General features: G+C 72.3%; 52 protein-coding genes and 1 rRNA gene (1 of these 53 running past the window's edge). 40 read left to right on the forward strand and 13 right to left on the reverse strand.

From position 1 onward, the window contains the following. Positions 1-88 (forward strand): 5S ribosomal RNA (gene rrf / locus ACWC94_RS23590); the annotation flags it as partial. 29 nt (positions 89-117) lie between these two features. On the opposite strand, the gene ACWC94_RS23595 is transcribed toward rrf, so the two are convergent. Then, on the reverse strand, positions 118-1,101 hold the full coding sequence (locus tag ACWC94_RS23595; protein WP_450799017.1) for a hypothetical protein: 984 nt from the start codon (positions 1,099-1,101) through the stop codon (positions 118-120). Positions 1,102-1,308: 207 nt separating this feature from the next. Between ACWC94_RS23595 and ACWC94_RS23600 the strand changes: the two genes are divergently transcribed. Continuing rightward, a complete protein-coding gene (locus ACWC94_RS23600; RefSeq protein ID WP_450799010.1) occupies positions 1,309-2,067 on the forward strand; it encodes a hypothetical protein in 759 nt (252 codons plus the stop codon). A 68-nt stretch (positions 2,068-2,135) separates the two neighbouring features. On the opposite strand, the gene ACWC94_RS23605 is transcribed toward ACWC94_RS23600, so the two are convergent. Continuing rightward, positions 2,136-3,419, reverse strand: coding sequence for a DUF1015 domain-containing protein (locus ACWC94_RS23605; protein WP_450798872.1), 1,284 nt, complete (start codon positions 3,417-3,419; stop codon positions 2,136-2,138). Positions 3,420-3,511: 92 nt separating this feature from the next. Here ACWC94_RS23605 and ACWC94_RS23610 point away from each other — a divergent pair, with 92 nt between their 5' ends. From ACWC94_RS23610 to ACWC94_RS23625, 4 genes are all read left to right on the forward strand, one after another. Beyond that, positions 3,512-4,540 carry an HAD hydrolase-like protein gene (locus ACWC94_RS23610; protein ID WP_450798873.1) on the forward strand — a complete coding sequence of 343 codons (1,029 nt, stop codon included), beginning with the start codon at positions 3,512-3,514 and terminating at the stop codon, positions 4,538-4,540. Between the two features lie 131 nt (positions 4,541-4,671). Next, positions 4,672-5,715, forward strand: a complete 1,044-nt coding sequence (locus ACWC94_RS23615) for a FecCD family ABC transporter permease (RefSeq protein WP_450798875.1) — start codon at positions 4,672-4,674, stop codon at positions 5,713-5,715. Between the two features lie 11 nt (positions 5,716-5,726). After that, on the forward strand, positions 5,727-6,758 hold the full coding sequence (locus ACWC94_RS23620; protein WP_450799011.1) for a FecCD family ABC transporter permease: 1,032 nt from the start codon (positions 5,727-5,729) through the stop codon (positions 6,756-6,758). Beyond that, the gene (locus ACWC94_RS23625; protein WP_450798876.1) at positions 6,755-7,606 is read left to right on the forward strand and encodes an ABC transporter ATP-binding protein; all 852 of its coding nucleotides are present in this window, start codon (positions 6,755-6,757) and stop codon (positions 7,604-7,606) included. The genes ACWC94_RS23620 and ACWC94_RS23625 overlap by 4 nt, the downstream gene beginning before the upstream one ends. On the opposite strand, the gene ACWC94_RS23630 is transcribed toward ACWC94_RS23625, so the two are convergent. After that, a complete protein-coding gene (locus tag ACWC94_RS23630; RefSeq protein ID WP_450798877.1) occupies positions 7,590-7,937 on the reverse strand; it encodes a sterol-binding protein in 348 nt (115 codons plus the stop codon). The two genes, ACWC94_RS23625 and ACWC94_RS23630, sit on opposite strands and share 17 nt — an antisense overlap. A 42-nt stretch (positions 7,938-7,979) precedes the next feature. Here ACWC94_RS23630 and ACWC94_RS23635 point away from each other — a divergent pair, with 42 nt between their 5' ends. From ACWC94_RS23635 to ACWC94_RS23660, 6 genes are all read left to right on the forward strand, one after another. Beyond that, the gene (locus ACWC94_RS23635; protein ID WP_450798878.1) at positions 7,980-8,285 is read left to right on the forward strand and encodes a hypothetical protein; all 306 of its coding nucleotides are present in this window, start codon (positions 7,980-7,982) and stop codon (positions 8,283-8,285) included. Positions 8,286-8,292: 7 nt separating this feature from the next. Beyond that, on the forward strand, positions 8,293-9,108 hold the full coding sequence (locus ACWC94_RS23640) for a TlyA family RNA methyltransferase (protein ID WP_450798879.1): 816 nt from the start codon (positions 8,293-8,295) through the stop codon (positions 9,106-9,108). Continuing rightward, a complete protein-coding gene (locus ACWC94_RS23645; RefSeq protein WP_031162432.1) occupies positions 9,105-10,010 on the forward strand; it encodes an NAD kinase in 906 nt (301 codons plus the stop codon). The genes ACWC94_RS23640 and ACWC94_RS23645 overlap by 4 nt, the downstream gene beginning before the upstream one ends. A gap of 48 nt (positions 10,011-10,058) precedes the next feature. Beyond that, complete coding sequence (gene recN / locus ACWC94_RS23650; protein ID WP_450798880.1) at positions 10,059-11,801, forward strand: DNA repair protein RecN; 1,743 nt, start codon at positions 10,059-10,061, stop codon at positions 11,799-11,801. 53 nt (positions 11,802-11,854) lie between these two features. Beyond that, positions 11,855-12,607, forward strand: a complete 753-nt coding sequence (locus ACWC94_RS23655) for a hypothetical protein (protein ID WP_450798881.1) — start codon at positions 11,855-11,857, stop codon at positions 12,605-12,607. 267 nt (positions 12,608-12,874) lie between these two features. Continuing rightward, on the forward strand, positions 12,875-14,011 hold the full coding sequence (locus ACWC94_RS23660) for a glycosyltransferase family 4 protein (protein WP_450798882.1): 1,137 nt from the start codon (positions 12,875-12,877) through the stop codon (positions 14,009-14,011). Here ACWC94_RS23660 and ACWC94_RS23665 read toward each other — a convergent pair. From ACWC94_RS23665 to ACWC94_RS23675, 3 genes are read right to left on the reverse strand one after another with little or no spacing between them, the layout of a single operon-like run. Next, positions 14,008-15,654 carry a PucR family transcriptional regulator gene (locus tag ACWC94_RS23665; protein WP_450798883.1) on the reverse strand — a complete coding sequence of 549 codons (1,647 nt, stop codon included), beginning with the start codon at positions 15,652-15,654 and terminating at the stop codon, positions 14,008-14,010. The genes ACWC94_RS23660 and ACWC94_RS23665 overlap by 4 nt on opposite strands. A 44-nt stretch (positions 15,655-15,698) precedes the next feature. Further along, positions 15,699-17,030, reverse strand: a complete 1,332-nt coding sequence (locus ACWC94_RS23670; RefSeq protein WP_450798884.1) for an FAD-binding protein — start codon at positions 17,028-17,030, stop codon at positions 15,699-15,701. Between the two features lie 46 nt (positions 17,031-17,076). Then, positions 17,077-18,879: a glycoside hydrolase family 15 protein gene (locus ACWC94_RS23675; RefSeq protein ID WP_450799012.1), complete on the reverse strand. Its 1,803-nt coding sequence runs from the start codon at positions 18,877-18,879 to the stop codon at positions 17,077-17,079. A 571-nt stretch (positions 18,880-19,450) separates the two neighbouring features. Between ACWC94_RS23675 and ACWC94_RS23680 the strand changes: the two genes are divergently transcribed. The 11 genes from ACWC94_RS23680 (at position 19,451) to ACWC94_RS23730 (ending at position 32,074) form a co-directional block, all read left to right on the forward strand. Further along, a complete protein-coding gene (locus tag ACWC94_RS23680) occupies positions 19,451-21,118 on the forward strand; it encodes a CTP synthase (RefSeq protein ID WP_450798885.1) in 1,668 nt (555 codons plus the stop codon). 82 nt (positions 21,119-21,200) lie between these two features. Further along, positions 21,201-21,827, forward strand: coding sequence for an NUDIX domain-containing protein (locus ACWC94_RS23685; RefSeq protein WP_450798886.1), 627 nt, complete (start codon positions 21,201-21,203; stop codon positions 21,825-21,827). A 165-nt stretch (positions 21,828-21,992) separates the two neighbouring features. After that, positions 21,993-24,050, forward strand: coding sequence for a tetratricopeptide repeat protein (locus ACWC94_RS23690; protein WP_450798887.1), 2,058 nt, complete (start codon positions 21,993-21,995; stop codon positions 24,048-24,050). A 147-nt stretch (positions 24,051-24,197) separates the two neighbouring features. After that, positions 24,198-25,313, forward strand: a complete 1,116-nt coding sequence (ald, locus tag ACWC94_RS23695; protein WP_450799013.1) for an alanine dehydrogenase — start codon at positions 24,198-24,200, stop codon at positions 25,311-25,313. Between the two features lie 426 nt (positions 25,314-25,739). Beyond that, a complete protein-coding gene (locus ACWC94_RS23700) occupies positions 25,740-26,873 on the forward strand; it encodes a ParA family protein (RefSeq protein WP_351242396.1) in 1,134 nt (377 codons plus the stop codon). Then, complete coding sequence (locus ACWC94_RS23705) at positions 26,858-27,406, forward strand: hypothetical protein (protein ID WP_450798888.1); 549 nt, start codon at positions 26,858-26,860, stop codon at positions 27,404-27,406. The genes ACWC94_RS23700 and ACWC94_RS23705 overlap by 16 nt, the downstream gene beginning before the upstream one ends. A gap of 18 nt (positions 27,407-27,424) precedes the next feature. Beyond that, positions 27,425-28,522 carry a segregation and condensation protein A gene (locus ACWC94_RS23710; protein ID WP_450798889.1) on the forward strand — a complete coding sequence of 366 codons (1,098 nt, stop codon included), beginning with the start codon at positions 27,425-27,427 and terminating at the stop codon, positions 28,520-28,522. Continuing rightward, positions 28,519-29,169 (forward strand): SMC-Scp complex subunit ScpB, encoded by a 651-nt coding sequence (gene scpB / locus ACWC94_RS23715; RefSeq protein WP_450798890.1) that lies wholly within the window; start codon positions 28,519-28,521, stop codon positions 29,167-29,169. The genes ACWC94_RS23710 and scpB overlap by 4 nt, the downstream gene beginning before the upstream one ends. A gap of 12 nt (positions 29,170-29,181) precedes the next feature. Further along, positions 29,182-30,246, forward strand: coding sequence for a pseudouridine synthase (locus ACWC94_RS23720; protein WP_450798891.1), 1,065 nt, complete (start codon positions 29,182-29,184; stop codon positions 30,244-30,246). 66 nt (positions 30,247-30,312) lie between these two features. Continuing rightward, complete coding sequence (locus tag ACWC94_RS23725) at positions 30,313-31,320, forward strand: ADP-ribosylglycohydrolase family protein (RefSeq protein WP_450798892.1); 1,008 nt, start codon at positions 30,313-30,315, stop codon at positions 31,318-31,320. Positions 31,321-31,324: 4 nt separating this feature from the next. Next, positions 31,325-32,074 carry a nucleotidyltransferase domain-containing protein gene (locus ACWC94_RS23730; protein ID WP_450798894.1) on the forward strand — a complete coding sequence of 250 codons (750 nt, stop codon included), beginning with the start codon at positions 31,325-31,327 and terminating at the stop codon, positions 32,072-32,074. Here ACWC94_RS23730 and ACWC94_RS23735 read toward each other — a convergent pair. Both ACWC94_RS23735 and ACWC94_RS23740 read right to left on the reverse strand, forming a co-directional pair. Beyond that, positions 32,000-32,743 carry a nucleotidyltransferase domain-containing protein gene (locus tag ACWC94_RS23735; RefSeq protein WP_450798895.1) on the reverse strand — a complete coding sequence of 248 codons (744 nt, stop codon included), beginning with the start codon at positions 32,741-32,743 and terminating at the stop codon, positions 32,000-32,002. The two genes, ACWC94_RS23730 and ACWC94_RS23735, sit on opposite strands and share 75 nt — an antisense overlap. Positions 32,744-32,765: 22 nt before the next feature. Further along, positions 32,766-33,248, reverse strand: coding sequence for a Rieske (2Fe-2S) protein (locus tag ACWC94_RS23740; RefSeq protein ID WP_450798896.1), 483 nt, complete (start codon positions 33,246-33,248; stop codon positions 32,766-32,768). 158 nt (positions 33,249-33,406) lie between these two features. On the opposite strand from ACWC94_RS23740, the gene aroH reads away from it, so the two are divergent. The 5 genes from aroH to der all read left to right on the forward strand — a co-directional run bounded on the left by aroH (position 33,407) and on the right by der (position 37,872). Further along, complete coding sequence (aroH, locus tag ACWC94_RS23745) at positions 33,407-33,769, forward strand: chorismate mutase (RefSeq protein ID WP_450798897.1); 363 nt, start codon at positions 33,407-33,409, stop codon at positions 33,767-33,769. Then, a complete protein-coding gene (locus tag ACWC94_RS23750) occupies positions 33,766-34,851 on the forward strand; it encodes a prephenate dehydrogenase (RefSeq protein ID WP_450798898.1) in 1,086 nt (361 codons plus the stop codon). Before aroH ends, ACWC94_RS23750 begins: the two co-directional genes overlap by 4 nt. Positions 34,852-34,966: 115 nt before the next feature. After that, positions 34,967-35,662 carry a (d)CMP kinase gene (gene cmk / locus ACWC94_RS23755; RefSeq protein ID WP_450798899.1) on the forward strand — a complete coding sequence of 232 codons (696 nt, stop codon included), beginning with the start codon at positions 34,967-34,969 and terminating at the stop codon, positions 35,660-35,662. A gap of 62 nt (positions 35,663-35,724) precedes the next feature. Beyond that, positions 35,725-36,312 carry a lysophospholipid acyltransferase family protein gene (locus tag ACWC94_RS23760; protein ID WP_450799014.1) on the forward strand — a complete coding sequence of 196 codons (588 nt, stop codon included), beginning with the start codon at positions 35,725-35,727 and terminating at the stop codon, positions 36,310-36,312. 78 nt (positions 36,313-36,390) lie between these two features. Beyond that, positions 36,391-37,872: a ribosome biogenesis GTPase Der gene (der, locus tag ACWC94_RS23765; protein WP_450798900.1), complete on the forward strand. Its 1,482-nt coding sequence runs from the start codon at positions 36,391-36,393 to the stop codon at positions 37,870-37,872. A 75-nt stretch (positions 37,873-37,947) separates the two neighbouring features. Here the strand turns inward: der and ACWC94_RS23770 are convergent, their stop codons facing one another. Next, complete coding sequence (locus ACWC94_RS23770; protein WP_450798901.1) at positions 37,948-38,346, reverse strand: hypothetical protein; 399 nt, start codon at positions 38,344-38,346, stop codon at positions 37,948-37,950. 125 nt (positions 38,347-38,471) lie between these two features. Further along, positions 38,472-39,260 carry a hypothetical protein gene (locus tag ACWC94_RS23775; protein WP_450798902.1) on the reverse strand — a complete coding sequence of 263 codons (789 nt, stop codon included), beginning with the start codon at positions 39,258-39,260 and terminating at the stop codon, positions 38,472-38,474. Between the two features lie 539 nt (positions 39,261-39,799). On the opposite strand from ACWC94_RS23775, the gene ACWC94_RS23780 reads away from it, so the two are divergent. From ACWC94_RS23780 to ACWC94_RS23790, 3 genes are all read left to right on the forward strand, one after another. Continuing rightward, on the forward strand, positions 39,800-40,507 hold the full coding sequence (locus ACWC94_RS23780) for a transglycosylase family protein (protein ID WP_450798903.1): 708 nt from the start codon (positions 39,800-39,802) through the stop codon (positions 40,505-40,507). A 79-nt stretch (positions 40,508-40,586) separates the two neighbouring features. Further along, entirely contained in the window at positions 40,587-41,627 is a 1,041-nt protein-coding gene (locus ACWC94_RS23785) for a helix-turn-helix transcriptional regulator (protein ID WP_450798904.1), read from the forward strand. A 361-nt stretch (positions 41,628-41,988) separates the two neighbouring features. Next, positions 41,989-42,204 carry an I78 family peptidase inhibitor gene (locus ACWC94_RS23790; RefSeq protein ID WP_450798906.1) on the forward strand — a complete coding sequence of 72 codons (216 nt, stop codon included), beginning with the start codon at positions 41,989-41,991 and terminating at the stop codon, positions 42,202-42,204. A gap of 126 nt (positions 42,205-42,330) precedes the next feature. Here ACWC94_RS23790 and ACWC94_RS23795 read toward each other — a convergent pair whose 3' ends face one another. Together ACWC94_RS23795 and ACWC94_RS23800 are read right to left on the reverse strand one after the other, a co-directional pair. Next, positions 42,331-43,359 (reverse strand): phosphatase PAP2 family protein, encoded by a 1,029-nt coding sequence (locus tag ACWC94_RS23795; protein ID WP_450798908.1) that lies wholly within the window; start codon positions 43,357-43,359, stop codon positions 42,331-42,333. A 237-nt stretch (positions 43,360-43,596) separates the two neighbouring features. After that, positions 43,597-44,916, reverse strand: coding sequence for a mannosyltransferase family protein (locus ACWC94_RS23800; RefSeq protein WP_450798909.1), 1,320 nt, complete (start codon positions 44,914-44,916; stop codon positions 43,597-43,599). A gap of 259 nt (positions 44,917-45,175) precedes the next feature. Between ACWC94_RS23800 and ACWC94_RS23805 the strand changes: the two genes are divergently transcribed. Continuing rightward, positions 45,176-46,795, forward strand: a complete 1,620-nt coding sequence (locus tag ACWC94_RS23805) for an MFS transporter (protein ID WP_450798910.1) — start codon at positions 45,176-45,178, stop codon at positions 46,793-46,795. 88 nt (positions 46,796-46,883) lie between these two features. Continuing rightward, positions 46,884-48,074: an acyl-CoA dehydrogenase family protein gene (locus ACWC94_RS23810; protein WP_450798911.1), complete on the forward strand. Its 1,191-nt coding sequence runs from the start codon at positions 46,884-46,886 to the stop codon at positions 48,072-48,074. A 37-nt stretch (positions 48,075-48,111) separates the two neighbouring features. Here the strand turns inward: ACWC94_RS23810 and ACWC94_RS23815 are convergent, their stop codons facing one another. Next, the gene (locus tag ACWC94_RS23815; protein WP_450798912.1) at positions 48,112-48,549 is read right to left on the reverse strand and encodes a cell division protein SepF; all 438 of its coding nucleotides are present in this window, start codon (positions 48,547-48,549) and stop codon (positions 48,112-48,114) included. A gap of 795 nt (positions 48,550-49,344) precedes the next feature. Here ACWC94_RS23815 and ACWC94_RS23820 point away from each other — a divergent pair. The 7 genes from ACWC94_RS23820 to ACWC94_RS23850 all read left to right on the forward strand — a co-directional run. Continuing rightward, on the forward strand, positions 49,345-50,202 hold the full coding sequence (locus tag ACWC94_RS23820; RefSeq protein ID WP_450798913.1) for an amino acid ABC transporter permease: 858 nt from the start codon (positions 49,345-49,347) through the stop codon (positions 50,200-50,202). Beyond that, positions 50,199-51,959, forward strand: coding sequence for an FAD/NAD(P)-binding protein (locus ACWC94_RS23825; protein WP_450798914.1), 1,761 nt, complete (start codon positions 50,199-50,201; stop codon positions 51,957-51,959). Before ACWC94_RS23820 ends, ACWC94_RS23825 begins: the two co-directional genes overlap by 4 nt. 139 nt (positions 51,960-52,098) lie before the next feature. Continuing rightward, the gene (locus tag ACWC94_RS23830) at positions 52,099-53,163 is read left to right on the forward strand and encodes an LLM class flavin-dependent oxidoreductase (RefSeq protein ID WP_450798915.1); all 1,065 of its coding nucleotides are present in this window, start codon (positions 52,099-52,101) and stop codon (positions 53,161-53,163) included. Next, on the forward strand, positions 53,160-54,419 hold the full coding sequence (locus ACWC94_RS23835; RefSeq protein ID WP_450798916.1) for an NtaA/DmoA family FMN-dependent monooxygenase: 1,260 nt from the start codon (positions 53,160-53,162) through the stop codon (positions 54,417-54,419). The genes ACWC94_RS23830 and ACWC94_RS23835 overlap by 4 nt, the downstream gene beginning before the upstream one ends. A 24-nt stretch (positions 54,420-54,443) precedes the next feature. After that, entirely contained in the window at positions 54,444-55,226 is a 783-nt protein-coding gene (locus ACWC94_RS23840; protein ID WP_450798917.1) for a DUF1684 domain-containing protein, read from the forward strand. A gap of 199 nt (positions 55,227-55,425) precedes the next feature. Further along, positions 55,426-56,328 (forward strand): S1 family peptidase, encoded by a 903-nt coding sequence (locus ACWC94_RS23845; protein WP_450798918.1) that lies wholly within the window; start codon positions 55,426-55,428, stop codon positions 56,326-56,328. Positions 56,329-56,673: 345 nt separating this feature from the next. Then, positions 56,674-56,867 carry the start of a S1 family peptidase gene (locus ACWC94_RS23850; RefSeq protein WP_450798919.1) on the forward strand. Its footprint extends 889 nt past the window's final position, so only the first 194 of its 1,083 coding nucleotides appear in the window; its start codon is at positions 56,674-56,676; the stop codon falls past the right edge of the window.

The following is a 56,867-nucleotide window of genomic DNA, read 5'->3' on the forward strand; positions in this document are numbered from 1 at the left end:
CGGTTACATTCCGAACCCGGAAGCTAAGCCTCACAGCGCCGATGGTACTGCAGGGGGGACCCTGTGGGAGAGTAGGACACCGCCGAACAATCTTTGGAGGACCCCTGGTCCCAGCGTTCAGCTGGGACCAGGGGTCCTTTTGTTTTTACAATGCTTGCGGTACCGAAGACAGGAGTCACCATGTCCACCAACTCGCCCGACGACCGACCGGAGCGCGACCAGCGGCGACGGGACAGTGGTGACCGCGCTGATCGTGGTGGCTACCGGGGCGACCGTGGTGGCTACCGCCGCGACAATGACCGTGGTGGCTACGGCCGGCGCGATCGCGACGACAACCGCGACAGCCGTGGTGACCGCGGCGGCTTCCGCCGTGACGACCGCCGTGACGACCGTCGGGATGACCGTCGGGATGACCGGGGTGGCTTCCGCCGTGACGACGACCGTGGCGGTTACGGCCGGCGGGACGACCGGCGTGAGGGCGACCGGGGTTCGCGTCCGGCGTTCCAGCGGGACGACCGTGACCGTGGGCCGCGTCGCGACGACCGCCGTGACGACCGTCGGGATGACCGGCGTGACGACCGGGGTGGCTTCCGTCGCGACGACCGTCCGGCCTACCGCCGTGACGACGACCGTGGTGGCTACGGCCGGCGCGATCGCGACGACAACCGCGGCGACCGTGGCGACCGCGGCGGCTTCCGCCGTGACGACCGCCGGGATGACCGCCGTGACGACCGTCGGGATGACCGTGGTGGTTTCCGTCGCGACGACCGTCCGGCCTACCGCCGTGACGACGACCGTGGCGGTTACGGCCGGCGGGACGACCGGCGTGAGGGCGACCGGGGTTCGCGTCCGGCGTTCCAGCGGGACGACCGTGACCGTGGGCCGCGTCGCGACGACCGCCGTGACGACCGCCGTGACGACCGTCGGGATGACCGTCGGGATGACCGTGGTGGTTTCCGTCGCGACGACCGTCCGGCCTACCGCCGTGACGACGACCGTGGTGGCTACGGCCGGCGCGATCGCGACGACAACCGCGGCGACCGTGGCGACCGTGGCGGCTTCCGCCGTGACGACCGCCGGGATGACCGCCGTGACGATCACCGGGGTGAGCGAGGCGGCGACCGCGGTGGGTTCCGGGGCCGCGACGACCGTGGTGGCCGTGGGCCCCGTCGTGACGATCGCGGCGGTCGGCCCGGTGGCTTCCGTGGGCGTGACGACCGGCGTGACGACCGCCGGGGCGGTGGCCGCTTCCGCGACGAGCGTGACCGCGACCGCGACCGTGACCGCGACCGGGAGCCGATCAAGCGGCTGCCGATCCCGGAGGACGTCACCGGCGACGAGATCGACAAGGACGTCCGGCAGGAGCTGCAGAGCCTGCCCAAGACGCTCGCGGAAGACGTCGCCAAGAACCTGGTGATGGTGGCTCGGCTCATCGACGAGGACCCCGAGGGCGCCTACGGCTACTCCAGGGTGGCCCTGCGCCTGGCGTCCCGCGTGGCCGCCGTACGCGAGGCCGCCGGGTTCGCGGCGTACGCGAACCAGAAGTACTCCGAGGCCCTCGGCGAGTTCCGGGCCGCGCGGCGGATGACCGGCACCGTGGAGCTGTGGCCGGTGATGGCCGACTGCGAGCGTGGGCTCGGGCGGCCGGAAAAGGCCCTGGACATGGCCGGTGCCCCCGAGGTGCACAAGCTGGACAAGGCCGGTCAGGTCGAGATGCGGCTCGTCGCGGCCGGTGCCCGGCGTGACATGGGCCAGCTGGACGCGGCCATCGTGACCCTGCAGAGTCCGGAGCTGGCCTCCAACTCGGTCCAGCCCTGGACCGCGCGTCTGCGGTACGCCTACGCCGACGCCCTGCAGGCCGCCGGCCGGGGGGCCGAAGCGCGGGAATGGTTCGCCAAGGCCGTGGAGGCCGACCGGGACGGCAGCACGGACGCCTCCGACCGGCTCGCCGAGCTGGACGGCGTGGAGTTCGTCGACGCCCTCGACGAGAGCGGGAGCGAGAGCGAGAACGAGGGTGCGTCGGGTGCGTCCGAGAAGCCGTCGCAGGAGGACGGCGACGAGGACTGACCTGGCCGGGTGAGACGAGAAGAGGGCAGGCACCCAAGGGGGCCTGCCCTCTTCCGCGTTCAGGGCACTCAGATGTCCAGGGCCCGCAGCACCAGCCCCGACGCCGGCTTCGGGCCGAACGACGTCGACTTGCGGGGCATCGTCACGCCTTGGCGGGCCAGGTCGCGTACGACCTCCTCGCGGACGGGGTGCATCAGGACGGCCGTACTGCCGTCGTGTTCTGCCTTGGTGACCGTCGCGGCCGTGTCGTGTATGTAGGCGATGTGGGCCGCGGAGTCCTCGGGGATGTGCCAGACGTGGTCCAGCAGCGTGGCGTGCAGGACCGTGGCGTCCAGGGAGCGCCAGGCGGCCGGACGGTCCGCCGGGATCGTCCGGGCCAGCAGGTCCGGGTTCGGACGGTCGAGCAGGTGGAAGGCGCCGTCGCCGGCCAGCAGGAAGGCGTTGCCCGCGCAGGACGCGTCCGCGAGCACCGCGAGGGCCTCGGTGAGCGGTGCGTCCAGGTGCCGTACCCGGAACAGGCCCTCGACGGCCGCGAGCGCGTCCGCCACCGGCAGGCCGTGCAGCAGGCGGTGGATGGCGCGGACGCGCAGCGGGTAGCGGGCGGTGTCGACGAGCAGGACCAGGCCGTGGTCCCAGGGGCTGGGGGAGGGGTGCTCCGCGCGCAGCCGTAGATAGGTGGCCCAGCGGTGGTGGCCGTCGGCGATCAGGGCCTGTTGGTGGGCGAGGTCGGACTGGATGCGGGCCAGGTCGGTGGGATCGGTCACGGACCACAGGCGGTGGTGGTAGCCGTCCTCCGTGGTCGTGTCGAGCAGCGGGGGTTTCTCCGCCGTGCGCTCGACGACCTCGGCGGCCGTGCCGTCGCCGCGGTAGGTCAGCAGCAGTGGCTCCAGGTTCGCGCGTGTGGCCCGCATCAGGGCCGCGCGGTCGGCGACCACGGGCGGCATGACGTCCTCGTGCGGCAGCACCACGCCCTCGGCGGGCTCCGAGACCCGCAGCGCGCCGATGACACCGCGCTGCAGCATGTCGCCCCCGTCCCGCTGTTCGTAGACGTACAGACCGGGTTCCGGGTCAGCGGCGAGGATGCCTTCGTCCAGCCAGCGGCGCAGGGTGTCGGCCGCCTGCTCGGTGCGGGTGCTGGGGGTGTCGGCCTGGGGCAGGATCAGCCGAACGATGTTGTGCGGGTCGGCCGACTGGAGGTGGTGCACCCCGTCGGGACGGACGACGACGTCGTACGGCGGTGAGGTGACGGAGGCCAGGCTGCCGACCCGGTCGGGGTCGTAGCGAAGGCCGCGGAACGGGGTGAGTTCCAGGCCTCGGCGCGCCGTTGCTTCCGAGTGACCTGCAGTGTTCATCCCGGCATCGTACGTGTGTCAGTGGCGTGCGGGATGATCGGGGGAAAGGCGATGGAAGCCTTTGAACGTCGGTGAACGAGGAGCGATGTGGAATGAGCCAGGCGGTCAGGACGAGGCCCGAGGGCAGTGGGCAGCCCCTGAGCGAGGCGTACGACACGGCGCTGCTCGATCTGGACGGGGTGGTGTACGCGGGCGGGAACGCGATCGTGCACGCGGTGGACTCGCTGGCGGTGGCGCGCGCGGGCGGGATGCGTCTGGCGTACGTCACCAACAACGCGCTGCGCACCCCGGACACGGTGGCGGAGCATCTGACGGAGCTGGGGATACCGACGGGTGCCGCCGATGTCATCACGTCGGCGCAGGCGGTCGCGCGGCTGATCAGTGAGCAGGTGCCGGCCGGGGCGCGGGTGCTGGTGATCGGTGGTGAGGGGCTGCGGGTGGCGCTGCGCGAGCGGGGGCTGACGCCGGTGGAGTCGGCGGACGACGATCCGGCGGCGGTCGTGCAGGGGTACGGCGGCCCGGATCTGACCTGGGGGCGGTTCGCGGAGGCGTCGTACGCGGTCGCGCGCGGCGTGCCGTGGTTCGCCTCCAACACCGATCTGACGATTCCGAGCGGGCGGGGCATCGCGCCGGGCAACGGGGCGGCGGTGGAGGTGGTGCGGATCGCGACGGGTGCCGAGCCGCAGGTGGCGGGCAAGCCGCTGCCGCCGATGCACCGCGAGACGATCATCCGGACGGGTGCGAGGCGGCCGCTGGTGGTGGGGGACCGGCTCGACACGGACATCGAGGGTGCGTTCAACGGCGAGGTGGACTCCCTGCTGGTGCTGACCGGTGTCACGGACGGCGCCCAGCTGCTCGCGGCGCCGCCGCGGCACCGGCCGACCTATGTGGACGCCGACCTGCGGGGACTGCTCACCGGGCAGCCGGAGGTCACCGCGGTCGAGGGGGGCTTTCGCTGCGGCGGGTTCACGGCGACGGCCGGGGCGGACCGGCTGGGGCTGGAGGGGGACGGCGAGGCGCTGGACGGGTTGCGGGCCCTGTGTGCGGCGGCCTGGTCGGCGGCCGGGGACGAGTCCTGCGCGTTGGACGGCGGGAAGGCGCTGGCGCGGCTGGGCCTCTGACACGTACGCACCCCGCGCCCTCGGGCTCCGGCACGGGCGCACCCGGGGATCGAGAAGCCGGCGCCCCGGGGATCGAGAAGCCGGCGCCCCGGGGATCGTGAAGGGGAGCGAGGGTAGGCTAACCTAACCTCGTGTTGGTCGACAGTCCTCCGGAACAGCGCGCGGAGACCGCCCCCGCGCCCCCAACCCGCCAGGCGGTCAAGGCCCTTGGGCTCCTGCTGTCCGTCGCGATCCTGGTGCTCGTCGCCGTGGCGAGCATCGCGATCGGGGCGAAAGCGCTGTCGCCGGACCAGGTCTGGCACGGCCTGTTCCACGACACGGGGACCTACGGCGACGTCGTCGTCGACGAGCGGCTCTCGCGCACGGTCCTCGGCCTGCTGGCCGGTGCCGCGCTCGGCCTCGCGGGCGCGGTGCTCCAGGCGCTCACCCGCAACCCGCTGGCCGACCCCGGACTGCTCGGGATCAACGCGGGTGCCTCCGCCGCCGTCGTCACGGCCCTCACCTACTTCGGTGTCACCAGCCTCACCGGCTATGTGTGGTTCGCCTTCCTCGGGGCGGCGGCGGTCGGCGCGCTGGTGTGGTTCCTCGGCGGCAGCCGGGGCGCCACCCCGGTACGGCTCGCCCTCGCCGGTACGGCGGTCAGCGCCGCCCTGTACGGCTATCTCCAGGCCGTGATGATCATGGACGACGCGGCGCTGGGCAAGATGCGCTTCTGGACGGTGGGATCCCTGGCCTCCGCCACCGACGCGACCATCCTGCAGGTGCTGCCGTTCCTCGCGGTCGGCACGGTCCTCGCACTGGCGCTGGCTCGGCCGCTGAACGCCATGGAGATGGGCGAGGACACCGCCCGTGCCCTCGGCGCCCACCTGGGCCGCACCCGTGCCCTGGCCATGCTGGCCGCCACCCTGTTGTGCGGTGCCGCGACCGCCGCCTGCGGTCCGATCGTGTTCGTCGGCCTGATGGTCCCCCATGCGGTGCGCTCCTTCACCGGCCCCGACCTGCGCTGGATCCTGCCGTACGCCACGGTCCTGTCCCCGGTGCTGCTGCTCGGTGCCGACGTCGTCGGCCGGGTCGTGGCCCGCCCTTCAGAACTCCAGGTCGGTATCGTCACCGCGCTCATCGGCGGCCCGGTCTTCATCCTTCTCGTACGACGGCGCAGGACGGCCCAGCTGTGAAGACCCGCTCCATGAACCGGGCCGTACGCACTCCCGGCGGGCTCTCCCTGCGCCTGGACCTGCGGGCCCTGATCGTCGTCGTCCTGCTGCTGGCCGCCGCCGGCGCCGCGGGCGTCGCGCTGATCGGCACCGGGGACGCGAAGATACCCGCGGGCGATGTGCTCAGGACCCTCGCCGGGAACGGCACCGCGTACCAGGACTTCATCGTCAACGAACTGAGGCTGCCGCGCGTCCTGGTGGGTCTGCTGGTCGGTGCCTCGCTGGGCCTCGGTGGCGCGCTGTTCCAGTCCGTCTCGCGCAACCCGCTCGGCAGCCCGGACGTGCTGGGCCTCTCCCAGGGTTCGACGGCCGGTGCGCTGGTCGTCATCGTGCTGATGTCCGGCAGCGCCACCCAGGTCACTTTCGGCGCGCTGGTCGGCGGCCTGGGGACCGGACTCGCCGTCTATCTGCTCGCCTGGAAGCAGGGCGTGCACGGGTACCGGTTCGTTCTGGTCGGCATCGGTGTCTCCGCGGTCATGACCGCCGTCAACGGCTATCTGCTCACCAAGGCCGACCTGGTCGACGCGGCCCGCGCGGTCGTGTGGATGACCGGTTCCCTCAACGGCCGTGACTGGGACCAGGTCTGGCCTCTGCTCACGCTGTGCGCCGTCCTCGTCCCGCTGGTCCTCGTGAACGCGCGCGGGCTGCGGATGATGGAGATGGGCGACGACGTCGCGAACGCCCTCGGGGTGCGGGTGCAGCGTGTCCGGCTGGTGCTGATGGTCTCCGCCGTGCTGCTCACCGCCGCCGCCACCGCCGCCGCCGGACCCGTCAGCTTCGTCGCGCTCACCGCGCCGCAGCTCGCCCGCCGTCTGACCAGGTCGCCGGGCCCGAACCTGGTGCCCTCCCTGTGCATGGGCGCCACCCTGCTGGTCGCCGCGGACTGGGCCTCGCAGCGCGCGTTCGGCGCCGACCAGTTGCCCGTCGGCGTGGTCACCGGTGTCCTCGGCGGCTGCTATCTGCTGTGGCTGCTGGTCACCGAGCGCAGGGCGGGCCGGATATGAGCGGCACGACCACCGACACGACTAGGAGCACTGTGAACCGCCTGTCCGCCGAGAACGTCACCCTCGCCTACGACCAGCGCGTCATCGCCGAACAGCTGTCGGTGGAGATCCCCGACAACTCCTTCACGGTGATCGTCGGCCCGAACGCGTGCGGCAAGTCGACGCTGCTGCGGGCGCTGTCGCGGATGCTCAGGCCGAGCGAGGGCAGGGTGCTGCTGGACGGGCAGGTCATCCAGTCGATGCCCGCCAAGAAGGTGGCGCGGACCCTGGGCCTGCTCCCGCAGTCGTCCATCGCGCCCGACGGCATCACCGTCGCCGACCTCGTCGGCCGGGGCCGCTACCCGCACCAGGGCCTGCTGCGCCAGTGGTCGGCGCAGGACGAGCGGATCGTGCGGGAGTCGATGCGGCAGACCGGCGTCGCCGAGCTGGCCGAGCGGTACGTCGACGAGCTCTCCGGCGGGCAGCGGCAGCGGGTGTGGATCGCCATGGCGCTCGCCCAGCAGACCCCGCTGCTGCTCCTGGACGAACCGACCACCTACCTCGACATCCAGCACCAGATCGACGTCCTGGACCTGTGCGCCGAGCTGCACGAGACCCAGGGCCGCACGCTGGTCGCCGTCCTGCACGACCTCAACCACGCCGCCCGCTACGCCACCCACCTCATCGCGCTGCGCGGCGGCGAGGTGATCGCCGAGGGCGCTCCGAACGACATCGTCACGGCCGAGCTGGTGGAGCAGGTGTTCGGGCTGCGGTGTCAGGTGATCGACGACCCGGAGACCGGGACCCCCCTGGTGGTGCCGGCGGCGCGGAAGGCACGTGCCGGGAAGAGCGTCACAGCAGCTTCCTGAGCCGGAACAGATCCAGCAGGCTCGCCTCCAGCCTGACCCGGCCCGAGCCCCAGGCGGTCGCGAAGTTCAACTCGCCGGCCACCAGGGCCACCAGGTGGTCCCCGGCCAGCGCGAGCCTGATCTGCGCCTTGGTCCGCGGGGGGCCGGGGTGGGTCTCGTCCACCTCGATCCGGCCGCCCGTCATCCGGCCCACGAAGGTGACGTCCAGATCGGTGATGTGGCAGCTCACCGAGCGGTCCAGGGCGGCGGCCGCGCGAACGTCACCCTCGGCGCCCTGCATGTTGTCCGAAAGCTTTCCCAGTGCGGCGCGGCACTCCTCGATCGTGGCCATCGCCCACGACGGTACCCCAGCGGTTCGCGGTAGCGTCTGGGCATGAGCGACTCGGTTCCGGAGACGGAGATCCCGGTGGAGGCAGTGGAGGCACCGGAGGCGTACGACCCCGCGGCGCCCGCCCCTTTGAACGTCCCGCGCACCCCCACCGGCAACGCCGAGGTCGACGCGCAGCTGGAGCGGCTGGGTGACGCCGACCACCTCGCCACCGACGGGCAGGTCGAGGTGTACGAGGATGTACACCGGGGGCTGCGCGACGCGCTCACCGCGCTCGACGCCCGCCCGGGACCTCCGGCGCCCTCACCGTCGTACCCGGCGTCGCAGACGTCGTACCGAAGCAGGAGCTGAACCGAACGTGGCAGGAGTCGCACGTCGCCGTCTGGACGCGGAGCTGGTCCGCCGGAAGCTCGCGCGTTCGCGTGAGCACGCCAGCCAGCTGATCGCCGCCGGGCGGGTCACCGTCGGCAAGACCGTGGCGACCAAGCCGGCCACCCAGGTGGAGACGGCCGCCGCGATCGTCGTGCAGGCCGACGACGGCGACCCGGACTACGTCTCCCGGGGCGGACACAAGCTCGCCGGCGCGCTCGAGGCGTTCGTCCCGCAGGGGCTCGTCGTCGAAGGCCGGCGCGCGCTGGACGCCGGCGCCTCCACCGGCGGCTTCACCGACGTCCTGCTGCGCGCGGGCGCCGCACACGTCGTCGCCGTGGACGTCGGATACGGACAGCTCGCCTGGTCTCTCCAGAGCGATGAACGCGTCACCGTCAAGGACCGTACGAACGTACGCGAGTTGACGCTCGAGGCGATCGATGGGGAACCGGTGGATCTTGTCGTGGGTGATCTGTCCTTCATCCCGCTCGGGCTGGTGCTGCCGGCCCTCAAGCGGTGCGTGAAGCCGGACGCCGACCTGGTGATGATGGTCAAGCCGCAGTTCGAGGTGGGCAAGGAGCGTCTCGGCAGCGGGGGTGTCGTACGGAGTCCGCAGCTGCGCGCGGAGGCCGTGCGGGGAGTGGCCGAGAAGGCCTGGGAGCTGGGACTCGGGGTGCAGGCTGTCACCGCCAGTCCGCTGCCCGGGCCCTCGGGGAACGTCGAGTACTTTCTCTGGCTGCGGGCGGGGGCACCCGAGGTGGACCCGGCCGACGTCGACCGTGCAGTGGCGGAGGGGCCGCGTTGACACAGAACCTGGCGCGTACTGTTTTCCTGCTCGCCCACACCGGGCGGCCCGCGGCGATCCGCAGTGCGGAACTCGTCGTCAAGGGCCTGCTGCGGCATGGCATCGGGGTGCGGGTGCTGGAGGAGGAGGCGCGCGACCTGCCGCTGCCGGACGAGGTGCAGCTGGTCAAGGAGGCCACCCCGCAGTGCCTCGACGGGTGCGAGCTGCTGATCGTGCTCGGCGGCGACGGCACACTGCTGCGCGGGGCGGAGTTCGCCCGGGCGTCCGGGGTGCCGATGCTCGGCGTCAACCTCGGACGGGTGGGATTCCTCGCGGAGGCCGAACGGGACGACCTCGATCGGGTGGTCGACCGGGTGGTGGCGCGGTCGTACGAGGTCGAGGAGCGGATGACCGTCGACGTCGTCGTGCACCGCAACGGGGACATCGTGCACACCGACTGGGCGCTGAACGAGGCGGCCGTGCAGAAGGCCGGCGCTGAGAAGCTGCTGGAAGTCGTGCTGGAGATCGACGGGCGGCCGGTGTCGGAGTTCGGGTGCGACGGGGTGATCCTCTCCACGCCCACCGGGTCCACGGCGTACGCCTTCTCCGCGGGCGGACCGGTGGTGTGGCCCGAGGTGGAGGCGCTGCTGATGGTGCCGATCAGCGCGCACGCGCTGTTCGCCAAGCCGCTGGTGACGTCGCCGGACTCGGTGCTCGCGGTGGAGGTCCTGCCGCACATTCCGCCGGGCGTGCTGTGGTGTGACGGGCGGCGGACCGTCGAGCTGCCGCCGGGGGCGCGGGTGGAGGTGCGGCGGGGGGCCGTACCGGTGCGGTTGGCGCGGCTGCACCATTCGTCCTTCACCGATCGGCTGGTGGCGAAGTTCGCGTTGCCGACCACCGGGTGGCGAGGGGCGCCCCACTAGCATCACCGGAAAGAGCGGCCTGTGTGCACTCCCCGCCCCGGACCTCGTATGGTCTGTTCCGTGTTGGAGGAGATGCGGATACGGTCGCTCGGGGTCATCGACGATGCCGTCGTCGAGCTGTCGCCCGGGTTCACCGCCGTCACCGGTGAGACGGGTGCGGGCAAGACCATGGTGGTCACCAGTCTGGGGCTGCTGCTCGGTGGGCGGGCGGACCCGGCGCTCGTGCGGATCGGGGCCGGCAAGGCGGTCGTGGAGGGACGGGTCACCGTCCCCGCGGACGCCGCCGTCGCCGTACGCGCCGAGGAGGCCGGGGCCGAGCTGGACGACGGGGCCCTGCTGATCAGCCGTACCGTTTCCGCCGAGGGGCGCTCCCGGGCCCACCTGGGCGGGCGCAGCGTCCCCGTGGGGCTGCTCGCGGAGCTGGCCGACGAGCTGGTGGCCGTGCACGGGCAGACCGACCAGCAGGGGCTGCTGAAGCTGTCCCGGCAGCGGCAGGCCCTGGACCGGTACGCGGGCGACGCCGTCGCCGTGCCGCTCGCCAAGTACTCCGAGGCCCACCGGCGGCTGCGAGCCGTCTCCGCCGAACTGGAGGAGATCGTCACGCGCGCGCGTGAGCGGGCGCAGGAAGCCGACATGCTGCGGTACGGCCTGGAGGAGATCGCCGCCGTCGAGCCGCGGGCCGGCGAGGACGTGGAGCTGGCCGAGGAGGCCGAGCGGCTGGGGCACGCGGAGGCGCTGTCGTCCGCCGCTACGGCCGCGCACGCCGCTCTCGCGGGCAATCCCGAGGACCCCGAGGGGATCGACGCCTCGACCCTCGTCGCGGGCGCCCACCGTGCGCTGGAGGCCGTGCGCTCGCACGATCCGGCGCTGGCCGCCCTCGCCGACCGGATCGGGGAGATCGGGATCCTGCTCGGCGATGTCGCAGGGGAGCTGGCGGGGTACGCGGACGACCTCGACGCCGATCCGCTGCGGCTGGCCGCCGTCGAGGAGCGCCGGGCCGCCCTCACCGCCCTCACCCGGAAGTACGGCGACGACGTCGGCGCCGTACTCGACTGGGCCGAGCGGAGTGCCGCGCGGCTGACCGAGCTGGACGGCGACGACGAGCGGATCGAGGAGCTGACCGCCGAGCGGGACGCGCTGCGGACCGAACTGGGCGGTCTGGCACAGGCGTTGACGGATGCCCGGGCGGAGGCCGCCGAGCGGTTCGCCGCCGCCGTGACCGCCGAGCTGGCCTCGCTGGCGATGCCCCACGCGCGCGTGTCCTTCGACATCCGCCAGACCGAGGACCCGGAGGGCGTCGAGGTCGGCGGGCGTACGGTCGCGTACGGGCCGTCGGGCGTGGACGAGGTCGAGCTGCTGCTCGCCCCGCACCCGGGCGCCCCGCCGCGGCCCATCGCCAAGGGGGCGTCCGGCGGTGAGCTGTCCCGGGTGATGCTCGCCGTCGAGGTCGTGTTCGCGGGCACCGACCCGGTGCCGACGTATCTCTTCGACGAGGTCGACGCCGGTGTCGGCGGCAAGGCCGCGGTCGAGATCGGGCGGCGGCTGGCGAAGCTCGCCAGGACCGCGCAGGTCGTCGTGGTCACCCACCTGCCCCAGGTCGCCGCCTTCGCCGACCGGCAGCTGCTGGTCGAGAAGACCAACGACGGGTCGGTCACCCGCTCCGGCGTGAAGGTGCTGGAGGGCGAGGAGCGCGTTCGCGAGCTGTCCCGGATGCTGGCCGGCCAGGAGGACTCCGAGACGGCCCGCGCACACGCGGAGGAACTGCTGGCCACGGCGCGGGCCGACCTGTAGGCGGGCGTACACGGCGCGTGGGCCGGCCGGCGGGCGGGTTCTAGGGTGGCGGGATGATCGCCAAGCGAAGGTCCCGCTCGTTCCTCCTGTCCGCCGCGCTCACCCGGGCCGGCCGGACCCTGCTCCGTACCGCTGCGCCCGGCGGGCCGGAGCGCTGGCGGCGGACGAACCACGCGGGCCGGACCGTCGACCTGTACGCCGGGCCCGCCTGCGCCGTCTCGGTCGCCGTCGGGGCCGTCCGTGCGCACCCCGGTGCCGGGCTCGCCGTGCTCGCGGCCGGGGTGTGCGGAGCGTACGACGACGTCGCCGGGGCCGGGGATCCACGGCGCGGGTTCCGGGCGCACCTGGGGGCCCTGCGGGACGGGGAGGTCACCAGCGGGGCCGTGAAGCTGTTCGGGATATCGGCGGCCGGGCTGGTGGCCGGCGCGCTGATGAAGGAGCGGTTCGCCGACAAGGTGCTCGCCGGTGTCGTCATCGCCGGGGCCGCACACGTCGTCAATCTTCTCGACGTACGGCCCGGCCGGGCGGCCGGTGCCGTGCTCGCGCTCGGGGCGCCGGGGCTGCTGCGCGGCGGCCCGGCGGGGGAGCTGGCCGCCGCCGCGGTCGGCGCCGCCGCGGCCGTCCTGCCCGAGGACCTCGGCGAGCGCACGATGATCGGGGACACCGGGGCGCACGCCCTCGGCGCGGCGCTGGGGGCGGCCGTCGTGGCCGGCAACCAGCGCCCCGGCCTTCTCGCGCACGCCGTCGCCGTCGTGGCCGCCACGGTGCACGGGGACCGGGTGAGTTCCTGGGCGCGGGCGTTGTGAGCGTCTGACCTTGCCGTATGCGGTGGGGGCCGGTCGTCCGTGCGGAGGCGCCGCTCACCCGTGTGGGTGACGTGCTCCGGCGCATTGCCCCGGCCCGCCGCACTGTGCGCCCGCCGGATTTCCCGTAACGGCGGGTCCTCCTGGCATGCTTGAGGGCACACGGTCCGCGCGGGAGGCGCGCGGGGTACGTCCTTCCGCCCCCCTGAGCCCGCTACCTTCTGTACGTTTCCTCGTGACCGCCCACGCAGAACCAGGAGCGCCGGCCCCGTGACCCCTCTGAGCAGCAACGCACCGCACGGCCAGTCGCCGCTGCGCACCGTGCAGGTGCTGGGCGGGGGCAACGCCGGCAGCAGTGCGCATGTGCGCTCGCTGGCCGAGGGGCTCGTGGCGAGGGGCGTGCGGGTTACGGTGTGCGCCCCCGTCGAGGCCGACCGCGCCTACGATTTCATCGGCGCCGGTGCCGAACACGTGCACGTACCCCGCAGCAGCGACCCCGTCTCGGTGGCCGCGCTGCGCACGGCCTGCGCACACGCCGACCTGGTGCACGCGCACGGGCTGCACGCCTCGTTCCGTGCCGTCCTCGCGCTCAGCGGCCGGCCCACCCCCCTGGTGGTCACCTGGCACAACCGGACGCATGCGCAGGGCCCCCGGGCGCATCTGCTGCGGCTGCTGGAACGGCGGGTGATGCGCACGGCGGCCGTGGTCCTCGGCACCAGCCCCGACCTGGTGGACCGGGCCAGGCGGACCGGGGCGCGGGACGCCCGGCTCGCCGCCGTCGCCCTGCCGGGGCAGCGCCGGCCCGTCGTCCTCGACGACCCCGACCGGCTGCGCCCCAAGGTACGGGCCGAACTCGGCGCCACCGGCCGCCCGTTGCTCATCGCCGTCGGTTCCCTCGACCAGCAGCGCGGCTACGACGTCCTGCTCGACGCGGCCCGCGCCTGGCGCGACCTGGACCCCGTGCCGCTGGTCGTCATCGCCGGGGAAGGGCCGCTGCGGGCGGTGCTGCTGCGGCGGATCGAGGAAGAGGAGCTGCCGGTGCGGCTCATCGGGCACCGCGAGGACGTGCCCGAGCTGCTCGCCGCCGCCGATCTGGCGCTGCTGACCAGCAGTTGGGAGTCCCGGTCCGTGCTCGCCCAGGAGGCGCTGTACGCGCGTGTGCCGCTCGTCGCGACCCGGGTCGGCGGGATCCCCGACCTCGTCGGCGACGCGGCCGAACTCGTCCCGTACGGCGACCCGGAGGCGCTCGCGGACACCGTCGTACGGCTCCTGGCGGATCCGGAGCGCCGGGAGGAGCTGCGCGAGCGGGGCCTGCGGCAGGCCGCCGGATGGCCGACCGAGGACGAGACGGTCGCCCAAGTCCTCAGCGTGTACGACGAGTTGACGCAGCCCAGGCCCCTGGCCTAGGGGACGTGTCGGCGCGCCCTGAGCGCCAGGCTCAACGCCAGGACGGTCTGCGGGTCGTCGAGGTCGGTGCCCAGCAACTCGCCGATGCGGGCGAGGCGGTTGTAGAGGGTCTGGCGGTTGAGGTGCAGTTCGCGGGCGGTCTCTGCCTTGCGGCCGGCGTGCGCCAGATAGGTCTCCAGGGTCGGCAGCAGCGGCGGCCTGGAGCGGTGGTCGTGGTCGCGCAGCGGGCCGATCGCGCGGTCCACGAACGCGGCGAGGTCCGGATGGTCGCGCAGCCGCCACATCAGCAGGTCGATGTCGAGGCGGCGGGCGTCGTACCAGGGCCGGTCGGTCAGGCCCTGCGCCGCCGTCGCCGTCTCCGCCGCGTGCCGCAGCCCGGCCGACGCGGCCGCCCAGCCGCCCGCCACACCGACGACCACCACCGGCGGCGGCGAGCCCGGCCGGCGCATCCCGGCCCGCTCCACGCCTGCCCGCAGCGCCGCCGCCACCCGGTCGGCGACCGCCGAGCGCTCCGACTCCGAGCGCAGTCCGAGCAGCACCAGCACCCGGCCCTCCACCGGCCGCACCCCCAGCAGCACCGGCACCCCCACCGCGGCCAGCTCCTCGGACACCGCCCGGGCCAGCACCGCCCAGCCACCCCCGGGGGAGAACGAGTCCCCGATCCGCATCACCACGGGCAGCAGCGGGCCCTCGCCGGGCTTGAAGCCGAGCACCCGGGCCTGCGCCGGGGCGTCCTCGGCGGTGATCCGGCCCTCCGCGAGATCGGTGAGGAAGTCACCACGCCCCCGGGCGGCCAGCTCCTCCTCCTGCCGGGCCTGCATCAGGACGACGGCCAGGATGCCCGCGGCCCGTTCGGCGGCGATCCGGTGGACCGGGGCCAGGGGCGCACGGACCGGCAGCAGGACCAGCCGGGCCCGCACCGAGCCCGCCGTACCGGGGCCGCCGCCGGGCACGTCCACCAGCACCGAACCGGCGGGCGGCGGGGCGTCCTTGTGCGGGCCGCGCAGCCCCTCCCACACCTGGAGCGGGTCGGCGCCCTCAGGCCCTTCCCCGGCGGCGTACAGCAGCCGGCCGTCGGCCGTCTCCAGGAACACCGGGTTGCCGCTGAAGTCCGCCAGGATGCCCAGTACCTGCGGCACCCCGCCGCCGCCCAGCAGCGCCTCGGTGCAGCGCCGGTGCACCTCCTCGGCGCGCTGCAGCAGTGCGTAGTGGCCGTTGACGATCTCGGTGTGGATCTCCTCGGTCACCGTCACGAACGGCACCTCGCGGTGCAGCTGCACCAGCGGCAGACCGGCGCTGCGGGCGGTGTCCACCAGGGCCGCCGGCAACCGGGTGAAGCGCGGACCCAGCTCCACCACCAGAGCGGCGATCCCGCGCTCGGCGAGGGTGCGCACGAACGCCCGCTGCTCGGCCGGGCGGGTGCCGAGGCCGTAGCCGGTGGTGAGCAGCAGCTCGCCGCCCTTGAGGAGCGAGGCGATGTTCGGCACCTCGCCCGCGTGCACCCAGCGCACGGTGCGCCCCAGCCGGTCGGCACCCGCGAGGATCTCCGGCAGCCCGCTGCGCAGCCCGGGCAGTTCCAGTGCCCGCTGCACGGTGATCCCGGCGCCCGGGGTGTCGGGTCGATTGTCCGTACGGCTGTCCATGCAGCGGACGCTACCTGCGGGAACGCCCGGAGAACATCTCCTGGCTACACCGGCTTGATGTTGTGGTTGAAGCGGAAGACGTTGTCGGGGTCGTAGCGGCGCTTCACCTTCTCGAGCCGGAGCAGGTTCCCGGCACCGAAACCCGCCCGCACCCGGTCCGGGCCCTCGTCGCCGATGAGGTCGAGGCAGACGGCACCGGTGCGCCACGGCCGGACGTCGGCGCACGCGTCCCGCACCCGGGCGAGGGCACGCTCGTCATCGGCCGGGTCCGTCCAGCGGGCGAAGGGGTGCACCAGCCAGGGCGCCTCCCGGTACGGCACCGGGTAGTCGGCCGGGCCGGTGACGACCGCACCGCCGAGCGGGAGGAGGATGTGCCGGAAGCCGCCCGGCACCGGCATGGCCTGCGCTCGGGCACAGAAGACGTCCACCAGCTCGTCCGGCAGGTCCGTCAGGCACTCCGCCGACCAGTGCGCCCGCGGGCCCGGGGAGTACAGCGGGCGTTGTGCCCCGGCACCGGTCAGCTCCGCCGTGTGCGGCAGCGCCAGCAGCGGCCCGGCGAGCGCGCGCAACCCCGCCTCCCCGCCCGCGTACGTCAGCAGCGCGCCGCACAGCACCCGGTCCCGGGCCAGATACATCACGGCGCCGCTCACCTCGTCCGGACCGGTACGGACGAGCTCGCGGAAGGCGCGGACCACGTCCGGGCCGCACTCCGGCGGGTACAGCAGCAGCGCCACCGAGAACTCCGGCAGCTCGTGCAGCCCCAGGGTGAGGGCCGTCGCCACGCCGAAGTTGCCGCCCCCGCCGTGCAGCGCCCAGAACAGCTCGGGGTCGTCGTCGGCGTTGGCGTGCACGCGCTCGGCGTCGGCGGTCACCAGCTCGACCCCGATGAGGTCGTCCACGGCGAGACCGAAGGCACGGTCCAGCCGGCCCGTGCCGCCGCCGAGCACGAAGCCGCCGACCCCGGTGGCCGGAGCCGGGGCGCCGGTGGCCGCGAGGCCGTAGGGCCGGGTGGCCCGGTCCAGGTCGCCCGTCGTGGCGCCGCCCTCGACCCGGACCGCCTCGGCCGCCGGGTCGACGGTCACCCCGTGCATCCGGCGCAGGTCCACCACGAGCGCGCCGTCGACCCGGGCCCCCGCCAGGCCGTACCCGCCGCCGCGCACCGCGATGTGCAGGTCCAGCTCGCGCGCGAAGCGGACGGCGCGGACGACGTCGGCCGCGTCCACACACTGCGCGATCACGGCCGGGCGAGCGTCGATCATGGCGTTGGAGACGACCCTGGTGTCGTCGTAACCGGGGTCCCCCGGGGCGAACACGTCGCCGGTCAGGTCCGCACGGAGTGCGGCGAGGGCTGTGTGCGCCTTGGAACGGGTGGCCATGGCCGCGCCCCCTTCCAGGAGGGGTCACCTTCCAGCCTAGGGGCCGCTAACCCCCGTACGCCCCGGACGCCGTGAGCCGCAGTGCCGTGTCGATCAGGGGCACATGGCTGAACGCCTGCGGGAAGTTGCCCACCTGCCGCTGCAGGCGCGGGTCCCACTCCTCCGCCAGCAGGCCGAGGTCGTTGCGCAGCGCGAGGAGCTTCTCGAAGAGCTTCCTCGCCTCGTCCACGCGGCCGATCATCGCCAGGTCGTCGGCCATCCAGAACGAGCAGGCCAGGAAGGCGCCCTCGTCGCCCGGCAGACCGTCGACGCCCGCGTGGTCGCCCTCGGTCGGGTAGCGCAGGATGAAACCGTCCGGTGTGGACAGCTCGCGCTGGATCGCCTCGATCGTGCCGATCACCCGCTTGTCGTCCGGGGGCAGGAAGCCCATCTGCGGGATGAGCAGCAGGGAGGCGTCCAGCTCCCGGGAGCCGTAGGACTGCGTGAAGGTGTTGCGCTCCTTGTCGTAGCCCTTCTCGCACACGTCCCGGTGGATGTCGTCGCGCAGTTCCTTCCAGCGCTCCAGCGGGCCGTCCGCGTCCCCGGACTCGATCAGCTTGATGGTGCGGTCCACCGCGACCCAGGCCATCACCTTGGAGTGCACGAAGTGCCGGCGCGGGCCGCGCACCTCCCAGATGCCCTCGTCCGGCGCCTGCCAGTGGTCCTCCAGGTAGCGGATCAGCTTCAGCTGGAGCAGGGAGGCGTAGTCGTTGCGGGCCAGGCCCGTCATGTGCGCCAGGTGCAGGGCCTCGGTGACCTCGCCGTACACGTCCAGCTGGAGCTGGTGCGCCGCGCCGTTGCCGACCCGGACCGGGGCGGAGTGCTCGTAGCCCGGCAGCCAGTCCAGCTCGGCCTCGCCCAGCTCGCGCTCGCCCGCGATGCCGTACATGATCTGCAGGTTCTCCGGGTCGCCGGCGACCGCCCGCAGCAGCCACTCGCGCCAGGCGCGGGCCTCCTCGCGGTACCCGGTGCGCAGCAGGGAGGACAGGGTGATCGCGGCGTCGCGCAGCCAGGTGTAGCGGTAGTCCCAGTTGCGCACGCCGCCGATGTCCTCCGGCAGGGAGGTCGTCGGCGCGGCGACGATGCCGCCCGTGGGGGCGTACGTCAGGGCCTTCAGGGTGATCAGGGAACGGACCACCGCCTCGCGGTACGGCCCGTGGTACGTACAGTGCTCGACCCACTCCCGCCAGAAGTCCTCCGTCGCCTCCAGCGAGGTCTCCGGCTCCGGCAGCGCCGGCGGCTCCTTGTGCGAGGGCTGCCACGAGATGGTGAACGCGATCCGGTCACCCGGGGCGACGGTGAAGTCGGCGTACGTCGTCAGCGACTTCCCGTAGGTCTCGGCCTCCGTGTCGAACCACACCGAGTCCGGTCCGGCGACCGCCACCGTGCGGCCCTCGTGCTTGTGCACCCAGGGCACGACACGGCCGTAGGAGAAACGCATGCGCAGGGCCGAGCGCATCGGCACCCGGCCGGTGACGCCCTCCACGATCCGGATCAGCTGCGGCGCGCCCTCACGCGGGGGCATGAAATCGGTCACGCGGACCGTGCCGCGCGGGGTGTCCCACTCCGACTCCAGGATCAGCGAGTCGCCCCGGTAGCTCCGCCGGGCGGCCGTGGGCGGCTGCGCGTCGGCCGCGTGAGCCGGGCCGAGCCGCCAGAAGCCGTGCTCCTCGGTGCCCAGCAGGCCGGCGAAGATGGCATGCGAGTCGAAGCGGGGCAGGCACAGCCAGTCCACTGTGCCGTCCCGGCAGACCAGTGCAGCGGTCTGCATGTCTCCGATGAGTGCGTAGTCTTCGATGCGCCCGGCCACGTGCAACTCCAGTCGAACGGCCACGTCACCCCCGCACAGGGGGCTGTCGCTAGTGCGGTCAAGGGGTCGTTGTTATGCGTCGTTGAGCGGTGAAGCAAAGCAGCCCGCCGATCCTTAAGGCAACACGACAGTCTTTGCTCAACGAACTGCCGCGCTCTCGTTGTTCCGGGTGGTGCAGGCGGGGGTGTGCCGTCGTTCCGGCCGGGCTCGGCAGCGAGTGTCCGAGCAGGATACGACGCACGTAGATGATCTGCGTGCCGCTCCGGGCAACCCGTGTGGGCCGAACGGGTGAGCAGCAGGTGATAACCATGTGACCTGTGCGTGCCCGTGCTGACGCATGGGGCGACCCGCTCCGTGCCCGCGCCCCGTACCCCGAGGGTACGCGAGCCGCCCGTGCCCGGGTGAGCGCGGAGCGTGGCCGGAAGCCATCTCGTCCAGGCGCTGATACCCTGGTAGCCCGTGGACCGGTGGGCCTGAAACCCCCGAACCGCAGCGACGGCACCCCCGGAGATCTCCGGGCCGGGAGCCGCACCGCACGACAGACCGCGACCACGGGAGCCCCCTCTTGGCCATGCCGCCCGCTGCTTTCCGAAACAGCACAGCCACGACGACCAAGCACATCTTCGTCACCGGGGGTGTCGCCTCCTCGCTCGGCAAGGGCCTGACCGCCTCCAGCCTGGGCATGCTGCTCAAGGCCCGCGGCCTGCGCGTCGTGATGCAGAAACTGGATCCGTACCTGAACGTCGATCCGGGCACCATGAACCCCTTCCAGCACGGTGAGGTCTTCGTCACCAACGACGGCGCCGAGACCGACCTCGACATCGGACACTACGAGCGCTTCCTCGACCGCGACTTGGACGGCTCCGCCAACGTCACCACGGGCCAGGTGTACTCGACCGTGATCGCCAAGGAGCGGCGCGGCGAGTACCTGGGCGACACCGTGCAGGTCATCCCGCACATCACCAACGAGATCAAGCACCGTATCCGGCGCATGGCCACCGACGAGGTGGACGTCGTCATCACCGAGGTCGGCGGTACCGTCGGCGACATCGAGTCGCTGCCGTTCCTGGAGACCGTCCGCCAGGTCCGCCACGAGGTCGGCCGGGACAACGTCTTCGTCGTGCACATCTCGCTGCTGCCGTACATCGGCCCGTCCGGCGAGCTGAAGACCAAGCCGACCCAGCACTCCGTCGCCGCGCTGCGCAACATCGGTATCCAGCCCGACGCGATCGTGCTGCGCTGCGACCGCGAGGTCCCGACCGCGATCAAGCGCAAGATCTCGCTGATGTGCGACGTCGACGAGGCCGCCGTGGTCGCCTGCCCGGACGCCCGCTCGATCTACGACATCCCGAAGACCGTGCACGGCGAGGGCCTGGACGCCTACGTCGTGCGCAAGCTCGACCTGCCGTTCCGCGACGTCGACTGGACGACCTGGGACGACCTGCTGGACCGCGTCCACAACCCCGACCACGAGATCACCCTCGCACTGGTCGGCAAGTACATCGACCTGCCCGACGCCTATCTGTCGGTCACCGAGGCGCTGCGCGCCGGCGGCTTCGCCAACCGCGCCCGCGTGAAGATCAAGTGGGTCACCTCCGACGACTGCAAGACCCCGGCCGGCGCCAAGGCCCAGCTCGGCGACGTCGACGGCATCTGCATCCCGGGCGGCTTCGGCGACCGCGGGGTGCTCGGCAAGGTCGGCGCGATCCGCTTCGCCCGTGAGAACAAGATCCCGCTGCTCGGCCTCTGCCTCGGCCTGCAGTGCATCGTGATCGAGGCCGCGCGCAACCTCGCCGACATCCCGGACGCCAACTCCACCGAGTTCGACCCGGCCACCGGTCACCCGGTCATCTCCACCATGGCCGAGCAGCTGGACATCGTCGCCGGTGAGGGCGACATGGGCGGCACCATGCGGCTGGGCATGTACCCGGCGAAGCTGGCCGAGGGCTCGATCGTGCGCGAGGTGTACGACGGCAAGGAGTACATCGAGGAGCGGCACCGTCACCGCTACGAGGTGAACAACGCCTACCGCGCGGAGCTGGAGAAGAAGGCCGGGATCCTGTTCTCGGGCACCTCGCCGGACGGCAAGCTGGTCGAGTACGTGGAGTACCCGCGTGACGTCCACCCCTACCTGGTCGCCACGCAGGCGCACCCCGAGCTGCGCTCGCGGCCGACGCGTCCGCACCCGCTGTTCGCCGGCCTGGTGAAGGCCGCCGTGGAGCGGAAGATCTCGCAGTAACACAAGAGTTGTACGGTGGCCGGGGCACGAGGATTCAAAACGATCGTGCCCCGGCCGCTCGTGCACGTGGGGAAGGACAGGTATGACGATCAAGGACACCGCCGAGGCGTGGGAGATCCGGGCGACGGAGACCCCCTTCACGGGCAACAAGACCTCCGTGCGCACCGACGACGTGGTCATGCCCGACGGCTCGGTGGCCCGCCGTGACTACCAGGTCCACCCCGGTTCGGTCGCCGTCCTCGCCCTGGACGAGGAGGACCGGGTGCTGCTGATCAACCAGTACCGCCACCCGGTGCGCCACAGGCTGTGGGAGATCCCGGCCGGCCTGCTCGACGTGCCCGGCGAGAACCCGCTGCACGCCGCCCAGCGCGAGCTGTACGAGGAGGCGCACGTCAAGGCCGAGGACTGGCGGGTGCTGACCGACGTCTACACCACGCCCGGCGGCTGCGACGAGGCCGTACGGATCTTCCTCGCCCGGGACCTGTCCGCCGTGGAGGGCGAGCGGTTCGCGGCGGAGCACGAGGAGACCGACATGGAGCAGGCGCGCGTACCGGTCGAGGAACTGGTGCGCCGTGTCCTGGCCGGCGACGTGCACAACAACTGCCTGGTCGTCGGTGTCCTCTCCCTGGTGGCCGCGCGCGGCGGCGACGGCCTCGACGCACTGCGCCCGGCCGGCGCGCCCTGGCCGGCCCGCCCCTTCACGTCCTGAACAGCACCCGTACGGCGTACTGGTGTGACGATCGCCTGATCCGATCAGGGGACCCGTCCGCCACGCTCCTCCCGGCACGTCGCAGAGCGTGAACTAGGCTTTTGCAACGCCCGCACCGGGAAGATCCGGCGGGCTCGCGCGTGTGGTGGGACGGGAGTGTGGCCCGTGACGGATCAGGCGGTGGACACAGGTTTCGTGCGGCTGTCGGCGCACGCGGACGACCGTTTCCTGGGCCGCACAAGGGAGTTGAAGGAGCTGTGCGCCGACATCGAGCGCGCGGGCCTGGACACCCTCTCCGGCCGCAAGGCACCCCGCGCGCGCGTGCTCCTGATCGCGGGCCGCCCCGGCTCCGGCCGCACCGCCCTCGCCGAGGAACTCGTCAAGCGGGTGGCGGACCGTTACCCCGACGGGGTGCTGCGGGCCCGGCTCAGCGAGCCCGACGGCACCCCCGTCCCCCTCGCGCGCACCGCCCGTGAACTGCTCGCGGCGCTGGAACTGCCCGCCCCGGCCGGCGCCGCCGAGGACGACCTGACCGCGGCGCTGCGCACCGCCCTCGCCGACCGGCGCGCCCTGCTGCTGCTGGACGACGCGGCCGGCGCCGAGCAGGTCGACGCACTGCTCCCGGAAGCCCCGGACTGCCTGGTGGTGGCCGTCTCCTCGGGCCCGCTCACCGGCATCGCGGACGTCCGGCCCTGCACCCTGGGCGGCCTGGACACCAAATCCGCGGTGGAACTGCTCACCCGCTACACCGGCGCGGTCCGCATCACGGTCGACCCGCGCTCCGCCGAGAGCCTGGTCGAGGCCTGCCAGGGCCACCCGGCCGCGCTCGTCCTGGCCGGCGGCTGGCTCGCCGCCCGACCCAAGTCCGCCGTCTCCGACCTGGCCAAGCGGCTGCACACCGCCGACGACGGCACGGACGGCACCCCGCTGGCGCGCGTGTTCCGGCACGTCCGCGGCGAGCTGTCCGGCCCGGCCGCCCGGATGCTGCCGCTGCTCTCCCTCGCCCCGGCCGGCCTGATCGACCCGCACACCGCCTCGGCCCTCGCCGGCTGCTCGCTCGGCGCGGCCCGCGCCGTCCTGGACGACTTCGTCGCCCTCGGCCTGCTGCGCGCCGTGGACTCCCCGCTGCCCCTCTACGACGTCCCCGGCTGTCTGCACCCCTTGCTGCGCGCCCTCGCCGAGAGCCATGAGCGGCCCGCGGAGCTGCAGCTGGCCCGGGCCCGGATGCTGGAGCGGACCGTGCGGCTGCTGCAGTCCTGCCGGGCGATCACCGAGACGGACAGCCCGCAGGCCCGGGAGAAGCTGAACGCGATGCCCCGCGAGGTGCGCTTCCCCCATCCCCGCGCGGCAGCCGACTGGCTGCGTGTCCGGCGGCCCGCGCTGCTGGCGTCCGCGCGTCTCGCGGTGGCCGACGGCGAGCTGGACACCCTGGCCCGGCGGCTGATGTCCCAGCTGGTCAGGGCCATGGTCGCGCATGTCGGCACCCAGGCCGCGGCCGCCGACCTGTACGACGTGCACAGCCTCGTCCTCGATGTCGCCGAGCGGCGCGGACTGGTCCGGGAGAAGGCCGCGGCGCTGCTGAACCTCGGCGATGTGGACGCGCAGACCGGCCGGACCCGGGCCGCGCTGGCACGGTACCGGCTGGCCCTGGACGCCGGACGCAGGGCGAACGACCCCTACGCCACCGGTCGCGCAATGGAATCCGTAGGTGGCGCGTACCAGGAGCTGGGGGACTACGACCGGGCCGCCGACTGGTTCGGCCGGGCCCTGGCCGAGCGGCTGGCCCGCGGCGAGCGCGAGCAGGTCGCCCGGCTGTACGGCCGGATCGCCACCACGCACACCTACGCGGGCCGCTACGGAGAGGCCCTCAGGAACTGGCGGGCCGCCGTCGCCGGCCACCGCAGGAGCGGCGATGTCGCGGCCCACGCGCGGGCGTTGAGCGAACTGGCCCGGGTGCAGGAGTACGCGGGGCGGTTCGAGGAGTCGCTGCGCACCTGCCAGGAGGCGGTGGAGTGGGCGCGCCGCGCCGAGGACGTCCGGCTGCAGGCCGCGGTGCAGCTGCGGCTGGCCGACACCCTGGAGCACCTCGGTGACCCCACCGCCGCCCGTCTGCACCGTGCGGCGGCCGGGCGCATGCTGGACGAGGAGGCCCAGAACACCGAGGAAAGTCCGAATCAGGACGCTAACGCCTGCGAAATCCGCAGTACATCCAGCGAAGATTGATGCAATGAAAGGCTAGACAGGCGGAACGCCTTCATTAAACTGGCTCTGCCGCACGTTCTCCTGCGGTGTCTCCCGGTGTGCTCTGCATGCCTGGGTATGTCATGTAATGCACCCCCCATACCCTCTGAGCCAAGGACCGTGATCGACGTGAAGGTCGGCATCCCCCGCGAGGTCAAGAACAACGAGTTCCGGGTGGCCATCACCCCCGCCGGTGTGCACGAGCTGGTGCGCAACGGCCACCAGGTCGTCATCGAGCGGGGCGCCGGCCTCGGCTCCTCGATCACGGACGAGGAGTACGTCTCCGCCGGTGCCGGGATCCTCGACACCGCCGACGAGGTGTGGGCCACCGCCGACCTGCTGCTGAAGGTCAAGGAGCCCATCGCGGAGGAGTACCACCGCCTCCGCAAGGACCAGATCCTCTTCACCTACCTGCACCTGGCCGCCTCCAAGGAGTGCACGGACGCGCTCATCGAGTCCGGCACCACGGCCATCGCGTACGAGACCGTCGAGCTGCCGAGCCGCGCGCTGCCGCTGCTCGCCCCGATGTCCGAGGTCGCGGGCCGCCTCGCCCCGCAGGTCGGCGCCTACCACCTGATGCGCGCCGCCGGCGGCCGTGGCGTGCTGCCGGGCGGTGTCCCGGGCGTGACCCCGGCCAAGTGCGTGGTCATCGGCGGCGGTGTCTCCGGCTGGAACGCCACCCAGGTCGCCGTCGGCATGGGCTTCGACGTGACCCTGCTCGACCGCGACATCAACAAGCTGCGCGAGGCCGACAAGATCTTCGGTACGAAGGTCAAGGCGATCATGTCCAACTCCTTCGAGCTGGAGAAGGCCGTCCTCGACGCCGACCTCGTCATCGGCGCGGTCCTCATCCCGGGCGCCAAGGCCCCGAAGCTGGTCACCAACGAGCTGGTGGCCCGCATGAAGCCCGGAAGTGTTCTTGTCGACATCGCGATCGACCAGGGCGGCTGCTTCGAGGACTCCCACCCGACGACGCACGCCGAGCCGACCTTCCAGGTGCACAACTCGGTCTTCTACTGCGTCGCCAACATGCCCGGCGCGGTGCCCAACACCTCCACCAACGCCCTCACCAACGCGACGCTTCCGTACATCGTCTCCCTCGCCAACAACGGCTGGGTCGAGGCGCTGCGCCGCGACGCCGCGCTCGCCAAGGGTCTCAACACCCATGACGGCAAGGTCGTTTACCGGGAGGTCGCGGAGGCGCACGGCCTGGAGCATGTGGCGCTGGAGTCCCTGCTCGGCTGACCCCCCGGCCGAGTCCTGTGACCTGATGAATCGCTAAGTCACCATCAGGTAAAAGGCGATTCGTCAACACACCTCGTCAACCCCGCGCACCCGGCCGGACCTTGCCCGACAAGGTCCGGCCGGATGTGTGTATGGTCACTTTGCGACTCTCGGTCAACTCGCCTCGAACGTAACCCTTCGACCGATTCGCACACCGGTGAAACCTGCTGTGCGACGGCCGTACGCCCTTGACAGCGGGATGTTTCATTGCCGACACATCCTGCCGGGTCCGGCGGATTGTGTTGCTGCGGACCGCCGACACGCCATAGAGTCGCCAACCGTCGGCATGGTGCCACGCTGACCTTGTCTAGAAGTTTCCTGGTCACCAAGGAGGTAAGACGACTTGTGAATGAGTCGACATTTTCTCCCGGGGGTGGTCAACCAGGAATGCCGGTACGGGGCCAGGGCCCCACGGGATTCGAGGCTGTCGGCTCCGTAGCTGTGCGCACCTTCGCAGCCCACCAGAGTCCGGGACCGCAGACCGCCCGGACAGCACACCAGAGCATGGATGGCCATCACGTGAACGCCATGGCCGGCGACGGAAGTGGCGCGCCCCACAACCACTTCGCCGACTACGACGAACTGCCCGAGGGGCACTTCTACGACCCCGACGCCGAGTACGAGCCCGATCCGGAGTACGCGGCCACGCTCGCGCCCGACGCGGCCCGCCAGCGCCGTGAGCGCATCGGTCCGACCGGACGCCCGCTGCCGTACTTCCCGATCCCGGGCCCGCTGACCGACCACGGCCCCGCGACGATCATCGCGATGTGCAACCAGAAGGGCGGCGTCGGCAAGACGACGTCGACCATCAACCTGGGTGCCGCGCTCGCGGAGTACGGCCGGCGCGTGCTGCTCGTGGACTTCGACCCGCAGGGCGCGCTGTCGGTGGGACTCGGCGTCAACCCGATGGAACTCGACCTCACCGTTTACAACCTGCTCATGGAGCGGGGCATGTCCGCGGACGAGGTCCTGCTGAAGACAGCGGTCCCCAACATGGACCTGCTGCCCTCCAACATCGACCTGTCCGCCGCGGAGGTCCAGCTGGTCTCGGAGGTCGCGCGCGAGTCGACCCTCCAGCGGGCGCTCAAGCCGCTGATGTCCGACTACGACTACATCGTGATCGACTGTCAGCCCTCGCTCGGCCTGCTCACCGTGAACGCCCTGACGGCCGCTCACAAGGTGATCGTGCCGCTGGAGTGCGAGTTCTTCGCCCTGCGCGGTGTGGCCCTGCTGACCGAGACCATCGAGAAGGTCCAGGAGCGGCTCAACCCCGAGCTCGAACTGGACGGCATCCTCGCCACGATGTACGACTCGCGCACGGTCCACAGCCGCGAGGTCCTGGCCCGTGTGGTCGAGGCGTTCGACGACCACGTCTACCACACGGTCATCGGCCGCACGGTGCGCTTCCCGGAGACGACGGTCGCCGGTGAGCCGATCACCACGTACGCCTCCAACTCCGTCGGTGCCGCCGCCTACCGCCAGCTCGCCAGGGAGGTGCTCGCCCGGTGTCACGCCGAGTGAGTCTGCCCGGGGCCGACGAACTCTTCCGTACGACAGGGGGGACGGCACTTCAGCCGTCGTCTCCCCGGCGCACGGCAGGTGGTGAGGCCCGGGTGCCGGCTCCCGCGGGGGAGAGCGACGACATGGCCGCCGCCGAGGACGCGCCGCAGTCGGTGCCCGTCCAGGGCGGCGACGGAGAAGGAGCGGAACATGCCGCGGCGGAGGCGGAACCCGCCGACGCCGGCGAGTCGCGCACCCGGCCGGCCAGGCGGCAGGCGGCGCAGGAAGGTTCTGGCGCCGCTCAGCCGCGCAAGCGGGGGCGGGCGGCGGCGCGGCGGCCCAGCGGGCGCGAGCGGCACGACGAGAAGATCACGGTGTACGTGTCGGCCGAGGAGCTGATGGACCTGGAGCACGCCCGGCTGGTGCTGCGGGGCGAACACGGTCTCGCGGTGGACCGCGGGCGCATCGTCCGCGAGGCGGTGGCCGTGGTCCTGGCAGACCTGGAGTCCCGCGGGGACGCGAGCATCCTGGTACGGCGGCTGCGGGGGCGGTAGGGGTAGCCTGCGGGGGCCATGACCTCGAACGACGTTCCCCTCCCCGGCGCCGGAGCCGGCCGCCGGCGTGCGCTGGGGCGGGGCCCGGGGGTCGCACCCGCACCGGAACCCGAACCACCCGCGCCCGAGGCGGAGCCCGCGTCCGCACCTGCTCCCGAGTCGGAGCCCGCGTCCGCACCTGCTCCCGAGGCGGAGCCCGCGTCCGCACCTGCTCCCGAGGCGGAGCCCGCGTCCGCACCTGCTCCCGAGGCCGTTCCGGCGTCGCGGCCGGAACGGGAAGCGGCACCCGAACCCGAAGAACCCCGCGACGGTGTCTTCAAGGTCCGGCTCGCCAACTTCGAGGGCCCCTTCGACCTGCTCCTCCAGCTGATCTCCAAGCACAAGCTGGACGTCACCGAGGTCGCCCTCTCCAAGGTCACCGACGAGTTCATGGCGCACATCCGGGCCATGGGGCCGGACTGGGACCTGGACCAGACGACCGAGTTCCTCGTCGTGGCCGCCACGCTGCTCGACCTGAAGGCGGCCCGGCTGCTGCCCACCGCCGAGGTCGAGGACGAGGCCGACCTCGCGCTGCTGGAGGCACGGGACCTGCTGTTCGCGCGGCTGCTGCAGTACCGCGCGTACAAGCAGATCGCCGACATCTTCAACCGGCGCCTCGACGACGAGGCCCGCCGCCGGCCCCGTACCGTCGGCCTGGAACCGCACCACGCCGAACTGCTGCCCGAGGTCGTGATCAGCATCGGCCCCGAGGGGTTCGCCAGGCTCGCGGTCAAGGCGATGCAGCCCAGGCCCAAGCCCCAGGTCTACGTCGACCACATCCACGCCCCGCTGGTCAGCGTGCAGGAGCAGGCCGGGATCGTGGTGGCGCGGCTGAAGGAGCTGGGGGAGGCGAGCTTCCGGGCGCTGGTCGAGGACACCGACGACACCCTGACCGTCGTGGCCCGGTTCCTCGCCCTGCTGGAGCTGTACCGGGAGAAGGCCGTCGCCCTGGAACAGGAGGCCGCGCTCGGGGAGCTGCTCGTGCGCTGGACCGGCGGGGACGCCGACACGGCACCGATGGTCACCGACGAGTTCGACCGGCCGCCCGAGCCGCCCAAGGAGGAGAAGAAGCCGTGAGCGAGCAGACCACGGAGGTTCCGGCGGGGCTGGGGGCCGTGTCCGGTCTCGACCTCAAGCCCGCCCTGGAGGCGATGCTGATGGTCGTGGACGAGCCCGCGACCGAGGAGCACCTGGCGAGGCTGCTGGAGCGGCCCAGGCGGCAGGTCGCGGACGCGCTGCGGGAGCTGGCCGACGAGTACACCGTGCAGGGCCGCGGCTTCGAGTTGCGCTACGTCGCGGGCGGCTGGCGCTTCTACACGCGCGCGCGGTACGCGCCGGCCGTCGAGCGGCTCGTCCTGGACGGCCAGACCGCCCGGCTCACCCAGGCCGCGCTGGAGACCCTGGCGGTCGTCGCCTACCGCCAGCCGGTCAGCCGCAGCCGCGTCTCCGCCGTACGAGGAGTCAACTGCGACGGTGTGATGCGCACCCTGCTGCAGCGCGGTCTGGTCGAGGAGGCGGGCACGGAACCCGAAACAGGTGCGATCCTGTACAGGACGACGAACTACTTCCTGGAGCGGATGGGCCTGCGTGGCCTGGACGAGCTTCCGGAGCTCGCGCCCTTCCTCCCGGAGGCGGAGGCGATCGAGGCCGAGACCCAGGAGGGGGTTCCGTCGTTCGACCCGGACGCGCCGGACGCGCCCGGCGTAGAGGACGCAGACGACTAAGACGGAACTTTGATGCGAAGCAGCGGCAGCGGCAAGAGTGGCGGACGCGGTAACTACCGCGGCGCCGGCAACAACCGGGACGAGCGGCAGGGGCAGGGCCGTCCCCGCAGGCCCCGCCCCGAGGAGCGCCGCTACGACGTGGGCCCCGGCGCCTCCCAGGACGGCCCCAAGTCCGGGCGTGGCGGCAGCGCCCGCGGCGGCGCCAAGGGTGGTCCGAAGAAGCCCCAGCAGGGGGGCGGACGTACGGCCCCCGCGCGCTCGCGGGAGTACGAGACGCGCGCCGAGGAGCGCAACCGGGAGCGGTACGCGGGCAAGAAGGACGTCAAGCTGCCCAAGACCTTCCCGGGCGCCGAGCAGGAGGGCGAGCGGCTGCAGAAGGTCCTCGCGCGTGCCGGCTACGGCTCCCGGCGGGCCTGCGAGGAGCTGATCGAGCAGGCGCGGGTCGAGGTCAACGGCGAGATCGTGCTGGAGCAGGGCCGCCGGGTCGACCCGGAGAAGGACGAGGTCAAGGTCGACGGCCTGACGGTCGCCACGCAGTCGTACCAGTTCTTCTCGCTGAACAAGCCCGCCGGTGTCGTCTCCACCATGGAGGACCCGGAGGGCCGCCAGTGCCTCGGTGACTACGTCACCAACCGCGAGACCCGCCTCTTCCACGTGGGCCGCCTCGACACCGAGACCGAGGGCGTCATCCTGCTCACCAACCACGGCGAGCTGGCGCACCGCCTCACGCACCCCAAGTACGGCGTGAAGAAGACCTACCTCGCGGCCATCGTGGGCCCGATCCCGCGCGACCTCGGCAAGCGCCTGAAGGACGGCATCCAGCTGGAGGACGGCTACGCGCGCGCGGACCACTTCCGGGTCGTGGAGCAGACCGGCAAGAACTACCTGGTCGAGGTGACCCTGCACGAGGGCCGTAAGCACATCGTGCGGCGCATGCTGGCGGAGGCCGGCTTCCCGGTCGAGAAGCTGGTGCGCACCTCCTTCGGCCCGATCACCCTCGGCGACCAGAAGTCGGGCTGGCTGCGCCGCCTGTCGAACACCGAGGTCGGCATGCTGATGAAGGAAGTCGACCTCTAGAACGCCTTGCAGTGATCACCATCCCCCTTTATTGTCAGGGTGACGATAAAGGGGGATGGTGATCCTATGTCCAAACGTGCGGCCACCGGGGCACTCGTGGGCCTCGCCCTCGGGGACGCCCTCGGCTACCCGACCGAGTTCAGCGACGTACCGTCGATCCTCGCCAAGTACGGACCCTGGCGGGAGATGGAGCTGCCACGACGCGCGCTCGTCTCCGACGACACGCAGATGACCCTCGCCCTCGGGCGTGGCCTGCGGACCGCCGTGGAGCGCGGCTTCCTCGCCCCGAAGCGGCTGGAGCGGCCGCTGCGCGAGGAGTTCGTGGACTGGTACGACTCACCCGACAACAACCGGGCGCCGGGCAACACCTGCCTGACCGCGTGCGCCCTGCTGAAGGAGAAGGGGCGGGTCTGGCAGGACGCCAGTCAGGTCGGCTCGAAGGGCTGCGGCGCCAACATGAGGGTCGCCCCGATCGGACTCGCCCCCGGTCTGAGCGACGAACAGCGTTCCGGCGCCGCCCAGTTGCAGTCCGCCCTCACCCACGGCCACCCCACCGCGCTCGCCGCCTCCGACCTCACCGCCCACGCCGTCCACCTGCTCGCACAGGGCGTCGACCCGACCGGACTGGTCGGCCGGCTGCGCTCCTACGCGCTCGACCACCGCACCCGGTACGACCACACGTGGCTGGGCGACCTGTGGACCAGGTCCCAGGACCCCAGCCCCGAGCATTTCGTCGCGCGCGGCTGGGACGAGTGCCTGGCGGTCCTGGACCGCCTCCAGGAGGCCGTGCGGACCGTCTCGCCGGAGACCGACCCGTGCCTGGCCACGGGCGCGGGCTGGATCGCCGAGGAGGCCTTCGCCACCGGACTGCTGTGCTTCCTGCTCTTCCCCGACGAACCCGTCACCGCCCTGCGCCGGGCCGCCTGCTCGTGTGGCGACTCCGACTCCATCGCCTGCCTCACCGGCGCGTTCGCGGGCGCCTGGCTGGGCGCGGACGCCTGGCCGGCCGACTGGGCGGAGCGGATCGAGTACCGGGGCGATCTGTTGGCGCTGGGTGCACTCTGGGACGCTTAGGGTCATGATCGACGACCTCGACATCGACCTGAAGCCCGTGGTCGCGGAACAGCCCGACCCCCTGCTGTTCGCGACCGTCTCCGGAGCGCATCTGTACGGCTTCCCCTCGCGGGACTCCGACGTGGACCTGCGGGGCGTCCATCTGCTCCCCCCGGCCGATCTCGTCGGTCTGCGCGAGCCGGAGGAGACCCGCTCGCGGACCTGGGTGCGCTACGGCGTCGAGCTGGACCTCGTCACCCACGACCTGCGCAAGTTCGTCCGGCTGATGCTGCGCCGCAACGGCTATGTGCTGGAGCAGCTGCTGTCGCCGCTCGTCGTGCACACCGGTGACACCCACCGGGAGCTGGCCGCGCTCGCCCCCGGCGTCCTCACCAGTCATCACGCCCACCACTACCGCGGTTTCGCGGTGACCCAGTGGCGGCTGTTCGAGAAGACCGGCGAACTCAAGCCGCTGCTGTACACCTTCCGGGTGCTGCTCACCGGCATCCACCTCATGCGCAGCGGCGAGGTCCGGGCGCATCTGCCCACGCTCCTGGAGCTGGTCGACGCACCCGGCTATGTGCCCGACCTGATAGCCGCCAAGGGCGAACGGGAGCACGGGGCGGCCGGCGTCGAGCCCGCACGCGTGGAGGCCGACGTGGAGCGGCTGCACGCCGTGCTCGACGAGGCCCAGGCCGCCTCAGCCCTGCCGGACGCTCCCGCCGCCTACGACGCCCTGCACGACTTCGTGATACGCGTCCGTCTTCAGGGCTGAGTCCCGGCGCACCCGGTAGAGGAAGCCGGCCACGCGCGCGTGGTCCGGTTCGGGTGGCAGGGGGGTGCGGACCAGAGCCCGTTCCGCCTCCGCCCCCAGCCGGGCCATCCACGCCTCGACCCCGGCCCAGGGCATCTCGCCCCGCTTCACCGCGAGCAGCGGCTCGCGCTGGTCACCGACGTCGATCCGCAGCTCGCCGGTGCGCAGCAGGTCGCGGGCGGACATCAGCAGGCGCAGCAGGTGCATGGCGTGCTTCCAGCGCGGGGCGCCCGTCGTACGGATGCCGGCGTCGAGCTTCCTGCGCTGGCCGAGGGCATAGCGGGTGAAGGTGTCGTAGGCCCGGCGGGAGAGGAAGGCGTCGCGCAGGGACAGCAGCTCCCGGCCGGTGTCGTCCACCCGCTCCACCAGCGGGGAGTGCAGGCACTCCAGGATGTTCGGGTTGCCCCGCAGCGCCAGTTCGCAGAACCGCTCCAGCTCCCAGGAGAACTGCTCGTCCCCCGGGCCCTCGACATGCGTGGGCGGCTTGTCGAACCGCCAGAACAGGGGGGTGGGGGCGAGGAACACACCCCGGCGGTCGGTGTCGCTCGTGTCCGTCGCCAGCCCGAAGGCCCGGGACCCCATGACGCAGGCGTAGACGGTGTGGTCGTTCACCAGGGTCTCGGGCTGCATGCCGGGAGCGTACGCGGATCCCTCACGTCAGGTGGATCGAATTCCCCTCCACCTTGATCGTCTTCGTCGGGAGCGGCCTGGTCGCGGGACCGTGGGCCACCGCGCCGTCCGCGATGTGGAACCTGCTGCCGTGACACGGGCAGTCGATCGTGCCGTCCGCGACCTTGCTCACCGTGCAGCCCATGTGCGTGCAGATCGCCGAGAAGGCCTTGAACTCGTCCTTCTTCGGCTGGGTCACGACGATCTTCTGCTCCGCGAAGACCTTGCCGCCGCCCTCCGGGATGTCGCCCGTGCTCGCCAGCTCCTTCGCGTGGGAGGAGTCGGAGACCGGGGAACGGGGGACCGAGGAGGAGGGCGCCGGGGAAGCGGGGGCCGGGGGAGACGACATGGGAGACGCGGACGCCGGCGAACTCTTCTCCTTGCCGCCGCCGCATCCCACGCATCCCGCGGCGAGCGCCGCCGCGCCCGTCGCCAAAGCCGTGCGCCGCGTCGCGGGCTGGTTCATGTCACCACTCCGTACAGACGTCGAAAAGGGGGATCGAACCGGTGCATACCGGAATATCCGCATCGTCTCAGTGATCGGGCGCGGTGCGCCGTGTCCGCGCGGGCTGACTACGCTGGACGGACCAAGAACAGATCCGCACGTCAGCAGGGAGCGACGCCGTGGCGGTACGAGCGGTCCGGGGGGCCGTCCAACTGGAGCGGGACGAGGCCGGGCACATGGCCGAGCAGGTCGGAGCCCTGCTCACCGCGGTCCTCGAGCGGAACGGGCTGACCGCCGACGACCTGATCAGCATCTGGTTCACGGCCACCCCCGACCTGCACAGCGACTTCCCGGCCGCCGCGGCCCGGGGGCTCGGCATCGTCGACGTGCCCCTCATCTGCGCCCAGGAACTGGACATCGAGGGCGGTATGCCCCGGGTCGTGCGGATCCTCGCGCACATCGAGTCGGACAAGCCCCGAGCCGACATCCAGCACGTCTACCTCGGCGCCGCGGCCGCCCTGCGCAAGGACATCGCCCAGTGAGAACCGCACTCGTCATCGGGACCGGCCTCATCGGCACCTCCGCCGCCCTGGCCCTCGTCCAGCGCGGCGTCGTCGTCCACCTCGCCGACCACGACCCCGAGCAGGCCAGAACGGCCGCCGCGCTGGGCGCCGGCACCGACGAGGCCCCCGAGGGCCCGGTCGACCTGGCGGTCGTGGCCGCCCCGCCCGCGCACGTGGCCGGCGTCCTCGCCGACGCCATGCGCCGGGGCGTGGCCCGCGGCTACCTGGACGTGGCCAGCGTCAAGGGCGGCCCGCGCCGTGAACTGGAGGCACTCGGCCTCGACCTCACGGCGTACATCGGCACGCACCCCATGTCCGGCCGGGAGAAGTCCGGTCCGCTGGCCGCGACCGGCGACCTCTTCGAGGGCCGGCCCTGGGTGCTCACCCCGACCCGCGACACCGACACCGAGGTGCTGAACCTCGCCCTGGAGCTGGTCTCGCACTGCCGGGCCGTCCCCGTCGTCATGGACGCCGACGCCCACGACCGCGCCGTCGCCCTGGTCTCGCACATGCCCCACCTGGTGTCCAGCATGGTCGCCGCGCGCCTGGAGCACGCCGAGGAGGCCGCCGTACGGCTGTGCGGGCAGGGCATCCGGGACGTGACCCGGATCGCCGCCTCCGACCCGCGCATGTGGATCGACATCCTGTCCGCGAACCCGGGCCCGGTCGCCGACCTGCTCTCCGACGTCGCCGTCGACCTGGCCGAGACCGTCGAGGCCCTGCGGGCCCTGCAGTCCTCCGACGAGGCCAAGCGGCGCGCGGGCGGCGCCGGTATCGAGGACGTGCTGCGCCGCGGGAACGCGGGCCAGGTGCGGGTACCCGGCAAGCACGGCAGCGCGCCGCGGGTGTACGAGAGCGTCGTCGTGCTCATCGACGACCAGCCCGGCCAGCTGGCCCGCATCTTCGCGGACGCGGGGCGGGCCGGCGTCAACATCGAGGACGTACGCATCGAGCACGCGGCCGGGCAGCAGGCCGGTCTGGTCCAGCTCTGGGTCGAGCCCACGGCGGCGCCCGTCCTGAAGGAGGCCCTGCGGGAGCGCGGGTGGGCCCTGCGGCAGTAGCACCCGGCCGGGGACTCCCGGTGCGTCCGGACGAGTGAGCCGCACCCAGTAACCTTGTGCAGGGCGCTCTCGCTCCCCGCACCCCGCCAGCACCGCACCAGGAAGGTGTCCCTCCGTGGAAAACGGCGCCGCCCCGACCGCCAAGCCCGTGATCGTCGCGATCGACGGCCCCTCCGGCACGGGCAAGTCGAGCACGTCGAAGGCCGTCGCCGCGCAGCTCGGCCTGAGCTACCTGGACACCGGCGCCCAGTACCGGGCGATCACCTGGTGGATGGTGACCAACGGCATCGACCTGGAGGACCCGACCGCCATCGCGGCCGTCGCGGGCAAGCCGGAGATCGTCTCCGGCACCGACCCGGACAAGCCGACCATCACGGTCGACGGCGTCGACGTGGCCGGCCCGATCCGCACCCAGGAGGTCACCTCCAAGGTCAGCGCGGTCAGCGCGGTGCCCGAGGTGCGCTCCCGGATCACCGAGCTGCAGCGCTCGCTGGCCGCCGGCGCGGAGAACGGCATCGTCGTCGAGGGCCGTGACATCGGTACGACCGTGCTCCCCGACGCCGACCTGAAGGTCTTCCTCACCGCCTCCCCGGAGGCCCGCGCGGCCCGCCGCAGCGGCGAACTGAAGGGCGCCGACGTCCACGCCACCCGCGAGGCGCTGATCAAGCGGGACGCGGCCGACTCCAGCCGCAAGACCTCGCCGCTCGCCAAGGCCGACGACGCGGTCGAGGTGGACACCACCGAGCTCACCCTCGCCCAGGTCATCGAGTGCGTTGTCACCCTGGTCGAGGAGAAGCGGGCCGGGAAGTGAGCCGACCTCCGGTTCCCTCGCCGCGGGGCGCCGATGTCGGGCGGCGCATCGGCGTCGGCCTGATGTACGGGCTGTTCAAGCCGCGGGTGCTCGGTGGCTGGAAGGTACCGGCCACCGGCCCGGTGATCTTCGCCGTGAACCACTCCCACAACATCGACGGCCCGATGGTCATGGGCGTGGCGCCCCGGCCGACGCACTTCCTGATCAAGAAGGAAGCCTTCGTCGGCCCGCTGGACCCGTTCCTGACCGGCATCGGCCAGCTGAAGGTGGACCGCGCCACCGCCGACCGCACGGCGATCACCCAGGCGCTCGGCGTGCTGGAGAACGGCGGAGTGCTGGGCATCTTCCCGGAGGGCACCCGGGGCGAGGGCGACTTCGCCTCGCTGCGCGCCGGGCTCGCCTACTTCGCGGTACGCAGCGGGGCGCCGATCGTGCCCATCGCCGTACTGGGAAGCGCGGAGAAGCCCGGACGGTTGATAAAGGCACTGCCCCCGCTGCGCTCGCGCGTCGACGTCGTCTTCGGTGACCCGTTCGACGCGGGAGACGGCAGCGGGCGGCGTACGCGCGGGGCGCTGGACGAGGCGACCGAGCGCATCCAGAAGCAGCTCACCAGCCACCTGGAAAACGCCAGGCGCCTGACCGGGCGCTAGGCGACACTTGAGTAGTGGATCAGCCCATGCGGGGCTTTTCCACCGATCACCACGAATGAACGACGAGGTACGGACTTCATGAACGACGACATCCAGCCCGGCGACTCGGCTGAGCACGAGTACGACCACGGGGCTCTCGGCGACGCCGAGTACGCGGAGTTCATGGAGCTCGCCGCGGAAGAGGGCTTCGACATCGAGGACGTCGAGGGCGCCATCGAGGCGGCGGGCCACGGTCCGCTGCCGGTGCTCGCCGTCGTCGGCCGCCCCAATGTCGGCAAGTCGACCCTGGTGAACCGGATGATCGGGCGCCGCGAGGCGGTCGTCGAGGACCGGCCGGGCGTCACCCGCGACCGCGTCACCTACGAGGCCGAGTGGGCCGGCCGCCGCTTCAAGGTCGTCGACACCGGCGGCTGGGAGCAGGACGTCCTCGGTATCGACGCCTCCGTGGCCGCCCAGGCCGAGTACGCGATCGAGGCGGCCGACGCGGTCGTCTTCGTCGTGGACGCCAAGGTCGGCGCGACCGACACCGACGAGGCGGTCGTACGACTGCTGCGCAAGGCCGGCAAGCCGGTCGTGCTGTGCGCCAACAAGGTCGACGGCCCGAGCGGCGAGGCCGACGCGGCCTACCTGTGGAACCTGGGCCTCGGCGAGCCCCACCCGGTCTCGGCCCTGCACGGCCGCGGCACCGGCGACATGCTGGACGCCGTCCTGGAGGTCCTGCCCGACGCACCCGAGCAGTCCTTCGGCAGGGCCCTCGGAGGTCCCCGCCGCATCGCCCTGATCGGCCGCCCGAACGTCGGCAAGTCGTCCCTGCTGAACAAGGTGGCCGGCGAGGAGCGCGTCGTCGTCAACGAACTGGCGGGCACCACCCGCGACCCGGTCGACGAGCTGATCGAACTCGGCGGTGTCACCTGGAAGTTCGTCGACACCGCCGGTATCCGCAAGCGCGTCCACCTCCAGCAGGGTGCCGACTACTACGCCTCCCTGCGCACGGCCGCCGCCGTGGAGAAGGCGGAGGTCGCCGTCATCCTGATCGACGCCTCCGAGAACATCTCCGTGCAGGACCAGCGGATCGTCACCATGGCCGTCGAGGCGGGCCGCGCGATCGTCATCGCCTACAACAAGTGGGACACCCTCGACGAGGAGCGCCGCTACTACCTGGAGCGGGAGATCGAGACCGAGCTGGGCCAGGTCGCCTGGGCCCCGCGCGTGAACGTCTCGGCGCGCACCGGCCGCCACATGGAGAAGCTGGTCCCGGCCATCGAGACCGCGCTGGCCGGCTGGGAGACCCGCGTCCCCACCGGGCGCCTGAACGCCTTCCTCGGCGAGCTGGTCTCGGCCCACCCGCACCCGATCCGGGGCGGCAAGCAGCCGCGCATCCTTTTCGGCACCCAGGCCGGGACCAAGCCCCCGCGGTTCGTCCTCTTCGCCTCCGGCTTCATCGAGGCGGGCTACCGGCGCTTCATCGAGCGCCGCCTGCGCGAGGAGTTCGGCTTCGAGGGCACCCCGATCCACATCTCGGTGCGGGTGCGCGAGAAGCGCGGCGCGAAGAAGAAGTAACACCACGAAGCAACGCCGGTACGACGTGAAGGGCGGCACCCGGAGGACCAGGTGCCGCCCTTCATCGTGCGCCGGTCACACGCCCCGGCGCGGCCCCGGGGGCAGCGCCGCCGGCACGTGCTGCATCCCCGTGTCGTGCTGCTGCCGCCCCAGCGTGCCGATCCGCTGCCACTGCGACTGCTGCCGCGCGCTGTAGGCCCCCGCGCTGTAGGCGCTGTACGAGCTGCTGAACGACCCGGCCCGGTGGCCGCCGTAGCCACCCGTACGGTCCGGAAGCTGACCGAAGGGGCTGAACCTCAGCCCCTCCTCCCCGCTCCGGTCCCCCGGCAGCGTACGAAAGCTCTTGACCCACTCCGCGTAGAGCGAGTCGTAGATCGGCGTGGCCGAGGCACCACCAGCCCCTTCCTGCCCCGTCCGTGCGGAGGGAATGGAGGAGAACGATGACCGGCGGGGAGGAGTGTCATATGCGTGCACGTATGTCCAAACGACGGTGCCTTTGAAGAGATACGGGCACCCGAGGGGCGCGAGGAACTGCGCGACCGGCCATAACGCCTCCGCAGCCGCCGAACTGCACGCAGTCCCCGCCCGTCAGCTGCCTCTCACGTCCCCGCGAGAGGCAGCGCAGCGGCAACCAGCTTCCCGTTCGCCGCGGCCTTGTCGAGGGACTCCCGCAGCAGATCCTCCCGCGGCTGCCGTCCGATCGACCCCACCGGCGCCGCGAACATCAGCACCTGCTGGTGCTTGTTGGTGGCGGCCCGCCAGCTGTCCGTCACCTGCAGCGGCTGATGCGCCTGCCACCAGGCGACCGGCTGCCCTCCGCCCGCCGACGGCTGCAGCACCGCGTGCAGCCGGCCCGCGGCGAGCAGCACCGACCAGCCGTGCAGCACCGGCGGCACGGACGCCAGCTCGGTCACCGGCATGAACCCCTGCTCGATGAGGAGCGGAAGGAAGTCGTCGCCGGCCCCGGTGGTGCCCGGCCGCACGATCGGCGAGGTCGGCTCGACGACGAGCGCGGGGTGCAACTCACCCTCGACCAGGACGAGTCCGCTGGTCACGCCGAGCACCGCCTGCTCGGCCGCGGCCTGCTGCGGCGCGCCCGCGGCGTCGCCGGCGATCCCGCCGATGGAGCGTACGGCCCCCTGCAGCTGCTCCTCGGTGACCTGGACGACCTGCGAGGGCAGGCAGCTGGCGTGGGCGAAGGCGAGGACGGCGGTCTCGTCGCCGACGAACAGAACGGTGCTGGTGCGCTCCTGCTCGGAGTCGCCCGGGGTGCGGCAGGACGTGCAGTCGTAACTGCCCGGGGCGTTCTCTCCGGCGAGCAGCCGGTCGGCTTCTTCGTCGCCGATCTCGGCGCGTACGGCGTCACTGACGTCGAGCATGCGCGGCACGGTGGCTCCCTCGGGATGCGGTGCTGGGTCGGCCGGGTGGCTCCCGGCCGATGAGCCCCGGGGTTCCGGGCTCATGAAGAAGACAACGGGTGTCCTGTGGTGGGGGTCACGCCTCAAGGACGACCGGTTCGAACCAAGCAGCGCACACGGTCACCTCATGTGCGGAATCCGCCACTCACGGTCAACTCATCGCCGAGTCAAGGAACTTGGTGAGGTGAGGTGAGTCACAGATCGCTTCGGTTGCTGGTCGACAAATCAGGAAATCAGGGTATGTAGTGGGTGGCTGAAAATCGCCGATACTCGCGGTAACGGGCAACTGGCCTGGAATGACAGTGAGTTGGTTGATTCCGGCCGCTCGACCTCCCTACATTCCTCCGCCGTGTGCAACGAGCACCGCTCGGGTACGTCCGACGGCCGGCACCGGCAGGGCACCAACGCCGGAACCGGCCACGCGGACGGGGCGGGCACGACCGACCGCGGTCCTACGCGGCCAGGCGTGCTCCGCCCGGGGGAGCCCGGGTTCGTGGAGAGGGAATTACATGTCCGAGTGTGCCGATACCACCCGTAGCACCGCCCGTCACGACGGCGCCCGCAAGGGCCGTACGACGGCCGCGCTCGCCGGAGCCGCCCTGCTGGCCCCGCTGGGCCTGCTGGCCGCCACCGGCAACGCCGCAGCGGCGGACAACGGGGTGTGGGACCGCATCGCCCAGTGCGAGAGCGGCGGCAACTGGCACATCAACACCGGCAACGGCTACTACGGCGGGCTCCAGTTCTCCGCCGGCACCTGGCGCGCGTACGGCGGCTCCGCCTACGCCCCGACGGCCGACCAGGCCTCGCGGAGCGCGCAGATCGCCGTCGCCACCAAGGTCCAGCACGCCCAGGGCTGGGGCGCCTGGCCCGTCTGCTCGGCCCGCGCCGGAGCCTCCGGCGCCGCTCCCGCGGCGGCGCACAACGGCACCTCCGGTACGGCGGCCTCCAAGGGCGCGACGACGAAGTCCGCCCCGACGAAGTCCACCCCGGGGAACTCCGCTCCGGGGAACTCGGCTCCGGCGAAGACGCCGGAACGCCCGGCGGCCCACACCGGCCGCGGCGCCTCCCGCGGCGACTACACCGTCCGCGAGGGCGACACCCTGAGCGCCATCGCTGCCCGGCACGGGACCACCTGGCAGCGGATCTACGCCGCCAACAAGAAGGTCATCGGCGACGACCCCGACCTGATCGTGCCCGGCCAGCGCCTCGCGCTCTGAGCCCCGCCCGGTCCACCGAGACAGCCGCTGTCCCCGACGAGGACAGCGGCTGTCCGCATCCCCTGGCAGACTCGCCCCCATGTTGGAGACCTCGGCACGCCTCTTGCGCCTGCTCTCGCTGCTCCAGGCCCACCGCGAGTGGTCCGGCGCCGACCTCGCCGACCGGCTCGGCGTCACCCCGCGCACGGTCCGCCGGGACGTGGACCGGCTGCGCGAGCTGGGCTACCCGGTCAACGCCAGCCCCGGCACCGGCGGCGGCTACCAGCTGGGCGCGGGCGCCGAACTCCCGCCGCTGCTGCTGGACGACGACGAGGCGGTCGCCGTGGCCGTCGGCCTGCGCACCGCCGCGGGCCAGGGCATCGAGGGCATCGGTGAGACCTCCGTACGCGCCCTCGCCAAGCTGGAGCAGGTACTGCCGAACCGGCTGCGCCGCCGGGTGAGCGCCCTCAACGCCTTCACCGTGCCCATGATGAGAAGCGGCCCGCCGGCGACGCCGGTCGACCCCGCGCTGCTCATCGAACTCGCCCACCTGTGCCGGGACGCCGAGCGGCTGCGCTTCGCGTACCGGAGCCACGACGGGGCCGTCGGCCGGCGTACCGTCGAGCCGCACCGGCTGGTGTGCAGCGAGCGGCGCTGGTACCTGGTCGCCTGGGACGTCGACCGGGCGGACTGGCGGACGTTCCGCGTCGACCGGATCACCCCGAGGCCGCCGCACGGGCCCCGCTTCACCCCGCGCGAGCCGCCCGCCGAGGACCTGGCGGCCCATGTCTCGAAGGGTGTCTCCACGCGCGCGTACCCCACGCACTCCGCGGTACGGCTGCTGGTGCCGCTGCACGAGGCCGCCGAGCGGATCTCGCCCTTCGGCGGCACGCTGGAGGCCGACGGCGCGGACGCGTGCATCCTGCGCTCCGGCGCGCCGAACCCGGACATGATGGTCGTTCACGTCATGATGCTCGGCTTCCCGTTCGAGGTGATCGAGCCCGCCGAGCTGACCGAGGCGATCAGGAGGATCCGGGACCGGCTCGATGCGGCTCTGGCCCGGGCCGCGGCGCCCGGCCCGCGGACTGCGGGTGACACCGGCCGAACGCCGGGGACTCCGAGCGGAACCGGGGCAGGGTGACGAAGCGGCTGCCTTCTCCCCGGGCCGTCGCGGGGCCGCGCGCTCGGACGAGGGGCGTATGGCGGTCATGTGGCGAATCCGTGGATTTCCCATGCGGCGTCAGCCGGCCCGGCATCGCTCCGGATTGCGCGGGGAATCAGGCACCGGGGCCCGTCCGGATCCCCGCCTCGGCGCTTTCCGCGAGGTAATTCGGAGAGGTCCTGCGCGGCGCGTGAATTCGGTTCGACCGACCCGGTGAGCGCCGGGGAAACCCCCGTACGTGTGACGGAGTTCGAGGGAATCGCGGGCCGGGAAGCTGTGACAGAAGTGTGACGGGAGTCGGATAGGACTCTTACCCTGCCCTGCGCGGTAGCGTGGCGGCATGGCACCGATTCCCACTCCGTCAGCGGAGCCCCAGGACAGTCCGGACGGGTACGTCGGCCTCGACGCCGCGCACGCCGAGCGGCTCGCTCGGCAGCGGGGATGGTCGACGGTGCGGTCACTGCCGCCGGGCGCGATCATCACCATGGAGTACCGGGTGGGGCGGCTGAACTTCGAGGTCCGGGACGGCCTCGTCGCCCGCGCCTGGAAGGGGTAGCGGGTCCTTCGACCGCGGTCCCCCGTGGCCGGTATGCCAGGGCCCCGTTCCCCACCGTGGGGAAACGGGGCCTTCTTGGTGGCGTGCGGGCGGTGGTGCGTACCGGGCCCGCTGCCGTTCCGTACGTCAGCCGCCCGTCAGCGGGCGGGCCGGCTGGGTGGTGCCGCGCGGTGGGCGGTGGTCGGCGTGCGGTGGGCGGCGGCTGCCCGCCGGGGTGACCGGGGTGCGTTCCGAACGGGTCGTGTGCGGACCCGGGGCCAGATGGGCCGGCCCTCTGGAGGCGCGGGTCGAGGCGACCGGCTCGCGTGCCGGGGCCGGCTGCTCGGCCGGTGTCGCCCGCGGCCTGAGCACCACCGGCGTGAGGGGCACGGCAGGTTCGGGCACGGGGCGGCCGCGGCGGGCGCGCCAGCGGTCGCGCAGGTCGAACAGCGCGGCCTCGGCCTTGGCGATCAACGGCTCGAACCACGGCAGGGCGAGCAGGATCAGCAGGCCCGCGGCCCAGCCCAGCAGGACGTCGCTCAGCCAGTGCGTACCGAGGTAGACGGTCGTGAGGCCGACGCCCAGTGCCGTGATCGCGGACAGTGCCGACAGCCAGCGGCGCGCTCTCGGGGTGGAGGCCAGATAGGCCAGGATGCCCCAGGTCACCACCGCGTTGGCGGTGTGGCCGCTGGGGAATATATCGCCGCCCAGACCCATCTCGTTCGAGCCGATCACGGTCGCGTAGTGCGGACCGAGGCGCCCCATCCCGAGCTTGGCGGCGCCGACCGTCATGTTCAGCAGCAGCAGGGAGGTGGCCAGGGTGAGCAGCGGGCGCAGCGTGTGCTGCCGCCAGGAGCGCCAGCCGAGCCAGGCCGCGACCATCACCGCGGTGGGGCCGCGCTGGCCGAGCACCACGTAGTAGTCGAGGAAGGCGTGGATCTGCGGCCACTGCTGGTACGGCCGGAAGAACATGACCTGCCAGTCGAGCCGGACCAGCCAGGACGTGATCACCACGGCCCACACGATCGCCAGGTAGAAGGCCAGGGTCGCGGTGAAGAGAACGACCCGGTGCCGGCTCATCCTTGGCACATCGATGTGGGCCGGTCGTTCCGGCTCACGGTCGAGTCTGGCGAACACCCGGTCCAGACGCCGGGTGAGGTTTCGTTCGGTACGCACCCAATCGACGTTACAGCGAGTGAGCTGTGTTCCCGGTCGTAACAGCGGCTTTGTGATGACGATGTGATGTGGGAAACGTCTCAAGCGAGGCCCGAATTCCAGCGATTTCGCAATCCTGTGACGCTGTTCTCTTCAATTCCTTTGATCATGCCGGGCGTTGTTTATATGGCGCTTATGAATGCGTTAACCCGGTCCTGGAGCGGAATTCTCCGGTGTGTCATCGGCCGTCGAAGATGATCATGGTGGCCCGGAGCCGTTCAGCCAGAAGGCCCCATAGACCGCCGAGCCGACCGCCAACAACGCCGTGACCAGCACGGATCGGGACGTGCGCAGTCGGGCGAGGGCGCAGGCGAGCGGCAGCAGCACCGGGAAGGCGGGCACCAGCAGCCGCGGCTTGGAGCCGAAGTAGCTCGACGCGCCCAGGGCGAGGGCGAGGACGACCCCCGTGTACACCAGCAGTTCGACGGGCTGACCCCGGCGCACGCCGGTCGCGTAGAGCCACAGCAGCAGGGCGACCCCGACGATCAGGCCGACGCCGGCGAGGGCGGACGGAATTGACGTGAACTTGGCGGCCACGAAGCGCGCGAATGCATAGCCGCCGTCGAAGCCATTGCGCCATCCGGCCTGCACGTCCAGGTATCCGAGCGGCCCCTTGCCGGTCCGCTGCCCCACCCAGAGCGCGTAGCCGGCGACCCCGAGCGGCGCGACGGCCATGCCCAGCGTACGCCGCCAGGTGGGGGGCGACGGGAGCCCGGGAGCGTGCGCGGAGGCCTGTGTGCCTGGAGTGGGCGCCGGGGATCGCGTGGCTTCTGGTGCGCCGGGTGTGTGCGCTGAGGCGCGGGGGCCCTCAGGGGCGCTCGGCGTATGCGCCGGGGCGTGTTGTCCGTCCTGGGCGCTGGGTGTTCGCATCGCGCTCCGGTCTCGCACGAACGAGATCACGCCCGCCACCCACACCGCGGCGACCACCGCCGCCCCCACCGGCCGGGTCAGCCCCGCCAACGCGGCCAGGGTGCCCGCCGTGACCCAGCGGCCGGTCAGCAGCGCGTACAGCGACCACGCCGCCAGCGCCGTGAACAGCGACTCGCTGTACGCCATCGACTGCACGATCCCGACCGGGAGCACCGCCCACAGCAGGACGGCGCAGACCCCGGCCCGGGCGCCGTACACCCGGTCGGCGACCGCGAAGATCCCGCAGGCCGCGGCGAGCGAGGTGAGCAGGGCGACGACGAGACCGGCGTCCGCGTACGACAGCGGCAGGACCGCGTGCAGCAGCCGCTCCAGCCACGGCAGCAGCGGGAAGAACGCCAGGTTGGAGTGCACGTCGCCGTTCGGCAGCCGCACCTCGTAGCCGTACCCCAGTTCGGCGACCCGCGTGTACCACAGCGAGTCCCAGCGCGCGGTCAGCAACGTGTACGCGCTCTTGCCGCGCGCGGCGCTCCACACCGCCAGCACGACCAGCCCCAGGGCGCGGACCGCCGCATAGCCCAGGAGGGCCGGTACGGCCCGGCGCAGAAGGGGGGCGCGGGGTGGGGCCGCGCGCGTGTCAAGATCGGTCACGGACTCGATTATCGACCGACGCCGGAACCGGACGGGCCCCCGGGGCGTGGTCAAGAGGGAGCGACGTGGCGTACGCCACATGGGTTCCGTCGTGCGTGTGAGAGGTCCGCCACGTGCCCCCGTGACGAACTCGCGTACGCTGACGAGTCACCCGCGTGGGTTGCGCGGGCTGGAGACACCGCTCCTCTCCGGCCGTACGACAGGGAGTCCCCACCCCGTCGGTCCGCCCCGTCGCGAGGCTCATCTGGGAGGTACGTACATGTCCGGGACGACCACGGCTGCCGTACGGCCGCGCCGTCGGGCGGCCGGGGCCGGTGCGGGCCGCTGGGTCGTCCTCGTCGTCCTCTGCGTCAGTCTGCTGCTCGTCGCCCTCGACGCGACCGTGCTGCACGTGGCGGTCCCCGCCGTCACCGAGGACCTCAAGCCCGGTGCCATTCAGCTGCTCTGGATCGTCGACGTCTATCCGCTGGTCTGCGCCTCGCTGCTGATCCTCTTCGGCACCCTCGGCGACCGGGTCGGGCGCAGACGCGTTCTGCTCCTCGGCTACGGCCTGTTCGGTGTCGCCTCCGCCGTGGCCGCGTTCGCGCAGACGGCCGAGATGCTCATCCTCGCCCGGGCGCTGCTGGGTGTCGGCGGCGCCATGATCATGCCGGCGACCCTGTCGATCCTGCGTCAGGTCTTCCCGGACCGGCGCGAACGCGCGCTCGCCATCGGCATATGGAGTGCGGTGGCCGCCGTCGGCGCGGCCGTCGGACCGCTGCTCGGCGGGTTCCTGCTGGAGCACTTCTGGTGGGGCGCCGTCTTCCTCGTGAACATCCCGCTGATGCTGGTCAGCCTCCCGGTGGGGCGGATCCTGCTGCCCGAGTCGCGCGGTGACCAGGGCGGCCCCTGGGATGTCGTCGGTGCCCTGATGGCGGCCGGCGGTCTCTTCGGTGTCGTCCTCGGTGTGAAGCGGCTGGGCGGCGGCGAGGCGCCGGCGAGCCCCTTCACCGTGCTGCCGCTGCTGGCCGGCGCGGCTCTCGTGTTCTTCTTCCTGCGGCGGCAGCGGCGGCTCCCGCATCCGCTGGTGGACCTGCGGATGTTCCGCCGGCCCGCGTTCAGCACCTCGGTGGGCTGCATCGTGCTCGCGATGCTCGCGCTCGTCGGCCTGGAGCTGATCGCCGCCCAGTACCTGCAACTGGTCCTCGGGCTCTCCCCGCTGCAGACCGGCCTCAGGCTGCTGCCCCTGACCATCGCGGCGATGGCGGCGGGCCTGGCGGGCGCGCGGATGCTGCGCCGTTTCGGGCCTCGCCGGATGGTCGGTTCCGGCTTCTGCCTGACCGCGGCGGCGGTCGTGACGCTCACCGCGATGGGCGGCACGGACAACGCTCCGCTGCTGCTGTCCGGTTTCGTGCTGCTCGGCTTCGGCCTGGAGACCACGCTGTTCGGGGCGTACGAGTCGATGCTCAGCGAGGCCCCCGCGGAGCAGGCCGGCGGGGCGGCGGCGATCGGCGAGACGTCGTACCAGCTCGGCGCGGGCATCGGCATCGCGCTGCTCGGCAGCGTGATGAACGCGGCCTACACCCCGGGCCTGCGCTCGGTGCCGGGCGTCCCGCGGTACGCCTCGGACGCGGCGGGCCACTCGCTGGGCGAGGCCTACGACATGGCCGGACGCCTCGGTGGTCCGGCCGGGGCGGCGCTGCGCCGGGCCGCGCGGGACTCCTTCGTGCACGGGCTGCATGTGGCGCTGCTGGTGAGCGCCGGTCTGTTGCTCCTGGGCGCGGTGATGGCGCTGCGGCTGCCGCGGGTCATGCAGTGCGGGGAACCCGCGGCGGCGGTGGAGCTGCCCGCGCCGAGGGAAGTGGAAGCGGACGTGGCGCAGGCCCGCGTCTCGGTCTGACGTACTGGACGTGCGGGGCACCGCCCCGTAACGTCGGCGGCAAAATGTAACTAGCGGTGCTAGTTTCTTGTGTGCCGGAGGGTGTCCCATGTCCGCGTCCTCGAAGTTGCCCCCCTTCGATCCCGCCGACCCGCTCGGGATCGACGATCTGCTGGAACCGGAAGACCTGGCCGTGCGGGACACCGTGCGGTCCTGGGCGGCGGACCGGGTCCTGCCGTACGTCGCCGACTGGTACGAGAAGGGGGAGCTGCCCGGCATCCGGGACCTCGCGCGCGAACTCGGCTCCCTCGGCGCCCTCGGCATGTCCCTGACCGGATACGGCTGCGCGGGCGCGTCGGCCGTGCAGTACGGCCTGGCCTGCCTGGAGCTGGAGGCGGCGGACTCGGGCATCCGGTCCCTGGTCTCCGTGCAGGGCTCCCTCGCCATGTACGCGATCCACCGGTTCGGCAGCGAGGAGCAGAAACGGGAGTGGCTGCCGCGCATGGCGGCCGGAGAGGTGATCGGCTGCTTCGGGCTGACCGAGCCCGACCACGGCTCCGACCCCGCCTCCATGCGCACCCACGCCAAGCGGGACGGCGACGACTGGGTCCTCAACGGCCGCAAGATGTGGATCACCAACGGGTCGGTCGCCGGGGTCGCCGTCGTCTGGGCGCAGACCGAGGACGGCATCCGCGGGTTCGTCGTGCCCACCGACCGCCCCGGCTTCTCGGCGCCCGAGATCAAGCACAAGTGGTCCCTGCGCGCCTCCGTCACCAGCGAACTCGTGCTGGACGACGTGCGGCTGCCCGCCACCGCCGTACTGCCGCAGGTCACCGGACTGCGCGGACCGCTCAGCTGTCTGTCCCACGCCCGGTACGGCATCGTCTGGGGTGCGATGGGCGCGGCGCGCAGCAGCTTCGAGGCGGCCGTGGACTACGCGAAGGCACGCGAGCAGTTCGGGCGGCCCATCGGCGGCTTCCAGCTCACCCAGGCCAAGCTCGCCGACATGGCGGTCGAACTGCACAAGGGAATCCTGCTCGCCCACCATCTCGGGCGGCGGATGGACGCCGGCCGCCTGCGTCCCGAGCAGGTCAGCTTCGGCAAGCTCAACAACGTCCGCGAGGCCATCGAGATCTGCCGTACGGCGCGGACGATCCTCGGTGCCAACGGGATCTCCCTCGAGTACCCCGTGATGCGGCACGCGACCAACCTCGAGTCGGTGCTCACCTACGAGGGCACCGTCGAGATGCACCAGCTGGTGCTGGGCAAGGCGCTCACCGGACTCGACGCCTTCCGGTGAGCCCCCGAGGGGTGCGGGGCCGGTGAGCGGCCCCGCCTCAGCTCTGGTTGAAGAAGCCGTCCTCGCGGTGGGCGGACGCCTCGCCGCTGATGATCTCCGTGTCGGCGGGCGTCAGCAGGAACACCCGGTTGGACACGCGGTCGATGGAGCCGCGCAGACCGAAGATGAGCCCCGCCGCGAAGTCCACCACGCGCTTGGCGTCGGCGGGCTCCATCGCGGTGAGGTTCATGATGACCGGGACACCGTCCCGGAACAGCTCGCCGATGGCGCGGGCGTCCCGGAAGCTGTCCGGGGTGACCGTGGCGATCCGGCGGCCCTTCTCCTCGGCCGTGTCCGTGGCCACCTTCACCCGGGGGTCCGTGACCCAGGCGTCCCCGGATTCGGTGCCCTCGGAGTACTCGTCGTCGTAGTAACGCTCGTCATCGTTGTCGTCGACGAGGCCGAGCCACGCACTCGCCTTGCGTACCGATCCCATGGACGCCTCCTCTCACAGCGGTCTTTCTTGCTTCCGCATCCCTATGGTCATCCATGATGCGGACGGCGCGCCAAGTGGATAGACGCCGCGCGGGGGGTTTGTGACGGTACTGGTGCACAGGCAATCCGTCGAGAGTCCTTGTACCCCAAGGGTCCTGACACATACGGCTGCTGACTGAGAGTGAAATATGATAGTCGGCGGCGGATGGGTGATGATCGGTGCGTCCGGGTGAACGTCAATCTCGTACCACATCACGAGGGAACGTCGTGTGCGGAATCGTCAGACCGTGCGCTCATCGTGACGGACTATGAGGGCCTCTCCTCCCGGTCCTGACGGAGAATCAGGCCGAGCGGTCCACCTGGTTCTTCAGTTCCGGCGGGCTGATCCGGGACTTCTTGACGGCCGGGCAGGCAGGGTGCAGAGCGTGAGGGGAGGGGGTGCGTGTGAAGGCGGGGGAGGCGGGGAGAACGCGAGTGCGCCCGCTCAGGAGCAGGCGCGGGCAGGGGGTCGGCTCAACAGGAAGAGGACCACACGCGACCGAAGTCGATGTGGGAGCGCGTGACCAGCCACTGCTGTGGATGCATGGGCCAAGTGGAACAGGCATCCGGTTTCCCGTCAACTGACGTGAGACGTACGGCTCAGAGTTCGGACAGCCTTGACAGTGCACCGAAACGCCCGCGTACTCTCAGCGGACGGCCCTGCTGAGGGGCTCGGCCGTACTCGCGCCACGCGGCGCTTCCGTGTGAAGGCACCCACCGTGTTCTGACGTTCCACCAAGCGTCACGGAGCCTTCGCATGTCATCCCATACCCTCGCCAAAGCCCCCACCGCGGCGGACCTGCCCGAGCCCGCTCACGCCCCGCGGATCGTCCCGCGACGCCGGTACGGCCAGTGGGCGGCAGCCGTCGCCGTCCTCGTGCTGCTCGGGCTCGCCGTCAACTCCGTCCTGCGCAACCGGGCGTTCCAGTGGGACGTCGTCGCCGAGTGCTTCACCACGGTCTCCATCCTGCGCGGACTGTGGCTCACGCGGTGGCTGACCGCGGTCGTGATGGTCCTCGGCTTCGCCCTCGGCGCCCTGCTCGCCGCCTTCCGGCTCTCCGTCAACCCGGTGCTGCGGACGGTCGGCTGGGGCCATGTCCGGCTGTTCCGGTCGATCCCGATCCTGGTGCAGCCGCTGCTGTGGTGCACCATCGGGGCGCTGTACCCGCAGGTGTTCGGCGTGCGGACCGCCGACCTGCTCACCCCGGTCGCCGTCGCGATCGTCGGACTCACCCTGCACGAGGCCGCCTTCGCCGCCGAGGTCGTCCGGTCCGGCATCCTCTCCGTGGGCCACGGGCAGTTCGGGGCCGCCCAGGCGCTGGGCCTGAGCCGGTCGCAGCGCCGGCGGCGGATCGTGCTGCCGCAGGCCGTGCGGTCCATCGTGCCGTCCGTCGGCAGCAAGCTCGTCGGCACCCTCGCGGGCACCTCGGTCGTCAGTGTCATCGCCGTCAACGACCGGCTGTTCTCCGCCCAGTTGATCCATCACCGCATCTACGAGGTCACCCCGCTGCTGATGGTCGCGACCCTCTGGTACGCGGTCGTCACCTCGCTGTTCGGCCTCGGCCGGCACCACGTCGAGAAGTACTACGCGCGCGGCACGGAGAACGCCCGATGAGGCCACAGCTGGTGATCGTGGGAGCCGGGCCGCGGGGGACCGGCCTCCTGGAGCGCATCGCCGCCAACGCCCCCGAGCTGTACGCCCGTACGGGCCTCGACATCCATCTGGTCGACCCGTACCCGCCGGGCGGCGGCCGCATCTGGCGCCAGGCCCAGTCACCACTGCTGTGGATGAACTCGCACGCCGAGGACGTCACCATGTTCACCGACGAGACGGTGACCATGGACGGGCCGGTGCGCGAGGGCCCCACCCTGCACGAGTGGGCCGAACTGGACGGCGGCACCTTCGCCGACCGGCAGCTCCAGGGCCGCTATCTGCGCTGGGTGTACGAGCAGGCCCTGGCCGCCCTGCCGCCGGGCGTCACCGTCCACCACCATCCCCGGCGTGCCCTGCGCGTCAGCGGCCCGCGCGAGGGCCGCCAGCAGGTGTGGCTGGCGGGCCGTTCGCGCCCCCTCCTCGCCGACCTGGTGATCCTCGCCATCGGCCACCTCGACGCCGAACCCGACGACGAGCAGGCGGCGCTGGCCGCCTACGCCCGCGAACACGGCCTGGTCCACCTGCCGCCCGACTTCACCGCCGACAGCGACCTGTCCCCGCTGAAGCCCGGCGAGCCCGTCCTCGTGCGGGGCTTCGGCCTGGCCTTCGTCGACCTGATGGTGCTGCTCACCGAAGGGCGCGGCGGGCGGTACGAGGGCGACGCGTACCTTCCCTCGGGGCGGGAGCCGGTGCTCCACGTCGGCTCCCGGCGCGGAGTGCCGTACCACTCGAAGATCGGCTACGACTGGACCGGCGAACGGCCCCCACTGCCCCGCTTCTTCGGCCCGGCCGAGGTGGATTGGCTGCTGGCCCGCCCGGACGGCTTCGACTTCCGGCGCGATGTGTGGCCGCTGGTGGAGAAGGAGCTGGGTTTCGCCCACTACCACCGGCTGTTCACCGCCCACGCCGAGCGTACGGCGATGGCCTGGGCCGACTTCGAGGAGAAGTACGCGGCCGCGAGCGGCCCCGCCGAGGTGCGGGCGCTGGTCGCCGCCGCCGTGCCGGATCCGGCCGACCGGCTCGACCTGGCCGCCCTCGATCATCCGCTGGACGGGGTGCGCCATGCGTCGCACGAGGACTTCCAGGACGGCTTGCGGGCGTATGTCGAGGCAGACCTGAGCCGCCGTCACGATGCCTCGTACAGTGCGGATCTCGGCGTCTTCCTCGGGCTGCTCTCCGTCTACGGGCAGCTCGTGCGGCTCGGGAACACCGGTCCCTGGTGGCACGGCTTCTTCAGCTACCTGGCGTCCGGGCCGCCCGGACCCCGGCTGCGGCAGATGCTCGCGCTGTCCCGGGCCGGACTGCTGAAGTTCGTCGGTGCCGACATGAGCGTCACCGCCGAGGACGGGGTGTTCCGGGCCGCCAGTCCCACCGTGCCGGGCTACTCGGTCGAGGCCCGCGCGCTGGTCGAGGCCCGGCTGCCCGAACCCACCGTCGGGCGGGCCCGCGACAGCCTGCTGCGCGAACTGCACACCGACGGCGCCGCCGAGACCCCCGAGGGGCTGCTCCGGGTAGATCCCGGCGACGGCCGGATCCTCGACGGGGCCGGGCGACCGCACCCCCGGCGCTTCGCGCTCGGCCCCTACACCGACGCCCGCACCCCCGGCGCCTTCACCCGGCCGCGCACCGGCGGTGCCGCGTTCCGGCAGAACGACGCCACCGCCCGGGCGGCACTGGCCTTTCTGAGCGCCTCACACGTAAGGGAACCCGCGCGATGAGCGTCATGGTCGACATCAGGTCCGTACACAAGGGCTCCGGCTCGCTGACGGGGTACCGGCGTGCCGGGGGCGGCACCGCCGAGCGCCGTCGTGGGCGCTCGCCGTCGCGGCCGGGACAAGGGGTGCGGAGGCGTCGGGCATGAGCAGACTGCTGTGTCTCGCCGCCGCCGTCGACCTGCCGGACTGCTTCGGTGCCGAACCGTACGTCGAGCTGGTCCGGCTCGCCGAGCGTGGTGGGCTGGACTTCGTGACGCTGGACGACTCCTTCGCCCGGCCCGGCCCCGACGCGCTCGCCGTGCTGTCCCGGGCGGCGCCCGCGACCCGGCGCATCGGCCTGGTCCCGACCCTCACCACCACCCACACCGAACCCTTCCGGGTGCAGGCCGCCGTGGCGACGCTGGACTGGGTCAGCCGGGGACGGGCCGGCTGGCGGATCGGCGTGTCCGCCGGCGAGGGCGAGGCCCGGCTCTTCGGCCGGCGTCCGGCGGCGTCCCCCGAGGCGCTGTGGGACGAGGCGGGCGACGTAGCCGACGTCGCCGCGAGACTGTGGGACAGCTGGGAGGACGACGCCGAGATCCGGGACGTGCCGACCGGCCGCTTCCTGGACCGGGACAAGCTGCACCGCGTCGACTTCACCGGCGGCTCCTTCTCGGTCAGGGGCCCCTCGACCGTGCCCCGGCCGCCGCAGGGCCACCCCGTCCGCGTGGTCGACGCCACCGAGGTCCAGGCCCGTACCGTCGCGGCCCGGTACGCGGACGTCGCCCTGATCCGCACCGCGACCCCGGCACAGGCCGCCGCCGTACGCGACGAACTGCGCGGCCGGGCCGCCGGGTCCGGGCGGGACCCCGACACCCTGCGGACCCTGGTGAGCCTGCTGGTCGACCTCGGTGACGGGGAGTACGCGGCCGAGCCCGGACACGGGGGCGGCGGTCCGCGGCCGACCGTGCGCGGGCCGCTGTACCGGGGTGGCCCGGTGGACCTCGCCGAGCTGGTCGCCGGCTGGCACGCCGACGGTGTCACCGACGGTTTCCACCTCGTGCCCGTCGAGCCGCGCCGTGACCTGGAGCGGCTGGTCAACGGCACGGTGGCGGTCCTCCAGCACCGCGGCCTGTTCCGCACCTTCTATCCGGGCAGCACCCTGCGCGAGCACCTGGGCCTGGCCCGGCCCGCCAACCGGTACGCCATGACAGGGGGAACGTCATGACCGTACGACGGCAGATGCACCTGGCGGCCCGGTTCCCGGCGGCCGACGACACCGCCCTGTGGACCGATCAGCGGCCCGGCGCGCAGATCGCGTTCGCCTCCTACGAACGCCTCGCCCGCACCGCCGAACGCGGACGGTTCGACTTCCTGCTGCTCGCCGAGGAACTGCGGTTGCCCGAGCACCGGGGGCGACCGCACGACCTGGACCCGGTGGGCCGGCCGGAACCGGTCGCCGTACTGAACGCGCTCGCCGGGGTCACCACCCGGCTCGGGCTCGCGGCCGGCGTCAGCACCGCCTTCGGCGAGCCCTGCGAACTCGCCCGCCGGCTCGCCACCCTGGACCAGCTCAGCGCCGGCCGGGCGGCCTGGCACACGGTGACCGACACGGACGCCCGCGCCGGCGCGAACCTCCGTCCCGGCGGCCATCCGGACCCCGGCGCCCGGTCGGAGGAACTCGTCGAGGTGGTAAGGGAGTTGTGGGACTCCTGGACACCCGACGGGACGCCCCGGCCGTTCGCGCACCGAGGCCGGTGCTTCGACGTCGCGGGCGAGTTCCCCCTGCCGCGCTCCCCACAGGGGCATCCCGTGCTCATCCGGGCGGGGGAGTCCGAGGAGGCCCGGGAGTCAGCCGCGGCCTCGGCCGACGTGTACCTCGTCCAGCACGGCACTCCGGAGGAGGCCCGCACCCGCCGCGCCGACGTCCAACGGCGGCTCGCGGCGTACGGCCGCGTACCGCGGGACCTGAAGGTCATGCCCGCGGTCACCGTGGTCCTCGGGGACACCGCCGCGGAGGCGCAGGAGCGGGCGGCCGGGATCCGCCGGCAGCTGATCACCCCGCGGTACGCGCTGTTCGCGCTGGAGCGGATCTGGGGGACCGACCTGTCCGCCTGCGATCCGGACGGCCCGTTGCCCGAGAGCGCCCCGTCGGCCCGGGACGGCGAGACCCTGGTGCTCGCCGAGCGGTGGCGTGCGCTCGCGCGGGAGAAGGGGCTGTCCATCCGGGAGACCGTGATCGAGGCGAGCGGAGGGCAGTCCTTCGTCGGCACCCCCGACGCGGTCGCCGCCGAACTGGACCGCTACGTCCAGGAGGGAGCCGCGGACGGCTTCCTCCTGCTCCCGCAGCTCGCGGACGGGCTGGAGGAGTTCGTGGACCGGGTGGTGCCGCTGCTCCAGGAGCGCGGGGCGCTTCGCACGGAATACCAGGGCGGCACTCTCCGGTCGCACCTCGGGCTTCCGTGCCCGGTATGGAAGGGTTGAGCACAGATGAAAGGAACCGACGGCATGACGACGGGCGCGTCCGAGGCATGGCAGCAGTGGCACGACCAGCGTGTGGAGACGGTCGCGGCGCCGTACGGGCCGCTCGCGCTGACCGCCACCCACTGGATCGAGGACCATCCGGAGGGGCGACTTCCGGACATTCCCGGGACCTGGGTGGCGGACGGTGACGGTGTTGTGCTCACGGCCGCCGAGGCCGACGGACTGACCGTGGACGGGCGGCCCTTCGCGGGTGAGGTCCGGCTCGCCGCCGACCTCGGGCCGGCGGCCGGGGCGCGGGTCGCGGTGGCTGAGAAGCGGCTGGTCGTGCTGGTCCGCGAGGGCGTCTGGGGGGTGCGGGTCCACGACCCCGGGTCCGAGGCCCGGCGCGCCTTCAAAGGCATCCACGCCACCGCGTACGACCCCCGCTGGTCGGTGCCGGGGCGGTTCACGCCGTACGACGGCACGCGCACCGTGCGGGTCGGCAACGCGGACGGACGTGAGCGCGGGCTCGCCCTCTCCGGTGAGCTGGCCTTCGCCCTGGCGGGCCGGGAACTGACGCTGCGGGTCGCCCAGCAGGGCGACGGGCTGCTGTGGGCGGTGTTCGCCGACGCCACCAGCGGCGACACCAGCTTCCGGTTCCGCTTCCTGTATCCGTCCGCACCGGACGCCGAGGGGCGTACGACCGTCGACTTCAATCGTGCCCAGCTCCCGCCGTGCGCCTTCGCCGACCACTTCATCTGCCCGTTCCCGCCGCCCGGCAACACGCTGGACGTGGTGATCGAAGCGGGCGAGCGTGCTCTGAGCTGACGTCAAGAGGGTGCTGCGTAAGAGTGGTTTAAAGTCGGACGGCCGAAAGGCACTCTTGTGGCGACCGGTCGTTCGGCCGAATACTCCCCCTCAGCGCTTGTCAGGGCATGCATGTTCGGAATCCGGCCACATCCCTGGCTGCGACTCACGGGCCCCGACCCCACGCGGGCCCCCGACTTCCCCTGGGAGGGAACGAAAAGTGAGGATCAAGCGCACCACTCCCCACAGCGGCACCGCGAGACGGACCCGGCTGATCGCCGTGGCCACCGGTTTCCTGGCCGCAGCGGCGTTCGCCGCCCCCACCGCGAACGCCAGCGACGACGGCCACACGTTCAGCGCCGCCCAGCTCAGCAAGGTCGACGAATCCGTCCTCCAGGCCGACGTACCCGGTACGGCCTGGGCGGTGGACAGCAGGACCGACCGCGTCGTCGTCACCGTCGACAGCACCGTGTCCAAGGCCCAGATCGCCGAGATCAAGCGGCAGGCCGGCGCCGACGCGGGCGCGCTCACCATCAAGCACACACCCGGCAGGTTCAGCAAGCTGATCAGTGGTGGCGACGCCATCTACGGTGGTTCCTACCGCTGCTCGCTCGGCTTCAACGTGCACAGCGGCAGCACCTACTACTTCCTGACCGCCGGTCACTGCGGGCAGGTCGCCTCCACCTGGTACAGCAACTCCAGCCACAGCACGGTGCTCGGTACCAACGTCGGCTACAGCTTCCCGGGCAATGACTTCGCGTTGGTCCGGTACACCAACTCCTCGGTCTCCCACCCGAGTTCGGTGGGGAGCCAGTCCATCACGAGGGCGGCCACGCCGTCCGTGGGCACGACCGTCTACCGGCGCGGTTCCACCACCGGTACGCACAGCGGCCGGGTCACCGCGCTGAACGCCACCGTGAACTACGGCGGCGGTGACGTCGTCTCCGGGCTGATCCAGACCACGGTGTGCGCCGAGGGCGGCGACAGCGGTGGTCCGCTGTACGCGGGGACCGTGGCGTACGGGCTGACGTCCGGGGGCAGCGGTGACTGCACCTCCGGCGGTACGACGTTCTTCCAGCCGGTGACCGAGGCGTTGGGCTACTACGGGGTCACGCTGCCGTAGCGAGTCCGGCCCCGGCTTCCTCGAAGTCCCCGCACGCGCCGCGCGTGCGGGGACTTTTGGCTGCCCGGCAGGGGAGGGCGAAGCCCGGCCAGGGAAGAGAACAGGCCATGCACTGTCGTGACGTTCCGCTGCGGTGCACTTGCATCCGGTGTTTGCAGTGCGAATTCCCAGGCGTGGCCGTGGCCGGTCGAGCAGGTGGGGGTGCGCAACCCCACTGTGCGCGCGTCCTGAAGTCAACCTTGTGTGCTCCCTGTGCCCTTCGGAAGAGTGGACGCTCGTCAACCAGCCTTCCGGTCCGTCGAGTCCCCACAACTCGCGGGCCGTCCCCCCACAGGAGGACGTGAGTTGAAGCACCGACGCATAACCAGGCGGCGGGCCGCCCTGGCCGGGGCGGGAATCGCCGCACTGGTCGCCGCGGGTGTCACCTTGCAGAATGCGAACGCCAGCGAGCCCGTGAAGTCCGCTCCCCAGGCGCGGGTCCTGTCCGCCCCGGCGGCTGGAAACCTCGCCTCGACGCTGCTGAGCCGCCTCGGGTCCGA

The sequence above is a fragment of the Streptomyces sp. NPDC001135 genome (assembly GCF_053598395.1).

Coding starts and splice junctions, on each gene's coding strand:
- ACWC94_RS23605 (WP_450798872.1), bottom strand. CDS start 3,419: ATGAACACTGCAGGTCACTCGGAAGCAACGGCGCGCCGAGGCCTGGAA.
- ACWC94_RS23610 (WP_450798873.1), top strand. CDS start 3,512: ATGAGCCAGGCGGTCAGGACGAGGCCCGAGGGCAGTGGGCAGCCCCTG.
- ACWC94_RS23620 (WP_450799011.1), top strand. CDS start 5,727: ATGAACCGGGCCGTACGCACTCCCGGCGGGCTCTCCCTGCGCCTGGAC.
- ACWC94_RS23625 (WP_450798876.1), top strand. CDS start 6,755: ATGAGCGGCACGACCACCGACACGACTAGGAGCACTGTGAACCGCCTG.
- ACWC94_RS23630 (WP_450798877.1), bottom strand. CDS start 7,937: ATGGCCACGATCGAGGAGTGCCGCGCCGCACTGGGAAAGCTTTCGGAC.
- ACWC94_RS23635 (WP_450798878.1), top strand. CDS start 7,980: ATGAGCGACTCGGTTCCGGAGACGGAGATCCCGGTGGAGGCAGTGGAG.
- recN (WP_450798880.1), top strand. CDS start 10,059: ATGGTCTGTTCCGTGTTGGAGGAGATGCGGATACGGTCGCTCGGGGTC.
- ACWC94_RS23655 (WP_450798881.1), top strand. CDS start 11,855: ATGATCGCCAAGCGAAGGTCCCGCTCGTTCCTCCTGTCCGCCGCGCTC.
- ACWC94_RS23665 (WP_450798883.1), bottom strand. CDS start 15,654: ATGGACAGCCGTACGGACAATCGACCCGACACCCCGGGCGCCGGGATC.
- ACWC94_RS23670 (WP_450798884.1), bottom strand. CDS start 17,030: ATGGCCACCCGTTCCAAGGCGCACACAGCCCTCGCCGCACTCCGTGCG.
- ACWC94_RS23680 (WP_450798885.1), top strand. CDS start 19,451: ATGCCGCCCGCTGCTTTCCGAAACAGCACAGCCACGACGACCAAGCAC.
- ACWC94_RS23685 (WP_450798886.1), top strand. CDS start 21,201: ATGACGATCAAGGACACCGCCGAGGCGTGGGAGATCCGGGCGACGGAG.
- ACWC94_RS23700 (WP_351242396.1), top strand. CDS start 25,740: ATGCCGGTACGGGGCCAGGGCCCCACGGGATTCGAGGCTGTCGGCTCC.
- ACWC94_RS23710 (WP_450798889.1), top strand. CDS start 27,425: ATGACCTCGAACGACGTTCCCCTCCCCGGCGCCGGAGCCGGCCGCCGG.
- ACWC94_RS23720 (WP_450798891.1), top strand. CDS start 29,182: ATGCGAAGCAGCGGCAGCGGCAAGAGTGGCGGACGCGGTAACTACCGC.
- ACWC94_RS23725 (WP_450798892.1), top strand. CDS start 30,313: ATGTCCAAACGTGCGGCCACCGGGGCACTCGTGGGCCTCGCCCTCGGG.
- ACWC94_RS23730 (WP_450798894.1), top strand. CDS start 31,325: ATGATCGACGACCTCGACATCGACCTGAAGCCCGTGGTCGCGGAACAG.
- ACWC94_RS23735 (WP_450798895.1), bottom strand. CDS start 32,743: ATGCAGCCCGAGACCCTGGTGAACGACCACACCGTCTACGCCTGCGTC.
- ACWC94_RS23740 (WP_450798896.1), bottom strand. CDS start 33,248: ATGAACCAGCCCGCGACGCGGCGCACGGCTTTGGCGACGGGCGCGGCG.
- ACWC94_RS23760 (WP_450799014.1), top strand. CDS start 35,725: ATGTACGGGCTGTTCAAGCCGCGGGTGCTCGGTGGCTGGAAGGTACCG.
- der (WP_450798900.1), top strand. CDS start 36,391: ATGAACGACGACATCCAGCCCGGCGACTCGGCTGAGCACGAGTACGAC.
- ACWC94_RS23780 (WP_450798903.1), top strand. CDS start 39,800: ATGTCCGAGTGTGCCGATACCACCCGTAGCACCGCCCGTCACGACGGC.
- ACWC94_RS23785 (WP_450798904.1), top strand. CDS start 40,587: ATGTTGGAGACCTCGGCACGCCTCTTGCGCCTGCTCTCGCTGCTCCAG.
- ACWC94_RS23790 (WP_450798906.1), top strand. CDS start 41,989: ATGGCACCGATTCCCACTCCGTCAGCGGAGCCCCAGGACAGTCCGGAC.
- ACWC94_RS23805 (WP_450798910.1), top strand. CDS start 45,176: ATGTCCGGGACGACCACGGCTGCCGTACGGCCGCGCCGTCGGGCGGCC.
- ACWC94_RS23810 (WP_450798911.1), top strand. CDS start 46,884: ATGTCCGCGTCCTCGAAGTTGCCCCCCTTCGATCCCGCCGACCCGCTC.
- ACWC94_RS23815 (WP_450798912.1), bottom strand. CDS start 48,549: ATGGGATCGGTACGCAAGGCGAGTGCGTGGCTCGGCCTCGTCGACGAC.
- ACWC94_RS23820 (WP_450798913.1), top strand. CDS start 49,345: ATGTCATCCCATACCCTCGCCAAAGCCCCCACCGCGGCGGACCTGCCC.
- ACWC94_RS23825 (WP_450798914.1), top strand. CDS start 50,199: ATGAGGCCACAGCTGGTGATCGTGGGAGCCGGGCCGCGGGGGACCGGC.
- ACWC94_RS23830 (WP_450798915.1), top strand. CDS start 52,099: ATGAGCAGACTGCTGTGTCTCGCCGCCGCCGTCGACCTGCCGGACTGC.
- ACWC94_RS23835 (WP_450798916.1), top strand. CDS start 53,160: ATGACCGTACGACGGCAGATGCACCTGGCGGCCCGGTTCCCGGCGGCC.
- ACWC94_RS23840 (WP_450798917.1), top strand. CDS start 54,444: ATGACGACGGGCGCGTCCGAGGCATGGCAGCAGTGGCACGACCAGCGT.